Origin of the sequence: Streptomyces sp. SID5464, from assembly GCF_009862985.1 — a bacterium.
Lineage (GTDB): Bacteria > Actinomycetota > Actinomycetes > Streptomycetales > Streptomycetaceae > Streptomyces > Streptomyces chartreusis_D.
Genome location: NZ_WWIQ01000046.1, coordinates 1 through 53088, shown reverse-complemented (window position 1 = coordinate 53088; position 53088 = coordinate 1). Strand labels below are relative to the sequence as shown.

The 53088-nt window shown below is 70.2% G+C and carries 44 protein-coding genes; 28 read left to right on the top strand and 16 right to left on the bottom strand.

What is annotated here, in order from left to right:
- Positions 1-48 precede the first annotated feature (48 nt).
- The 4 genes from cysC to GTY47_RS22540 all read right to left on the bottom strand — a co-directional run bounded on the left by cysC (position 49) and on the right by GTY47_RS22540 (position 5339).
- Positions 49-618 carry an adenylyl-sulfate kinase gene (gene cysC / locus GTY47_RS22555; protein ID WP_029181698.1) on the bottom strand — a complete coding sequence of 190 codons (570 nt, stop codon included), beginning with the start codon at positions 616-618 and terminating at the stop codon, positions 49-51.
- A gap of 87 nt (positions 619-705) precedes the next feature.
- Complete coding sequence (sbnA, locus tag GTY47_RS22550; RefSeq protein ID WP_010047354.1) at positions 706-1683, bottom strand: 2,3-diaminopropionate biosynthesis protein SbnA; 978 nt, start codon at positions 1681-1683, stop codon at positions 706-708.
- An 86-nt stretch (positions 1684-1769) separates the two neighbouring features.
- A complete protein-coding gene (locus GTY47_RS22545) occupies positions 1770-3854 on the bottom strand; it encodes a DUF1015 family protein (RefSeq protein ID WP_010047353.1) in 2085 nt (694 codons plus the stop codon).
- A gap of 267 nt (positions 3855-4121) precedes the next feature.
- Complete coding sequence (locus GTY47_RS22540) at positions 4122-5339, bottom strand: ATP-grasp domain-containing protein (RefSeq protein WP_158688468.1); 1218 nt, start codon at positions 5337-5339, stop codon at positions 4122-4124.
- Between the two features lie 298 nt (positions 5340-5637).
- Here GTY47_RS22540 and dapA point away from each other — a divergent pair, with 298 nt between their 5' ends.
- Entirely contained in the window at positions 5638-6522 is an 885-nt protein-coding gene (dapA, locus tag GTY47_RS22535) for a 4-hydroxy-tetrahydrodipicolinate synthase (RefSeq protein WP_010047349.1), read from the top strand.
- A gap of 88 nt (positions 6523-6610) precedes the next feature.
- Here the strand turns inward: dapA and GTY47_RS22530 are convergent, their stop codons facing one another.
- Complete coding sequence (locus tag GTY47_RS22530) at positions 6611-7543, bottom strand: proline dehydrogenase family protein (RefSeq protein ID WP_029181697.1); 933 nt, start codon at positions 7541-7543, stop codon at positions 6611-6613.
- A gap of 138 nt (positions 7544-7681) precedes the next feature.
- On the opposite strand from GTY47_RS22530, the gene GTY47_RS22525 reads away from it, so the two are divergent.
- The 8 genes from GTY47_RS22525 to GTY47_RS22490 all read left to right on the top strand — a co-directional run bounded on the left by GTY47_RS22525 (position 7682) and on the right by GTY47_RS22490 (position 17031).
- Complete coding sequence (locus GTY47_RS22525) at positions 7682-8191, top strand: DinB family protein (protein WP_158688467.1); 510 nt, start codon at positions 7682-7684, stop codon at positions 8189-8191.
- Positions 8192-8199: 8 nt separating this feature from the next.
- Complete coding sequence (locus tag GTY47_RS22520) at positions 8200-8763, top strand: flavin reductase family protein (protein WP_102514965.1); 564 nt, start codon at positions 8200-8202, stop codon at positions 8761-8763.
- An 88-nt stretch (positions 8764-8851) separates the two neighbouring features.
- A complete protein-coding gene (locus tag GTY47_RS22515) occupies positions 8852-10432 on the top strand; it encodes an amino acid adenylation domain-containing protein (protein ID WP_040904247.1) in 1581 nt (526 codons plus the stop codon).
- Positions 10429-11703 carry an MFS transporter gene (locus GTY47_RS22510; RefSeq protein WP_010047341.1) on the top strand — a complete coding sequence of 425 codons (1275 nt, stop codon included), beginning with the start codon at positions 10429-10431 and terminating at the stop codon, positions 11701-11703. Before GTY47_RS22515 ends, GTY47_RS22510 begins: the two co-directional genes overlap by 4 nt.
- On the top strand, positions 11700-12800 hold the full coding sequence (locus tag GTY47_RS22505) for an alpha/beta fold hydrolase (RefSeq protein WP_010047340.1): 1101 nt from the start codon (positions 11700-11702) through the stop codon (positions 12798-12800). Before GTY47_RS22510 ends, GTY47_RS22505 begins: the two co-directional genes overlap by 4 nt.
- A 39-nt stretch (positions 12801-12839) precedes the next feature.
- The gene (locus GTY47_RS22500) at positions 12840-14129 is read left to right on the top strand and encodes an ATP-grasp domain-containing protein (RefSeq protein ID WP_010047338.1); all 1290 of its coding nucleotides are present in this window, start codon (positions 12840-12842) and stop codon (positions 14127-14129) included.
- A 32-nt stretch (positions 14130-14161) separates the two neighbouring features.
- Complete coding sequence (locus GTY47_RS22495) at positions 14162-15784, top strand: thiamine pyrophosphate-dependent enzyme (RefSeq protein ID WP_010047335.1); 1623 nt, start codon at positions 14162-14164, stop codon at positions 15782-15784.
- A 71-nt stretch (positions 15785-15855) separates the two neighbouring features.
- Positions 15856-17031, top strand: coding sequence for a pyridoxal phosphate-dependent aminotransferase (locus tag GTY47_RS22490; protein WP_010047333.1), 1176 nt, complete (start codon positions 15856-15858; stop codon positions 17029-17031).
- 74 nt (positions 17032-17105) lie between these two features.
- On the opposite strand, the gene GTY47_RS22485 is transcribed toward GTY47_RS22490, so the two are convergent.
- The 7 genes from GTY47_RS22485 to GTY47_RS22455 all read right to left on the bottom strand — a co-directional run bounded on the left by GTY47_RS22485 (position 17106) and on the right by GTY47_RS22455 (position 25322).
- Entirely contained in the window at positions 17106-18494 is a 1389-nt protein-coding gene (locus GTY47_RS22485; protein ID WP_010047331.1) for an amidohydrolase family protein, read from the bottom strand.
- A 2-nt stretch (positions 18495-18496) separates the two neighbouring features.
- Positions 18497-19798 (bottom strand): serine hydroxymethyltransferase, encoded by a 1302-nt coding sequence (locus GTY47_RS22480; protein ID WP_010047330.1) that lies wholly within the window; start codon positions 19796-19798, stop codon positions 18497-18499.
- Positions 19799-19894: 96 nt separating this feature from the next.
- Positions 19895-20848: an aldo/keto reductase gene (locus GTY47_RS22475; RefSeq protein ID WP_050810332.1), complete on the bottom strand. Its 954-nt coding sequence runs from the start codon at positions 20846-20848 to the stop codon at positions 19895-19897.
- 117 nt (positions 20849-20965) lie between these two features.
- Positions 20966-22153, bottom strand: coding sequence for an acyl-CoA dehydrogenase family protein (locus tag GTY47_RS22470; RefSeq protein ID WP_010047326.1), 1188 nt, complete (start codon positions 22151-22153; stop codon positions 20966-20968).
- Between the two features lie 18 nt (positions 22154-22171).
- Positions 22172-22831 carry a hypothetical protein gene (locus tag GTY47_RS22465; RefSeq protein WP_010047324.1) on the bottom strand — a complete coding sequence of 220 codons (660 nt, stop codon included), beginning with the start codon at positions 22829-22831 and terminating at the stop codon, positions 22172-22174.
- A gap of 42 nt (positions 22832-22873) precedes the next feature.
- Positions 22874-23668, bottom strand: a complete 795-nt coding sequence (locus GTY47_RS22460; RefSeq protein ID WP_078602973.1) for a PIG-L deacetylase family protein — start codon at positions 23666-23668, stop codon at positions 22874-22876.
- Positions 23669-24083: 415 nt separating this feature from the next.
- Positions 24084-25322, bottom strand: a complete 1239-nt coding sequence (locus tag GTY47_RS22455; RefSeq protein ID WP_029181695.1) for a pyridoxal phosphate-dependent aminotransferase — start codon at positions 25320-25322, stop codon at positions 24084-24086.
- Between the two features lie 536 nt (positions 25323-25858).
- On the opposite strand from GTY47_RS22455, the gene GTY47_RS22450 reads away from it, so the two are divergent.
- The 9 genes from GTY47_RS22450 (at position 25859) to GTY47_RS22410 (ending at position 36804) form a co-directional block, all read left to right on the top strand.
- Positions 25859-26737 carry a hypothetical protein gene (locus GTY47_RS22450; RefSeq protein WP_010047319.1) on the top strand — a complete coding sequence of 293 codons (879 nt, stop codon included), beginning with the start codon at positions 25859-25861 and terminating at the stop codon, positions 26735-26737.
- Positions 26738-26872: 135 nt separating this feature from the next.
- On the top strand, positions 26873-28270 hold the full coding sequence (locus GTY47_RS22445; RefSeq protein WP_010047317.1) for an aldehyde dehydrogenase family protein: 1398 nt from the start codon (positions 26873-26875) through the stop codon (positions 28268-28270).
- 66 nt (positions 28271-28336) lie between these two features.
- Complete coding sequence (locus GTY47_RS22440) at positions 28337-28675, top strand: 4Fe-4S dicluster domain-containing protein (protein WP_010047315.1); 339 nt, start codon at positions 28337-28339, stop codon at positions 28673-28675.
- Positions 28662-30581, top strand: a complete 1920-nt coding sequence (locus GTY47_RS22435; RefSeq protein WP_010047313.1) for a hypothetical protein — start codon at positions 28662-28664, stop codon at positions 30579-30581. Before GTY47_RS22440 ends, GTY47_RS22435 begins: the two co-directional genes overlap by 14 nt.
- Positions 30574-31842 (top strand): ATP-grasp domain-containing protein, encoded by a 1269-nt coding sequence (locus GTY47_RS22430; RefSeq protein ID WP_010047312.1) that lies wholly within the window; start codon positions 30574-30576, stop codon positions 31840-31842. Before GTY47_RS22435 ends, GTY47_RS22430 begins: the two co-directional genes overlap by 8 nt.
- A 154-nt stretch (positions 31843-31996) precedes the next feature.
- Complete coding sequence (locus GTY47_RS22425; RefSeq protein ID WP_158688466.1) at positions 31997-33073, top strand: ATP-grasp domain-containing protein; 1077 nt, start codon at positions 31997-31999, stop codon at positions 33071-33073.
- Positions 33073-34305: an MFS transporter gene (locus GTY47_RS22420; protein WP_010047307.1), complete on the top strand. Its 1233-nt coding sequence runs from the start codon at positions 33073-33075 to the stop codon at positions 34303-34305. The genes GTY47_RS22425 and GTY47_RS22420 overlap by 1 nt, the downstream gene beginning before the upstream one ends.
- 1 nt (position 34306) lies before the next feature.
- Entirely contained in the window at positions 34307-35551 is a 1245-nt protein-coding gene (locus tag GTY47_RS22415) for an ATP-grasp domain-containing protein (protein WP_010047305.1), read from the top strand.
- Between the two features lie 14 nt (positions 35552-35565).
- Entirely contained in the window at positions 35566-36804 is a 1239-nt protein-coding gene (locus tag GTY47_RS22410; RefSeq protein ID WP_010047303.1) for a hypothetical protein, read from the top strand.
- A gap of 20 nt (positions 36805-36824) precedes the next feature.
- Here the strand turns inward: GTY47_RS22410 and GTY47_RS41900 are convergent, their stop codons facing one another.
- On the bottom strand, positions 36825-37898 hold the full coding sequence (locus GTY47_RS41900) for a LuxR C-terminal-related transcriptional regulator (RefSeq protein WP_010047300.1): 1074 nt from the start codon (positions 37896-37898) through the stop codon (positions 36825-36827).
- A 208-nt stretch (positions 37899-38106) separates the two neighbouring features.
- Between GTY47_RS41900 and GTY47_RS22400 the strand changes: the two genes are divergently transcribed.
- From GTY47_RS22400 to GTY47_RS22360, 9 genes are read left to right on the top strand one after another with little or no spacing between them, the layout of a single operon-like run.
- Positions 38107-38871, top strand: coding sequence for an iron-containing redox enzyme family protein (locus tag GTY47_RS22400; protein ID WP_010047298.1), 765 nt, complete (start codon positions 38107-38109; stop codon positions 38869-38871).
- Complete coding sequence (locus tag GTY47_RS22395; protein ID WP_010047294.1) at positions 38868-40142, top strand: ATP-grasp domain-containing protein; 1275 nt, start codon at positions 38868-38870, stop codon at positions 40140-40142. The genes GTY47_RS22400 and GTY47_RS22395 overlap by 4 nt, the downstream gene beginning before the upstream one ends.
- Before the next feature lie 28 nt (positions 40143-40170).
- A complete protein-coding gene (locus tag GTY47_RS22390; protein ID WP_010047292.1) occupies positions 40171-40716 on the top strand; it encodes a nitroreductase family protein in 546 nt (181 codons plus the stop codon).
- Complete coding sequence (locus GTY47_RS22385; protein WP_158688465.1) at positions 40697-41986, top strand: MFS transporter; 1290 nt, start codon at positions 40697-40699, stop codon at positions 41984-41986. The genes GTY47_RS22390 and GTY47_RS22385 overlap by 20 nt, the downstream gene beginning before the upstream one ends.
- A gap of 1 nt (position 41987) precedes the next feature.
- Positions 41988-43271: an ATP-grasp domain-containing protein gene (locus GTY47_RS22380; protein ID WP_010047287.1), complete on the top strand. Its 1284-nt coding sequence runs from the start codon at positions 41988-41990 to the stop codon at positions 43269-43271.
- Positions 43268-44116, top strand: a complete 849-nt coding sequence (locus tag GTY47_RS22375) for a class I SAM-dependent methyltransferase (RefSeq protein ID WP_010047285.1) — start codon at positions 43268-43270, stop codon at positions 44114-44116. The genes GTY47_RS22380 and GTY47_RS22375 overlap by 4 nt, the downstream gene beginning before the upstream one ends.
- Positions 44113-44907, top strand: a complete 795-nt coding sequence (locus GTY47_RS22370; protein WP_010047282.1) for an isochorismatase family cysteine hydrolase — start codon at positions 44113-44115, stop codon at positions 44905-44907. Before GTY47_RS22375 ends, GTY47_RS22370 begins: the two co-directional genes overlap by 4 nt.
- Before the next feature lie 48 nt (positions 44908-44955).
- The gene (locus GTY47_RS22365) at positions 44956-46236 is read left to right on the top strand and encodes a glycosyltransferase (RefSeq protein ID WP_010047279.1); all 1281 of its coding nucleotides are present in this window, start codon (positions 44956-44958) and stop codon (positions 46234-46236) included.
- Positions 46233-47429, top strand: a complete 1197-nt coding sequence (locus tag GTY47_RS22360; RefSeq protein WP_158688464.1) for an MFS transporter — start codon at positions 46233-46235, stop codon at positions 47427-47429. Before GTY47_RS22365 ends, GTY47_RS22360 begins: the two co-directional genes overlap by 4 nt.
- Before the next feature lie 274 nt (positions 47430-47703).
- On the opposite strand, the gene GTY47_RS22355 is transcribed toward GTY47_RS22360, so the two are convergent.
- From GTY47_RS22355 to GTY47_RS22345, 3 genes are all read right to left on the bottom strand, one after another.
- Complete coding sequence (locus tag GTY47_RS22355) at positions 47704-48624, bottom strand: DMT family transporter (protein WP_010047275.1); 921 nt, start codon at positions 48622-48624, stop codon at positions 47704-47706.
- Positions 48625-48690: 66 nt separating this feature from the next.
- Positions 48691-49482, bottom strand: a complete 792-nt coding sequence (locus GTY47_RS22350; protein ID WP_010047274.1) for a 2OG-Fe dioxygenase family protein — start codon at positions 49480-49482, stop codon at positions 48691-48693.
- 676 nt (positions 49483-50158) lie between these two features.
- On the bottom strand, positions 50159-51067 hold the full coding sequence (locus GTY47_RS22345) for a LuxR C-terminal-related transcriptional regulator (protein WP_158688463.1): 909 nt from the start codon (positions 51065-51067) through the stop codon (positions 50159-50161).
- 364 nt (positions 51068-51431) lie between these two features.
- Here GTY47_RS22345 and GTY47_RS22340 point away from each other — a divergent pair, with 364 nt between their 5' ends.
- Positions 51432-52655: a GNAT family N-acetyltransferase gene (locus GTY47_RS22340; protein WP_010047264.1), complete on the top strand. Its 1224-nt coding sequence runs from the start codon at positions 51432-51434 to the stop codon at positions 52653-52655.
- The last annotated feature ends 433 nt before the right edge of the window (positions 52656-53088 follow it).

Here is a 53088-nt window from a genome sequence, read left to right as displayed (position 1 = left end):
TCCGGTGCAGGGTGTCGCGGGTTCCGACGGGCGCCACCGTGGTGGCCATCAGACGAGTCCCCTCTCGGCGAGGAGGTCGATGACCGCCGTCACCGACTTCTCCACGGTCAGCGACTGGGTGTCGAGCCGCAGATCGGGGGCGACCGGCGGCTCGTACGGGTCGTCGACCCCGGTGAGCCCCTTCAGCTCACCCGCGGCCTGCTTGGCGTACAGACCCTTCACGTCCCGCTCGCTGCACACCTCCACCGGAGTCGCCACGTGGATCTCCAGGTAGGGGGTGCCGGTCGCCTCGTGGCGGCTGCGGACCGTCTCGCGGCTGTCGGTGTACGGCGCGATCACCGGGACGAGGACGATGACGCCGTTGCGGGCGAGCAGATCGGCGACGTAGCCGATGCGCTGCACGTTGGTGTGCCGGTCCTCGCGGCTGAAGCCGAGGCCGGCCGACAGGAAGGTGCGGATCTCGTCGCCGTCGAGCACTTCCACGCGCAGGCCCCGGGAGCGCAGGATCCCGGCGGCGGCCGAGGCGATGGTCGTCTTGCCCGCGCTCGGCAGGCCCGTCAGCCAGACGGTGGCACCGGGGTGGTGGTGCGGTGCGGCCGGGGGCGTCGTGGTGGGCAGGCCGAGGGGCTGGGTGGACACGTTCACTGGGTCTCTCCGTCGTGGGGGTCAGGTGTCGGCTGCCGTGCGGAAGCGCCGGCAGGAGGCCTAGAGGGGAAGTTCCGGGGAGGCTTCGGTGTGCAGGCCGGCGAGCGGGCCGTAGGTCTCGATCACCCAGGCGTCGTTGTAGAGGGTGTCGACGTACCGGTCGGCGAGGTCGGGGGCGATGGCCACCGCGATGGCGTCCCCTCCCTCGGGGAGGCGGTTGCGTGCGGCGCTGACCACCGTTCCCGTGGAGCCGCCGAACAGGTAGCCGTGGCGGGCCAGTTCGCGGCAGGTGACGACGGTGTCGGCCTCGTCGACGAGCAGGACCTCGTCCACCAGGCCCTCGTCGAGGATGTCCGGCCGCCTGCTGGTGCCGAGACCCGGGATGTAGCGCGGCGCCGGTGTGCTGCCGAAGGTGACCGAGCCGACGCTGTCGACCGCCACGATGCGTACCTCGGGCCTGCGTTCCTTGAAGTAGCGGGCGCAGCCCATCAGGGTGCCCGTGGTGCCCGCGCCGACGAAGAGGTAGTCGAGGCAGGGGTGCTGCTTGTCGATGGCGGGGGCCGTGAGTTCGTAGTGCGCGCGCCAGTTGTACTGGCTGGCGTACTGGTTGAGCCAGACGAACTCGGGGTTGTTCCGGCAGAGTTCCTGGACGTAGCTGATGCGGGATCCGAGGTAGCCGCCCGTGGCGTCGGGCTTGGTGATGAGGACGACCCGCGCGCCTAAGGCCTCGATCAGGGACCTGGTGGTGGCGTTCGACCTGGGGTCGGTGATGCAGACGAACTGGTAGCCCCGGCTGGCGGCCACCATCGCGAGGGCGACTCCCAGATTCCCCGAGGAGGACTCCACGAGTACGGACCCGGATCTGAGCCTGCCCTCGCGCTCCGCGGCGTCCACCATGGACGTAGCGGCCTTGAGCTTGACGGAACCGGCAAAGTTGAATCCCTCGCACTTGAGCAGCAGTTGCCTGCGAAGGATCGGCTCCAGATTCACGTAGAGGTCGTCGATGATCAGCTCGTCCGGAGACTGAATCGTGGGCATGCTGCGCTCAACCGCCTGTGACTCTCGGGGAAACATCGTGGGGATGACTCATGTGCGTGCCGCACCTCGGACGGTGAGACGGGGAGTCAGGACTGGGGGACGATCCGCTTGGGGTCCTGGCGCAGCTGCTGGTACAGGTCGAGGGCCCAGCTGACGTGTGCGCGAAGGCCGCCGTCCTCGGGGAACTCCGTCAGCTCGGGCACCGTCTCCACGGGCGGTTCGATGCCCTTGCTGTTGAGGACACGGGTGAAGAAGTGGTCGACGCCCGAGGTGCGGTGGTTGCTCAGCGTCAGGTCCGGGCGCGGTTCCCAGGTGAGCTGGGCGGGGTCGAAGTCGAGGCCCAGGCGGGCGCTGACCTGGCTCATGACGGAGTCCGGCCTGGAGCGGAAGTCGTAGGCGTCGACGAGGACGTAGTCGATGCCGTTGTCCCGGCAGTGCGCGATGTGGCTTTCGAGGGCCTGCCAGCCGGTCTCGGCCAGGGGGAACTCCAGCGTGCTTCCGGCCCTGCGCTTCACCTCGCGGCGGGAGCTTATGGTCAGCCGCGGGTCGCGGATCAGGAAGACGGGCACGGAGGTCGCCACGGCGAGCAGTTCGCCGATGCGGTCGCCCGCCTGGAAGGCGATCTCCTTGATCAGCAGGGAGTTTCCGCTCTTGGCGCCGACGACCGCCGAGAGGTCGACGGCGTTGCGCACCGATTCCCAGGCGTGTTCGGGGCCGTGTCCGTCGAAGTAGGCGGCCTCGAAGGGTTCGTGGGCGTAGTACCCGACGGCGGGGTTGTTCCACAGGACCCGGGCGAAGGCCGTCGACGCGGTGCGGGGAGGCGCCACGACGACGTGGACGGCATCGTGCTTGGCGGTCAGGTCGGGCGAGGGATGAGACATGGTTTTCTCCTTCAGCGGTCGGGACTCGGGCCGGGTGTGCACGCGCATGACGAGGCCGAGCGGCGGCTTGAGCGGGAAGTAGGTCGATTTCCTGGGCAGGCGGCGCCCGGCGAGGGCGACGCGGTGGATGTCCGCTGCGCCGGGTGGGTTGAGCAGCACGGCGCATCCGCCCCCGCGGGCCGCCTCGGCCACGGCGTCCTCGGCGGAGCCGAGGGGCTCGGAGTCCACCGTGCTGCCTGAGCGGAGCCGGGGCAGGAAGTGACGGGCCGCCAGCTCGGCGTCGGTGAGGCCGGCTCCGCCAGGCTCCGGACGGAGGTGGGTGAGGCAGTGGCGTTCGCCGTCGCTCAGCAGCGCGACCCGGTCGTCATGGCGGGCGGCCAGCCGTGCGAGGGCGGAGGACAGGGTGCCCTCGCAGACCTCGTGCGGATGGGCCGGGCCCAGCCGTCGCAGGGCGGCGTCCAGTGGCAGGCCGCGGATCACGTGGTGGAAGGCACGCGGCGTCATCGGATGCTGTTCCATGTCGACGAGGAGCGCCAGGCTGTGGTCCCAGAATCCGGCGGGCCGGGCGTGTGCCGGCGGCCGCTCGCGAAGCCGGGTGTGGGCCGAGAAGCGGTGGTGTCCGTCGGCTATCACGGCCTGGCCCGCGGCCAGTTCGTCCTGGACGGCGGCGATCTCCCGTTCGTCGGTGACCGCCCACAGCCGGTGCAGGGTGCCGTGGCCGGTGACCGCTTCGAGCAGGGCGGGGCGCTCGGCGGCGGCCGCGATGGTCGCAGCCATGGTTCCGGTGCCCCGGTACCAGAGCATCAGGGGTTCGACATCGGCCCGGAGCCCGGCCAGCGTCGTGACGAGGCGGTCGACGACGTGCGCCGAGACGTCCTCGTGCGGGGCCACCCCGCTGTACGCGTGCGGGCCGCCGCGCAGTGCGCCGATGACGCCGCGCAGCGTCGCTCCCGACGGGTCCCGCTGTTCGTAGGCGTAGAACGCCGGTCGGGTGTCGGCCCGCAGGACCCCGCGGGAGAGCCACGCCCGGAGCAGGCGCCCGGACTCGCCGGGATCACGGGCCTCCGGCGGGGGCAGGACGAGGCGCAGGACGTGGTGCGGGGGGAGGCCGGCGAGGACGTCGGTCGCGCGCCGGGCGGCCGTCCCCGCCTCGGTGGAGGAGGCGATGAACGCGGATGCCGTGCGGGAGTCTCGCGTGTTGTAGAAGACCCCGGGGAACGGCTCCAGTCGAAGTCCGGTGCGTTGAGTGTGGTCCGCCTGACGATGCGCACGGGTTTGGCTGTACGGCATGGACACTTTCGAAGCGGGGAGAGGGCCGAACGCGAACCGCAAGGTTTACGGCCGCGATGACTATCCGTGGGAAGTTCTGCTGGTGGCGTCGCTTCCCACGGCGATGCTGCCATCGCCCGCGGCGGGAGTGGAGGCCGACGAGCGATCATCAAGCGGCAGGACCTAATCAGGAAGGCAGGAGAAAGTGCCGCGAGCCATCAAATTCGGGCGGAACGGACTGTGTGGACATGTGGGAGGTCCCCGGCGCGGGCCGGGGCTCCTGACCGGTCAGACCTCCTCGGGCACGATGTCGATCCGGTATTCCTCCACGACCCGCCGGATCGCCGCCTCGGCCTCCTCCGGGCGGTCGGCCCGGACGTAGACGACGGCGCTGGCGGAGGCGGAGTTCAGGTGGGCCGGGACGACGTCGCCCTTCCTGCGGAGCATGTCGACCCGGACGACGGACGGCAGCGCGGCCAGCTCCTCCTCCGTCGTCTGCTCGACGATCCGTCCGGGGGAGATGGGGAGATGGCAGTGGGCCAGCACGCCCTCCTCGTCCTTGAGCTCCAGCTTCGGGCTGAGGCCCAGGGCCAGCTCGAGGCACGCGCGCCACAGGTCGGCGCCGGTGTGCATGCGGATGGACTCGGGGAACAGGCCGCCCGCGGGCCGGCAGGCGATCTCCCCCGCGATCAGGCCGTCGGACGTCTCGAAGAACTCCATGTGCGTCACGCCGGAATCCAGCCCGAGGCTGCTCACCGCCTGCGCGTGCATCTCCGTCATGCGCTGCCGTGTGGGGTCGTCGGGCGGCAGGATGCACGAGCCGAGGAAACCGTCCCGGGTGAGGACGGGGGATGTGTAGCGGGACCCGACGGAGAAGAGGACCTGTCCGTTCTCGACGATGGCGTCGAAGTGGTACTCCGCGCTCATCTCCACGAACCGCTCGGCGAGCAGGGGCACGGGCAGGGCCCTGACGCGCTCCGCGGCCGGCGTCCGGCAGAACTCCTCGAAGTGCTCCGGTCCGTGGATGACGCTCACGTTGATGGAACCGCCGCCGATCATCGGTTTGATCACCAGGGGCCAGCCCAGGTGGGCGGCGGCCTCCGGGACCTGGTGGAGACCGGCCACCAGCCGGAAGCCGGTGACGGGCAGCCCTCCGGCCGCGAAGCGCTGCTTCATCACGTACTTGTTGGAGAAGTTGTTGGCCACGTCCAGGCCGGTGCCGGGCAGCCCGAAGTACGAGCGGAGGTAGCCCGCCGCCGACTGGCCGAGCTCGAACGGGGCGAAGATGCGGTCGATGCGGCGCTCACGCAGGATCTCGAGCACCTTCGCCCGCATCACCTCGAGGTTCTGCACGCTCGGGACGGTGTGGACGTCCACATCGGGGCCGTACTGCTGTACGTGCCCCGGCTCGGTGATCACCGTGAGGTGGCCGATCTCCTCGGCGGTGCGGATCCGGTCCGGCAGGACGTTCTTCATGACATGCAGCAACAGGACGTTCGAGCCCAAGATCATCTCCTGGTGATGGCGTGCGGACGCTCTTCTGCCGCGAGACGCACGACGGCTTGCAAGGAGCGGCGCAGCAAGTCTTGTTCCGGCCCTCGCGCTCGGCCAGGCGGGTCCGGGATCATATTTGTGTCCGACACGGATAGGCCGCCGGAACAAGGAGGCACGATCCCCGCCGAATGGGATGTTGCACGCCCCTTCGGGGCACCTCCGGTTCGGTACGCTCGGCGCCTCAACGGCCGGACCGATCGAGGTCGTTGACCGACCTCTCTGCCCGGACACACATGATGGAGGCTGACGGGTGAACAAGTTGGAGGGCGTGTATCTCCCGCTCGTGACGCCGTTTCACGACGGCGCCGTCGACATGGAGTCGCTGCGGCGGCTGGTCGAGCACTACAAGGGCCTCGGGATCGCCGGATTCGTCCTGCTCGGCACGACGGGCGAGAGCCCGACGATCGAGCCGGACGAGCAGAGGTCGCTCGTCGCCGCGGCCCTCGACGCCGTGGCCGGTGACTTGCCCGTCTACGTCGGTGTCGGCGGTAACTCCACCAAGCACGTGGCGCGGGGCGTCGCCTCGTACGAGTCCATGGACTTGGCCGGCTACCTGGTCGTCACGCCGTACTACAACCGGCCGTCCCCCGACGGGCTGGTAGAGCACTTCCGGGCCGTGGCCGCTGAGACCGAGCGGACGGTGATCGCCTACAACGTCCCCTACCGGACCGGCGTCAACCTGTCGAACGACGCGCTCCTCGGACTGGCCGCCACCGTGCCCAACATCCGGGCCATCAAGGACGCCACGGGGAACGTCCTGCAGAGCCTCGATCTGCTGCACCGCGCCCCGGACGACCTCGCCGTGCTGACCGGCGAGGATCCGCTCTACTTCACCAGTGTCGTAAACGGCGCCGCCGGCGGCATCCTGGCCTCGGCCCACCTGGCGACGACCACGTTCGTCGAGATCATGGAGGCGCTCGCCGACGAGCGCCTGGAGAAGGCGCGGGCGTCCTGGCGGGGCATCAGCCCCATGATCCCAGCCCTGTTCAGCGAGTCGAACCCGATGCCGCTGAAGTACTGCCTGTGGCGTCTCGGGCTGATCCGCTCCGCCGAGTGCCGGCTGCCGCTCACCCGCGTCTCGGACCAGCTCGCCGGCCGGCTGGACGAACTGGTCGGAGGGCTGACCACCCCTTAGGGAGTGTCCGCGAAGTCCCGCCTGCCCCGCGGAACCCGTTCACCGCAGTGCCCGTCGGCACTGCGGTGAACGGGTTCGTACGCGATGCTCAGCTCGGCCGTGCCAGCGCCCTCAGGAAGAACAGGGTGTTGGCGGGGCGCTCGGCGAGGCGCCGGGTGAAGTAGCCGTACCACTCCGGCCCGAACGGCAGGTAGACCCGCACCCGGTGGCCCGCCGCCGCCAGGCGGCGCTGTTCGCCGCCCCGCACGCCGTAGAGCATCTGGTGCTCGAACTGCCCCGGTCGACGCCCGTGACGCCGGGCGAGTTCCGTGGTGATGCCGATCAGCCGCGGATCGTGGGTGGCGACCAGTGGCCGGGCGTCCCCCGCGAAGAGGGTGCGCAGGCAGCGGACGAAGGCCCGGTCGACGTCGGCGCGCCGCTGGAACGCCACCGACGCCGGTTCCCGGTAGGCGCCCTTGACCAGGCGTACGCGAGCGCCCGCGCGCTGGAGGTCCGCGCAGTCGGCGGGCGTGCGCCGTAGTGCGGCCTGGACCGCCACGCCGGTCAGCGGGAAGTCCCGGCGCAGTTCCCGTGCGATCTCCAGGGTGGAGTCCGTGGTGGTGTGGTCCTCCATGTCGAGGGTGACCAGCACCCCGGCCTTCTTCGCGGCGGCGCAGACGACCCGTGCGTGGTCGAGGGCCCGCGCGGGGCCGCCGGGGCCGTTCAGCTGCCCCAACGCCGAGAGCTTGACGGAGAGTTCGCTCACCTCGCTGCCGAGACCCGCGTCCGCCAGACGGCCGGCGAACGCGACGAAGGCGTCCCGTGTCCGGAGCGTCCGGGCCGGGTCTGTCTCGTACTCGCCCAGGGAGTTGTACGTGACGCACAGCCGCTCGGCGACGAGTGCCGAGCCTCCGGCGACCGCCTCGGCCGGCGTCTCCCCGGCGACGAACCGGTCGACCACGGCTCTGGACGCGGGCAGTGCCCGCAATGCCGTGTGCACACGGTCCTGGCGTGCGGCGAACAGCAAAACACGACGCAACATGACATCTCCAACCTGAAACCTGCGAGAACGTCTTTCCAAGAAAGTGGCCGAAATCGTCCTGCGTTCCGACCAGTTGACGACACACGGAACAAGAGAAACGGTTGCCCCGGTCGTAAGTGGTTCCCTAACATGCCTGCCGTGGACGACCTTGAGATCATTTTCGAGCATCACCTATGGGCGACCCGAACACTCATCGAGCACTGCCAGACACTCACGCCGGAACAACTGGAGTTATCCACTCCGGGAACCTACGGCGCAATCGTCCCGACGATCACGCACATCATCGCGGAGGATCAGCGTCTTCTCCAGCGTCTGACGGGTGAGCGGGCCGAGGTCCCGGTGACCGAGGACGAGGACTTCACCCTGGAGCAACTGCACTCCGTCTGGGGCGGTCAGTCCGAACGCTGGCGCAAAGTGCTCGCACAGCGCGAGTCCCTCGACGTGACGCTGCCGGCCCGCGATCCCTGGCCCGCCGTGCCCGGCGCCCGGCCACTGATCCTGCTGGAGGCGATCCAGCACGGCAACGACCACCGGACCCACGTGTGTTCGGTCCTGGGCGCGCACGGACTGCCCATCGAGTTCCTGTGCGGCTGGGCCTTCTGGCGCTCCACCGGGCGGGTCGCCCGGGCCGGCGAGCCCGCCGCGTAACCGCCTCCTTGGACACGCATCCCGAGGCTGCCGTTGCCGACACCGCGCTGTTCCGCGGAGTCCTGGGGCATTTCTGTACCGGTGTGGTCGTCGTCTCCGCGCTCGGACCCGACGGCCCGAAGGGGCTGACCTGCCAGTCGTTCGCCTCGCTGTCGCTCGACCCGCCGCTGGTGCTCTTCAGCCCGGCCCGCACCTCGACGAGCTGGCCCCGGATCCGTGAGATCGGCACCTTCTGCGTCAGCGTTCTCGCCGAGGGCCAACAGCAGCTCAGCGCGCAGCTGGCCCGGTCCGGCACCGACAAGTTCGCGGGCGTCGAATGGAGCACCACGCCACTGGGCGCACCCCGGCTGACCGGGGCCGTCGCCTGGCTGGACTGCACCCTGCACGCGGAGTACGACGGCGGTGACCACACCATCGTGGTCGCGGCGGTCCGTCACCTCGGCGCCCAGCCGCACGTACGGCCTCTGCTGTATTACCAGGGCCGGTACGCCACCCTGAATTTCCAGCACTTTTCCCCGCACGGTTCACCGCAGTATTCGATCGATTCCGCACACGGTTCCACGCGCCGCTAGAAACCACGGCCGAGGCAGACGGCACCGGAGAATCGACACGCCTGGCTCGACAGCAGGCGGCCATGAGCTCGTTGAGAGGGCATTCGCGATGGAAAGCTCGTCTGCCGCGCAATCCGTGGTCGAGACGTGGTCGGCCGAGGCCACTTCACTCGCCGGCGCATTTCGCGTCGTGGCCCGTCACCACCCGGACGACATCGCGGTGAAGGACGAAGAGAACGTGCTCGGTTATCGCGAGCTCGATGACCTCTCCGACCGGATCGCGGCCCGGCTGCGGGCGCGGGGCGCGGTCGACGGGCAGCTGGTGGGTGTCGTGATCGACCGGTCCGTGAGCACGCCCGCCGCACTGCTGGGGGTGCTGAAGGCGGGCTGCGCCTACGTACCGCTGGACCCGGCCTATCCGGAGAGCCGCCTGCGGCACGCGGTCGGGGACTGTGCTCTGGAGATCGTCGTCGGAGACCCGAAGACCGTGGACCAGTGCGGGCTCGGCGCGCTGCGGGTGGTCGATCCCGGTGCGGGACACGACGGCGGCGCGCCGCCCGCCGGGGAGATCGAAGCCGACGCGTCCGCCTATGTCATCTACACGTCCGGGTCGACCGGCCTGCCCAAGGGCTGTGTGGTCAGCCACGGCAATGTGCTGGCCCTCCTGCGTCACACGCTGCCCCTGTTCGACGTCGGGCCGGCAGACCGCTGGACGCTGTTCCACTCGGCCTGCTTCGACTTCTCCGTCTGGGAGTTGTGGGGTGCCCTCCTCACGGGTGCCACCGCGGTGTGTGTCCCGGCGGAGACGGCACGGGCACCGGAGGAGTTCCTCGACCTCCTGGAGCGCGAACGCGTCACCGTCCTGAGCCAGGTGCCCTCCGCGTTCCGGGCACTGTGCCGGATGGCCGGCGCCGCCGCCCCGGACCTGTCGCTGCGCTACGTCGTCTTCGGCGGGGAGAGCCTGGACCTGGACCTCGTCGGTGAGTTCGTACGGCACACGGCGCCGCGTCCGCCCGTGATGGTGAACATGTACGGCATCACCGAGACGACCGTCCACTCCACCATCAGGTTCCTGACCGGGCAGGACCTGGACGGGAAGGGCACGGCACCCGTCGGCAGGCCGCTCCCCCACGTCGTCATCAGCCTGCGCGACCGGGACATGCGGCCGGTGCCGGCGGGCGAGGCAGGGGAGATGTACATCGCCGGGGAGGGGGTCGCGAAGGGCTACCTCAACCGGCCGGAACTCACCGCCGAGCGGTTCCTCACCCTGGACACGGACGACGGACCACGGCGGTTCTACCGGACCGGCGACCTGGGGCGGGAGACGGAGTCGGGGGAACTGGAATACCTCGGGCGCAACGACCAGCAGGTGAAGGTACGCGGCTTCCGTATCGAACCCGGCGAGATCGAGACCGCGCTGCGGGACCACCCCACCGTGCGGGACGCCGCGGTGATCGCGCACGACTCCGCGCAGGGAGCGACGCTGCTGGCCTGCGTCGTCCTGCGGGACGGGGAGCCGGGCCGGCCGGCGGAAGCCGCGCTGCGCCGGCATCTCGCCACACGGCTGCCCGCCCACATGGTCCCGCGGCGGTTCGCGTTCCTTGACGACCTGCCCCTGACCCTGTCGGGGAAGCTCGACCGCAACGCCCTGCTCGGCCTGGCCGGCGCCGGCCGGAACGGCCGCCCGTGAGCATCGCGCGACGACTCGGACGAAGAGCCCGGCCGTACCACGCCCTGGTCGCGGGCGCGTTGCTCACGGCGCTGGGCCAGGGCATGTACTCGGCGGCGGGCATCATCTACTTCACCCGGGTGCTGGGGCTCTCGGTGGGCCAGGTGGGCCTGGCGCTGTCCGTGGCCGGCGCCATGGGCTTCCTGGCCGCCGTGCCGCTGGGCCGGCTCATCGACGAGATCGGCGCGCGGCGCACCGCGGTGGCGCTGCAACTCGCCAAGGCCGTCCTGGTGGCCGCGCTGGCGACGATCGAGTCCTTCTGGCTGTTCCTGGTGGCCGCCGCGCTGCTGGGTGCGGCCACCCGTGGCGGCCAGGTCGCCTGGCAGGCGCTGGTCGCGGACGTGGTGGGAGCGGATCAGCGGGTGCGGGTGCAGGCGCTGACCCGCAGCGCCTTCAACGCCGGTGTCTCCGTGGGCGTGCTGGCCGCCGCTCCCGTCATCGCGCTCACCGACCGCGGTCCGTTCGTGGCCATGCTGCTGGGCGTGGCGGTGTGCTACCTGCTGGTGTCCCAGGTGACCGCCCGGCTGCCGGTGCCCCACCAGCAGGTCCGCAAGGACGTCGCCGTGCCGCCCGCCAGGCCCGGCACCGACTTCGTGCTCCTGGGGTTCGTGACCGGATTCCTCGGGCTGCACATCAGCATCCTGGAGATCGCGATCCCCCTGTGGGTGGTCCAGCGGACCGGCACCCACGGCTCCGTGGTCTCCCTCCTGCTCTTCGTCAACACCGTCCTCGTCATCACGACCCAGGTTCCGCTCAGCCGCTGGTCGAAGTCCGTGCCCGGGGCGACCGCCTCGCTCGCGGTCTCGGGCGTCGTCGTCGCGGGGTCCTGTGCCGTCTTCGCCCTCACCCAGGGCCTCGACGGCGGGACGGCGATCGCCCTGCTCATCGCCGCGACCGTCCTGCTCACGCTGGGCGAGGTCGTCCAGTCGGCGGCGAGCTGGGGCCTCGGCTTCGAGCTCTCGCCGATCGGCGGGCGCGGCGGTCACCTCGGCGCGTTCTCGCTGGGCGCGGCCCTCCAGGACGTGGTAGGGCCGGGACTGGTCACCTTCGTCGTGATCCAGCACGCCCCGACGGGCTGGTGGCTGCTGGCCGGCGCGCTGGTCACGAGCGGCCTCGTGGCGATCCCGCTGGCCCGCCGGGCGCACCGGCAACTGATCGCACGGACGGTGGCCGCCGCGCAGAGCGGTGGCGCCGCGGAACAGGCACCCCTCAAAGGAGGCACCACCTCATGAGTCCCGAGCAGCGCACGGTCCGCGAGACCGAGGAGATCATCTGCGGCGTCTGGAGCCGGCTGCTGGACACCGACGTGCTGCCGACGGACGACTTCTTCGAGATCGGGGGCGACTCGCTGCTGGTGGTGGAGGTCCTCCTGGATCTTCGCGGGCACGGTCTCGACCTGAAGGCCGCGGCCGTGTTCAGGCACCCCACCCCGGCCGCGCTGGCCCGGTACCTGGCGGACGCGAACCCGCCGGAGCCGGCCGCCGCCACGCAGGCCCCACCGGATCTCTTCCTCAGTGCCGACGACCTCTGGAGCACCCACCGCAGCACCTGGGCCCCGGACGCGCCGCGCTGCCTCTTCCCCCTGGTGCGCGAGGGCGACGGTGAGCCCCTGTTCATCGTCCACTGGGGCAACGACGCGGGATTCGTGTGGAGTTCGACCAGTGCCTGGGGTGCCGGGCGCCCGGTGTACGGCTTCGAGGCGCCCGGGTTCCGGGGTGACATCCGGCCGGTCACCACGGTCGCCGACATGGCGGACCGCTACCTGGTGGAGCTGCTGGAGCAGCAGCCGGAGGGGCCCTACCACCTGGCGGGGCACTGCCACGGGGCCGTGGTCGCCTACGAGTTGGCCCGCCGGCTGCGGGCCAGGGGCCAGGAGGTGGCCGTCCTGGCGATGGTGAAGCCCTCAGCGCTGGAACGGTTCGTCAGCTACGGCTGGGGCCTGGACGAGATCACCCGGTACCGCCTGGAGTCCCTGGCCGCCCAGTTCTCCCTCGTGGGCGACGAGAGCCTCGACGAGGTGTTCTCCCGGATGCGCAAGGAGGGCTGGTACGACGACCGGCTCGGTCCGCAGGACCTGCCGCGCCTCCAGGTGCAGTGGTCGGCGCTCGCCCTGGCCCTGCACCAGTACGAGCCCCGGCCCTACGACGGACCCGTGCTGATCGTGCAGGACGTCAAGGACCGCGAGGACACGGAGCGCAACTGGCTCTCGGTGCTGCCGCAAGCCGAGACCCTCTGGGTCGACCACGGCGTGGACCTGCCCCGCCCGACGCTCCGTGATCCCGAGGTCGTCGCCCTCATCAGGGAGAAGCTGACCCGGCGAGCCGGCTGATCTTCGTCCTCCCCCACCGTGTCGTCCGAGAGGCAGGGAATGAGTCTCGCCATCGTCTTCGAGCAGGCCGCCGCGACCGCGGGCGAGCTGGTGACCTCGCTGGAGTCGTACGGGGACCTCCTGTTCCTGGTGGGCGACGACCCCTATGCGCGGCGGTGCGTCCCGTTGCTGGAGTCGGCCGGCACCGTCGTGGCGCTGACCGGCGACCCGGCCGGGGACGCGGCCGGCCTCAGGGCCGCCGGGGTGACCGGCCTCGTCGCGTTCGGGGACTGGGGAGTGGAGGTGGGGGCGGCGCTGGCCGCGGAACTGGACCTGCCGTTCCACGACCGGCCCACCGCGCGGGCGCTCACCGACAAGGACGTCCAGCGCCGGCTCCTCGACGAGGCAGGGGTGGCCGGTGCCCGGCACCGGCTGGTGGAGACGCCCGCCGACTGGGACACCGCAGTCCGGGGCCTCGCCTTCCCCCTGGTCGTCAAGCCCAGCCGGGGCAAGGGCAGCCGGAACACGTCCCTCGTCCGTCACGAGGCGGAAGGCCGTGACCTGGTGGCCCGGTTGCTCGACCGGGACCGGACCGGCCACGAGACGCGGCTGGTTGTCGAGGAGTACCTCGCCGGCGGCGACACGGCCCCGTACGGCGACTACGTGTCCGTGGAGTCCGTGTGCTCGGCCGGTTCCGTCCGGCATGTCGGCGTCACCGGCAAACTGCCCCTGGCGTACCCCTTCCGGGAGACCGGCCAGTTCCACCCGGCGGTCCTGCCCTCTCCCCTGCTGCGCGACGTCCTGGAGCTGGCCGAGGCGGCGCTGCGCGCCCTGGGGTGCGCGTACGGCGTCACCCACACGGAGATCAAGCTGACCGACCGGGGTCCTCGTGTGCTGGAGGTGAACGGACGGCTGGGCGGCAACATCGCCGAGCTCTACCGGCGGGCCCTCGGCATCGACATGATCAGGGTGGCCGCCGACGCCGCCCTGGGGGTGACGCCGGACCTGGACGTGACCGTGCGCGACGGCATCCACTTCCAGTACTACAACCAGCCGCCGCTCGGCGTCACCCGGCTGACGGCCGTGGAGGGCACGCGGTCGCTGCGGCCGCACCCGCACATCGAGACGTACAGCCAGTTCGTCAAGCCGGGCAGCGCCCTGCCGGACGACATGCGGTCGCTCTTCCTGGACCGGATCGCCGGGTCCGCGGGCTCGCCGCAGGAGATGTGGCGCGCCCTCGACGACTGTCTGCCCCGGCTGCGGTTCACCTTCGAGGGGCCCCAGGGGGAGACGGTGGCCGACGGCGCGCTGCTCAGGAAGCTCAACGCCCAGGGGCCGTCCGTCGACTGACGCCCCGTGACCGAACGCAGGGAAGGTGGAACATGGCGCATGCGCCGGCCGCGGCGACCGTCGCGGAACACATGGCCGCACAGCTCGTGGCCGAGGGCGTGGAGGTGGTCTTCACCGTTCCCGGTGAACAGATCGACCCACTGATGGGCGCCATCGCCAGGACGGACATCCGCATCGTGCCCGCCCGGCACGAGCAGGCCGCCGCTTTCATGGCCTACGGCTACGCCCGGTCGACCGGGCGGATCGGCGTGCACGCCGTCATCTCGGGGCCCGGCGTGCTGCATTCGACCGCCGGCCTCGCCCTGGGTTACTCGGGCGACGCCCGCATGCTCTGCCTCGCCGGTCAGATCCCGACGAAAGCGCTCGGGCGCGGCTTCGGCGTCCCGCACGAGATCCCGGACCAGCTCGGGGTCCTCAAGGCGGTCACCGGATGGGCGGGCCGGGTGGAGACGCCCGAGTCGGTGACCAGCGTCCTCGGCGCGGCCTTCCACCGCCTGCGCACCGGGCGCCCCCGGCCCGTGGCCGTCGAGGTACCGGCCGATGTGCTGTCCGCTCCCGTCACCGCACCCGACACCTGGACGGATCCGGAGTCCGACCGGTCGCCCGATCCGGGTGCCGTCGAGGCCGCGCTGCAACTGCTGGAGTCCGCCCGGGCGCCGATGGTGTTCGTGGGCAGCGGGGCGCGGGGCTGCCCCGCTGAGATCACCCGGCTCGCCGAGCGCCTCCGAGCACCCGTCACCTCCGAGCTGGGCGGTCGTGGCATCGTGAGCGACGACCACGACCTCTCGATCGCGTACCCGGCCGCGCACCGGCTGTGGCCCCGGGCGGACGTCGTCCTCGCCATCGGCACACGCTTCATGCGGCCGCAGGTCGAATGGGGACTCGACGACCGGGTGAAGGTGATACGGGTCGACCTCGACGCCGAGGAGATCGAGCGGGTGGCGCCGCCCGAGGTCGCCCTCGTCGCCGACGCGGCCGAGACGGTGCGGGCCCTGCTGGACGGGCTCGGCGACCTCGACGACCGGGAAGCGTGGCTGGCCGAGGTGAAGGAGGCCCAGCGTGGCGTCGAGGCCGATCTCGCCCGGCTGGTGCCGCAGGTCGATTTCCTCCGGGCGATGCGCGGTGCCCTCCCCCGGGACGGCTTCTTCGTGGACGAGCTGACGCAGGTCGGCTACACCGCGCGGGTGGCGTTCCCGGTGTACCGGCCCTCCACCTATGTGCCGGCCACCTATCAGGGCGGACTGGGGTTCGGCTTCGCCACCGCCCTCGGGGTCCAGGTGGCGCACCCGGGGCGGCCGGTGCTGTCGGTCTCCGGTGACGGCGGCTTCCTCTACACGGCGACGGAACTGGCCACCGCCGTTCAGCACGACATCCCCGTGGTCGCGGTGGTGTTCAACGACAACTGCTACGCGAACATCGCCCGGTCCCAGCGGAGTCTGCTCGGCATGACCGTGGCGACCGACCTGCACAATCCCGACTTCGTGGCGCTCGCCGAGTCCTTCGGCGCGCGCGGGGTCCTGGCCGACGGCCCCGGCGAACTGGCGGCCGCGATCGAGGACGCTTTCCGGCGGGCCGACGGGCCGACGGTGATCGAGGTGCCCGTGGGAGAGATGCCCAGCCCGTGGTCGCTGATCCGTCTGCCCCGCGTCAGGTGACGCCGTCCCGCCCCTCCCCCACCGCCGACCGCCCTCGCACCACACGGTCCGTCACCAAGGAGAAAGCCTTCATGGTTCACGCTCAGCAGCAGAGCACCCTGGCCTTCCGCGAGGCGCTGCGGCACATGCGCACCCAGCGGATCGTCGAGGTGAACCGCGTCTGCCGCGACTACCCGGACGCGATCAGCCTCTGTTTCGGGGAGTCGGATCTCCCCACACCGGCCGTCGTGCGGCAGGCCGCCGCGTCGGCGATGGAGGCGGGCAAGACGCTCTACGCGGACCGCCGCGGCATCGCCCCGCTGCGCTCGGCGATCCAGGCGTACCACAAGCGCACGCACGGCCTCGACCTCGACTCGGAGCGGATCAGCGCGACGTCGTCGGGCATGACGTCCATCATGATCGCCCTCCAGTGCCTGGTCGAGCCCGGTGACAACGTGGTGGTCGTGGCGCCGGTCTGGCCGAACGTGCCGATCGCCGTGGAGTCCATGGGCGCCACCGTCCGTTTCGTCGGGCTGGACGCCTCGCCCGAGGGGTGGTCCCTGGACCTCTCCAGGGTCGACGACGCCTGCGACGACCGCACCCGCGCCGTGTTCGTCGCCTCGCCCGGCAACCCCACGGGCTGGACCCTGACGTCGGCCGAGCAGCGCGCCCTGCTCGACCTCGCCCGGCGGCGGGGCACCTGGGTCATCGCCGACGAGGTCTACAACCGCATCGTGTACGACGGTTCCGTCGCCACCCCGTCGTTCCTGGAGGTGGCGCACGACGACGACGCGCTGTTCGTCGTGCAGTCCTTCTCCAAGACGTGGTCGATGACGGGCTGGCGCCTAGGCTGGCTGGTGCACCCGGCCGCGCTCGCCCACCAGGTGGGCAACCTCAGCGCCATCAACAGCACCGGCTCCGCGACCTTCGTGCAGCACGCCGGTGTCGCAGCGATCCACGAGGGAGAGCCGTTCGTCGAGGAGATGCGGGCCCGCTGCGCCCTGGGCCGCGACCTCGTCATGGACGCGCTCAAGGGCAACGACCGGTTCCGGGTTCCGCACGTGCCGGCGGCGTTCTACTCGTTCTTCCGGATCGACGGGGTCGACGACGACCTGGAGTACGCCAAGCAACTCGTGGCCCGGGCCGGCGTCGGGCTGGCTCCGGGAACGGCCTTCGGCCCCGGCTACGAGGGGTACTTCCGGATCTGTTTCGCCCAGTCGCCCGAGCGCCTGAGCAAGGCCCTCGACCGGCTCGTCGCCGCCGTGTGATCCGAAGAGGCGCCGGTGGCCACGAGGGATTCCCCCCCGGTGGCCACCGGCGCCTTTGTGTGTCCTGGTCCGGATCAGCCGGTCGACGTGGGCTTCCTGCGCAGGTGGTGCGGGCTGCACGGCACCTCGTCGCCCAGGTCCGGTGCCGACAGCACAGGTCCGCCGACGACGTCCGCGGCGAGGGCGTCGAGATCCAGCACCTGTCCGCCGAGCACCACCGCCGACCTGCTCCGCAGCGCCTCGATGTCCGCCAGCGGGTCGGCGTCGACCAGCAGGAGGTCGGCCTGCTTGCCCACTTCGACGGTGCCGCGCTCGTCGGCGAAGCCCCACGCCGCCGCGGCGTCGCTGGTGGCCATGCGCAGGGCTCGCGCGGGGGCGAGACCGGCCTGCGTGTACAGCGCCAGCTCGCGCAGCAGGGAGTCGCCGGGGAAGGTGTACCAGGTGCCCGCGTCCGAGCCGGCCACGACCGTGACCCCGCTGTCCACCATCTGCCCGAGCACCTTCAGCGACTGCTCGAACGCCTCGCGGTAGAGCGGGAGCTGACCGTTCTTCTCGTACAGGCTGTGCCGCGTCCTGACGTAGCGGTCGACCACCTCGGGGGGCGAGTCCGGGGGCAGCGCGATGCGCCATCGCTCCAGCGACCGGGACTCGTAGGAGGCCAGCGTCGGGATCACCATGATGCCGCGGTCGACGAGCTGGGGTATCAGGCCGTCGGGTACGTCGTCGACGATGCCGTGGCCGATGATGTCGGCGCCGACCTCGACGGCGTCCGCGGCGTGCTGCCCGGAGGCGACGTGGACGGCCGCGCGGAAGCCGCGCGCGTGTGCCGACGCGACGAGTTCGCCCAGCATCTCCTTGGTCAGGTTGGGCAGGGTGCCGAACACGTCGTCGTAGACGATCTTGACGAAGTCGGGCCGGACCGCCGTGATGCGGTCCATCTCCCGGACGACGTCCTCCTCCGTGACGACGGCGGACGCGGCGTCGCCGACGGAGCAGTCGCAGAAGCCGCCCGGGGCGTTGAGGCAGCCGTAGGAGGTGAGCATGCGCGGGCCGAGGAAGCGGCCCGCGTTCACGTCGTCACGCACGGTCTCCGCGGAGGAGCCGGGGAAGTCGCCGCCGGCCGTGAAGAAGTCGACCACGCTCGTCACGCCGTGCAGCAGGAACTGCTTGAGCGTGCGGGTGAAGTCGGGCCGTACGTCGAGGAATCCGTTGAAGGCGATGTGCACGTGCGAGTCGATGAGGCCGGGCACGAGGTACTTGCCCCGCCCGTCGAGGCGGCGGGCCGTGGGACTCTCGGGTGCGGCGGACGGCTCGTGGGGCGTCACGGCGGCGATGATCCCGGCGCCGTCGACCCGGACGTCGAGTCCGTGCCGGACCGATCCGGCCACGACGTCGACGACGGAGACGTCCTCGACGACCAGCTCCGCTGCCGTCGGGTTCGGTTCCCTCAGGTTCGGTTCCATGATCAGACCAGGTCCTCCGTGTCGGCGCACATCCACGCGTCGTCGTCCGGCCGGTGGAGTTCCCGGCGGATCTCCGCCGCTCTCAGGCGGACCTTGTCCACCGCCGGCGGGCCGTCCCGCAGCACCCGCACGACGAGTTCCGCGACCTCCGCCATCCCGGTGGGGGTCATGCCGAGCGAGGTGACGGCCGCCGTCCCCAGGCGCAGTCCGCTCGGCGTGCGCGGCGGGTTCGGGTCGTGGGGGATCTGGTTGCCGTTGGAGAGAATGCCCGCCGACGCCAGCAGCCGTGCGGCCGCGTCGCCGGTGAGTCCGAGCGGCCTCACGTCGACCAGGCAGGCGTGGTTGTCCGTGCCGCCGGTGACCAGGTCCAGGCCCAGGAAGGCCAGTTCACCGGCGAGCACCCGGCTGTTCTCCACGACCTGCCGGGAGTAGGCGCGGAACCCGTCGGTGAGGGCCTCCCCGAGCGCCGTGGCGATGCCGGCCAGGACCCGGACGTTCGTACCGCCCTGGCAGACCGGGTAGACGGCCCGGTCGACGGCCTTGGCGTAACGCTTCTTCGTCAGGATCAGGCCGGCGCGCGGCCCGCGCAGCGTCTTGTACGTGGCGGCGGTCATGATGTCGGCGTGCGGTGCGGGGCTGGGGATCGCGCCACCGGCGATGAGTCCGGCGGACTGTGAGACGTCCGCGACGAGGACCGCGCCCACGGCATCGGCTATGGAGCGCAGTGCCGCGTAGTCCCACAGCCGCGGGTAGGAGGTGTCGCCGCAGAAGATGGCGCGCGGGCGCTCCTCGCGAGCGGCGGCCTCGATGGCGTCGTAGTCGAGTTCACCGGTGTCCGCCGCCACTTCGTAGGGGACGACGCGGAACATCCGGCCGATGAGGTGCAGCGAGCCACCGGTCGTGTAGTGGCCGCCTGCGGCGGTTTCCAGGCCCAGCAGGGTGTCACCGGGTTCGAGTACCGCGACGGCCGCGGCGAGGTTCGCCATGGTGCCCCGGTACGGCTGCACATTGGCGTGCTCGGTGCCGAACAGGCGGCGGGCCCGCTCGGTCGCCAGCCGTTCCAGTCCGTCGGCGGCCTCCTGGCCCTCGTGGTACCTGCGCCCGGGGTATCCCTCGCAGTGGATCGATTCCAGCGCCGGGTGCATGGCCGCGCTGACGGCCGGGCTGAGATGGTTGGCGGCCGCGATCAGGTTGACGGTGGTGGCCTGGCGTGCCAGTTCGGCCTCGATGAGCCGGGCCGTTGCGGCGTCGGCACAGGTGCGCTCGGTGAGCGCCTGGCCGATCGCTACAAGTTGCTCCCCCATTGATGTGAACTCCTTATGCAGGTATGCGCGGTCATTCCGTCCGTGGGTGCCGGACGGCGTGCCGGTGTGAATGCGCTCGCTCGACTGACCTGTGCGTCAGACGGACGAGTCGTGGCCGAGGGGGACCGCGCGGCCGAGTATCCGGTCGATGTCCCGGAGTTCCGCGGGTGTGAGCGCGCCGTGCGCCAGCGCCCCGGCATTCTCCTCGACCTGCGCCGCGGTGCGGAAGCCGGGGACGGGCAGGCAGTGCGGCGCCCGTGCCCAGAGCCAGGCGAGGGCCCCCTGGACCAGGGTGCGTCCGCCGGAGGTCAGGACCTCGCGCACCGCGTCGCGGCGCCGGAGCCACTGCGGGTCGGGACGGCCGTCCGAGAAGTACACGAGCCATTCGGGCTCGTCGCCCCGTACGTCCTCGCGGCTCAGGCGCGTGTCCGCGGTGTACTTCGGGCTCAGCAGCCCCATGGCCAGCGGCCCCCGGCAGATGCTCGTCCAGCCCCGGCGCCCGGTCAGCGCGAGCATCTCCGGTGCGTCCCTGAGGACGTTCACCTCGTGCTGTACGGCGGCGAAGTGGGGCCCGGCCAGTGCCGGCGGCAGGGCCGGGTCGTCGGTGCTCCATCCGTAGGCGCGGATGCCGCCCTCGGCGACCAGGTCCTCCAGCACGCCGGTGAGGTCCTCGGCCTGCCGGGGGCTCACCTGGCCGATGTGCAGTTGGTACAGGTCGACGTGGTCGGTGCCGAGCCGGCGCAGCGACGCCTCGAGTGCCCGGCGGACATAGCCGGGCGTGGTGTCCCGGCCGACGATCTGACGGGTCGTCTCGTCGAAGACGTTGCCCCACTTCGTGGCGATCAGCACCTCGTCCCGGTGCCCGGCCAGGGCCTTGCCGAGGACGCGTTCGCCGTGCCCGGCGCCGTAGACGTCCGCGGTGTCGAAGAACGTCACGCCCAGGTCGAGGGCGCGGCGGATGGCCGCCGCGGACTCCTCGTCGTCGACCGAGCCCCAGCCGAAGGGCTTGTCACCGGACCAGAAGGGGCCGCCGACGGCCCAGCAGCCCATGCCCAGACGTGCGGCCGGGGGCGCGGCGAGCAGATGGTGTTCCACCTGTGTTGTTCACCTTCCTGGGATCTGGGCCGGTCCGGTCCGCCGTCCGGCGCCGGGACCGGCTCCGCCGCGTCAGAAGTAGCCGTTGCCGGGCAGCGGGGTCTTGTTCACCAGCAGGTCGCCGATGGCGATCGCCTTGTACGAGGTGGGGTTGTGCAGCGTGAGGGTGCGGATGTTGCGCCAGTGGCGGTCGAGGTTCTTGGACCGGCTGGCCGACGAGGCGCCCCCGACGTCGAAGATCGCCGCGGCGGCGGTGAGTCCCACCTGGTCGGCGTGCACCTTGACCTGGGCCGCCGACAGGGAGGCCCGGGCGAACAGCTCGGGGTCCGGGTCGCCGCGGCGTTCGCTGTCGTAGGCCGCGTCGATGTCCGCGGCTGCCGCGCGTACCGCCGTCTCCACGGTGTAGGCGGTCGCCGAGAGCTGCCCGATGGTGGCGAGCAGCACCGGGTCCTGTGCGGGGACCGGCGCCGGAGCGTGGTCGAAGGTGCGGGTACGGCTGGTGAGCAGGTCGCGTGCGTCGGTGACGACCGACCGCAGGATGCCGGCGATGAGCGCCTGGAGGTAGAGCTGCATCAGCGGGACGTCGGAGGCGATCCGGGGCTGGTCCCGGTCGCTCACCTGGACGAAGTCGTCCTCGGTGACGGTGACGTCGGTGAACCGGGTCGTCCCGGTCCCGGTGCGGTGCTGGCCGATGCCGTCCCAGTCGTCCTGGACCTCGATGCCCGTCCGGTCCAGCGGCAGGTTGATCCTCGCGACCCGTCGGTCGTCGAGGTGGGCGACGACCATCACCCAGTCGGAGAAGGCCGTGCCGGTGCTGTAGTACTTGGCGCCGGAGAGCTTCCACCCGTTGCCCGAGGGGGTCAGTGTCGTCGCGTACTGGGCCGTGCCCAGCGCGCCGTCCCGCTCGCTGGTGGCGTTCCCGAACACCTTTCCGGTGAGGATCTCCTTGGCCCAGCGGTCGCGCACGGGACCCGGCGGGAGCCGTCTGAGCATCTGCGGCTGGAGGTAGTGGGAGCGCAGGATGTGCGCGACGATCGGATCGGCCTCGGCGAGGTCCATCACGAACGCCATGAGGTCGACGACGCCGCCCCCGGGACCCCCCAGGGACTCGTCCAGCGTCAGCGTGGTCAGGCCGCTCTTGCGGACCATGTCCACCTGGTCGTGCGGGTCGGTGCCGTGGCGCTCCCGCTCGGCCGCTCCGGCGGAGATGGTGGCGATCAGTTCGTCCCGGTTCTGCAGGACGGACGCCAGATCGGTCATGGGTACCCCTTCTAGCGGTTACTGGGCGGGCCGGGCGAGGCGCTCGTACATCACCTGGGCCATCGCGAAGTCGTCCTCGTCGTCGATGTCGACCAGGCGGTTGCGGGCGTGGAACCAGTACGGGCGCGCGCCGATCGGGCCCAGGGTCACGGCGGTGGACCGGCGGAGCAGGGAGAAGGTGAAGCCGAGTTCGTAGCGGACCGGGAGCTGCTGGGACGGGGTGTGCCAGGGGCCGAACCCGAATCCCATCGGCCGGTGGTCGGTGTCCAGGAGGTAGGCCCGGAAGGGATAGACGACGACCAGGGCGTCGTGCTCCTCGCGGACGTCCTCCCAGGTCTTCAGGCAGGCGCCGATGTCGTCGAACATGGGGTCGGTGACATGGCACCAGGCGATGTCGTCGTCGCCCGGCACCTGCCGGCAGACCTCGTTCACCACATGGGCGTAGGGCGTCTCGTTCAGAGCCAGATGAGGTTCGCGCGGCAGGAAGTTGATGCCCAGACGGTCGGTGTGCTCGGCGACCGCCGGATCCTCACTGCTGGCGTAGATGTCCTCGGGGGGCAGGTGGCGCAGGAGCTGTCCGACCTTGATGTCGAACAGGGACCGGCCCTCGTGGAAGGCCCGGAAGTTCTTCCCCGGGACTCTGGAGGAGGAGTTCTTCGCAGGGATGACCGCCTTCAACGGCGACTCCTTACCTGTTGCCAGATGTACAGGTGCCGCTTCTCACGGCCGCGGCGCGACCTGCGGACCGGGCGCGGCGTGGGACCCGGTCACGATGCGCTTGAAGGCCTCGGCACGGGCGCAGCCCGCCGCCGTCCCGTTGGTGCGCATACGGTCGGTCACCCAGGCGAGGTCCGCGCGCGGGTCCGCCGACGCGGCGAACTGGCTTCGGTGGCAGAGGATCGCCTCGACCTTGCGCTGGGCGTGCGTGCCGACGTCGACGAAGAGATCGGTGTGTTCGTGTCCCGGCACCCACACCTCGTCGACCACGTGCGGTGCCAGGCCCTCGGCGAGCAGCTCGGGATACGCCCGCGGATTGCGCGCGTCGGGATAGACGGCGCTCAGCGCGGCCTCGCCCGCCGCGAGGTGGTCGGGGTGCGACGCGCCGATCGGGAAGACCAGCGAGCGCAGGGGCTGGTGGGTCAGCACCAGTTCGGGACGGTGCCGCCGGATCTCCCGGGTCAGTGCCCTGCGCAGTGCGATGTCGTTGGTGAGGCTGCCGTCCCGGAATCCGAGGAAAACCACCTCGTCCACGCCCAGGTGTTTGGCTGCGGCGCGTTGTTCTGTATACCGCGTCTCCGTCAATTGTGCGTCCGGAACTTCCGGATCCTCGCCGCCTTGCGATCCGTCCGTGCACACGATGTAGGTGATGCCGACGCCCTCGGACGCAAGCCGGCTCACCGTCGCTCCGAAACTGTACTCGGCGTCATCGGGATGCGCGGCGATTACCGCGGCCCGGGAAAAGGACCTGGGTAAGGGACCTAATATCTCTTCATCTTTCGGCGGCTCAGCGAGCATGCCCCAACCGTACAGGGCCATGTCAAGTGTGATCGCGTTGTCCCACCAAGAGATATTGCACGGCATGTCGAGTTGGCCCGATTCGTCAGACCGCCTGAATTCGGCGAGATCTCGCGTTGTGAGGCCGAATGTTTTCGGATAACGCCGTGGATCGCGCGGGCAGCACGCTGTGGGTGAGCGGCCGGGTCGGCGAGGGGGAAGCCGGGGCACTGACAGGCAGGGGGCCGAGCCGACGGGGCCCGAAACCGGACGGACTTCACCTACCTGTCCGAGCAACTTCACCGTCGGCGCGAGGGGTTGGAGGGCTCAGCGAAAACGCCACTGGGAGACCGCGCGGCGGCGGTCTCCCAGTGGCGTCAGGGGCGGCTTTCCCGGGGGTGAAGTCGCGCGGGCCCGCAGTGAGTTGCGGGACGTGTCAATCCTTGGCCTCTGCGAGGAGGGCGCCCAGGCGGGAGATGCCCTCGACCAGGTCTTCGTCGCCCAGCGCGTAGGACAGCCGCAGGTAGCCCGGGGTGCCGAAGGCCTCTCCCGGTACGACGGCGACCTCTGCCTCGTCGAGAACCAGCTCTGCCAGTTCGACGGTGTTCTGCGGGCGCCTGCCGCGGATGTCCTTGCCGAGCAGGGCCTTGACGGAGGGGTAGGCGTAGAAGGCGCCCTCCGGTGTGGGGCACACGACACCGTCGATGGCGTTGAGCATCCCTACGATCGTCCGGCGGCGGCGGTCGAAGGCGGCCCTCATGTCCCTCACGGCCGTCAGGTCCCCGGAGACCGCGGTGAGGGCGGCGGCCTGGGCGACGTTCGACACGTTGGAGGTGGCGTGCGACTGCAGGTTGGTCGCGGCCTTGATCACGTCCGTGGGGCCGATGAGCCACCCGACGCGCCATCCGGTCATGGCATAGGTCTTGGCGACACCGTTGACGACGATGCACCTGTCGCGGAGTTCGGGCACCACGACGGGCAGCGAATGGAACTCCGCGTCGCCGTAGACGAGGTGCTCGTAGATCTCGTCGGTGAGCACCCACAGGCCGTGTTCCGCGGCCCAGCGGCCGATCGCCTCGACCTGCTCGCGGGAGTAGACGGCGCCGGTCGGGTTGGATGGGGAGACGAACAGCAGCACCTTCGTGCGCTCCGTACGAGCGGCTTCCAGCTGCTCCACGGAAACCCGGTACCCGGTGCTCTCGTCGGCCACGACGTCCACCGGTACGCCCCCCGCGAGCCGGATCGACTCCGGGTAGGTCGTCCAGTAGGGCGCGGGGACGATGACTTCGTCACCGGGGTCGAGGAGCGTGGCGAAGGCCTCGTAGATCGCCTGCTTGCCACCGTTGGTGACCAGGATCTGGGACGACTCCACTTCGTAGCCGGAATCGCGCAGCGTCTTCGCCGCGATGGCGCTCTTCAGCGCGGGCAGGCCGCCGGAGGGGGTGTACCGGTGGTTCCGGGGGTCGTGGCAGGCCTCCGCGGCGGACTCCACGATGTACTGGGGGGTGGGGAAGTCGGGTTCGCCGGCACCAAAGACGATCACCGGGCGTCCGGCGGCCTTGAGGCCCTTGGCCTTGGCGTCGATCGACAACGTCATCGACTCGGCTATCGCGGACACCCTGGCGGACACTCGGGTGTCAAAGGAGGTGGCCAGGGGGGCGTGATCAGTGTTCATGCGGGCCATCATGCACCACGGCTTCGAGCACGAAGAGGCAGTCGCCGAGCCGGCCACAAGGGGGTGCGGCCATCAGGCGACAAGAAGGTAGATGCCTGAGATTGCGGACTCCTGTGGGGCTACCCCCGTCCAGGCCGCGATGTCCATGTACACCCGTATTCTCCTGACTCTCCGTGAACCGCGCCGAGGGAAAAACATTCTTGAATGGTTATCAGGGCTCGTGTATGGTTCAGAGAGTTGCACAGACCGCTTGCTTCGGGGGATAAGCGCGCTGCACATCCGGCGAATCATTTCGCCAATTTCTCGGACCCCGGGCCTGCTTTGGGCGACGCGTGTGAATCCGTCTTACTTCGGGGAACCGCAATGGTGCGGGCCCGCTACCCTTCCGGCGCACAACCATCGTGCAGGACACTGTTTTGGTGCCGCACGTCCCCTGTGTTGTGTTCGTCCACGGTGGCGGAATCCATTAGAAATCCTGAGTCCCCGGAGTGGATTCCGCCGACTACATCAAGACGAACAACAGGTGGGATACAGCGATGAGCAGCACCAGTGCCGCGGCTACCTTAGACGCCGAATCGATCAAGCCCGTCACCGGTTGGAGCGGCGACGCCGACTACTTCGTGGTGAGGGAGCACCAGGCCTTCGAGCCGGAGGCCGTTCTCGACGTGCTGCGCGGCAAGGTAGCCGGTGTCATCTTCCGCGGCATGGTCAAGCCCGAGGACTGTGCTGAGCTGGCGAACCGGTTCTGGAACAACCCGAACCGTCAGACCCGTGGGGTCGAAGCTCCCGGTTACTACATGGGCGCGTACACCTGGCAGAAGCCGACGGCCCAGTACCTGGACGAGACGGAGCAGATCGCAGCCGCGCTCGACGAGTACCTGGACGTACCGAACAACCCGTTGGACACGTTCTACGGCGGTCTCGCCGACGCGTTGGCGAAGGAGGGCGGGACCGTGCGGCTGGCGCAGCACGAGGGCCGCCAGGGGTGCAGGGCCCTGCTGCGCTCGTGGCACGGCCAGGGGGAGTACGCGCTCGCCCCGCACGACGACAACTCGCAGCTGACGCAGCCCGGCCAGGTCGACTTCGAGATCCAGAAGGTCGGCAACCGACCCACCGGCGCGCTGAACATCTGCCTGGAGAACGGCAACGGCGGCCGCCTCGCCTACTGGAACATCCAGGCGGACGTGACGAGCAAGACGGCCCTCGGGGTGGAGCACACCGGCTCCCCGTATCCGATGGCGTCGCTCGAAGGGATCGAGATGAAGTGGGTCGAGGTGAACGCCGGCGACGTGTACGTCTTCAACGGCAACCATGTGCACGCGGTGGAGCCGAACACCGATCCCTCGCTCCGGCGCACCACGCTGGCGGGAATGATGGGCTTCATCGACGACCGGACCGTCGTCACCTGGACGTGATCGTGCCGGTGTGATCGTGCCCGCCGAGGTTCTGGCGCCCCGTCCCGCGTCTGTCGGCGCCAGGCCTCACGGGCCGTTCTGAAGACGTCCACGACACGTATCGCGTAGAGAACTTGCCTGAGGTGCTGCAAGACCGTGAACAGGGACTTAGGACAGACCCTAGACATCGAGAACCCGCGGACCGGGGAGACGCTCGGTGAGGTCGTCCTGCTGCCGGAGCGGAAGATCTCGACCGTCGCCTGGACGGCCGAGGATGCCTTCCGCGTGTGGCGCGGCGTACCGGTCGGCGAACGGTGCGCACGGGTGCTGGAGATGGCCGGGCTCCTTGAGCAGCAAGCTCCCCGGCTCGCCCGAGAGTTCAGCCGTGAGCACGGCAAGACAGCCGCGGAGGCCGAAGCCGAACTGGCCCGGTCCGTGGAGACGTTGCGCTGGAGCGCTCACGCGGCGGTCCGTGTCACCGGCGCCACCCCCCTCTCGGAGCGGGCGGGAGCAGAGCGCACCGTAGAGGTCGACCCGGTCGGCCCGGTGCTCGCCATCGTGTCGTGGAACTTCCCGGCCGTCGTTCTCGCCCGGAAACTGGGGCCTGCTCTGGCGATGGGATGTTCTGTCGTCATCAAGGCGCCGGAGGAGACTCCGCAGGTGATCGCCGCCTTCGCCCGGGCAGCTGCCGACGCCGGGCTTCCTCCGGGCACGGTTCAAGTGGTGCATGCCTCTGCCGAAGTGACGCAAAAGCTGGTCGGCAGGCCGGAGTTCAGGTTGGTGAGTTTCACCGGCTCGACGAAGGTCGGCAAGGCCATCGCCCACACAGCCGCCGCCACGCTGACCCAGTGCGTTCTCGAACTGGGCGGGCACGCGCCGGTCATCGTCACCGCCGATGCCGACCTGGACCGGGCAGTCGCCCTGCTGTCCCAGGCCAAGTTCAGTTCGGCCGGACAGAGTTGCGCTGCCCCCAGCAGGTTCCTCATCGACCGGAGTGTGCACGACGAGTTCGTGGAGAAATTCGTGCGCGCGGCACCGCTGTGCGACGACGAGCGGTCGGCTCACGGCGGCTCGGGAACGATGGGCCCGTTGAACAACGCACGACGCCGGGACTCCGTTCACGCACTCGTCCAGGACGCGGTCGAGCAGGGTGCCCGGATCCGGACGGGGGGCCGACTGCCCGACACTCCGGGTTACTACTACCCCGCCACTGTCCTGACCGACGTGCCACCACAGGCGCGCATCCTGAGGGAGGAGCCGTTCGGGCCTGTCGCGCCGGTCGTGGCCTTCGACAGTGCCGAGGAGGCCGTGGCCATGGCGAATGCCACCGACTTCGCGCTCTCCGCCTATGTCTTCGGTGAGACCAGCCGTGCCACCGCTCTCGCCCGTCGCCTCGACGCGGGCAGTGTGTCCGTCAACTGCGTGGGCGGAGCGGCTCCCGATGCGCCGCTCGGCGGCCGGGCCGCCAGCGGCTACGGCTACGAGGGTGGTGACGAGGGTCTGCTGGCCTTCGGCCGGCTGAAGGTCCTCCAGCGCGCCACCCCGACTCGGTGACGCGGGACGTGCCTTCCCCCTCCAGATCCCATTGCCTTGTGTCCGTATTCAGCGAAAGCGATGTCTATGCAGACCGAAGAGGCGTTCGTGACGCCCGCCACCTCGCTTGAGCAGCGCATCACGGAGCGCCGCCGCAACGATGAGTGGAAGAAGGAGCCCCGGCGTATCGAGGCGGCTGAGTGCATCGGCTGTGATTCCTGCATGCGGGCGTGCCCTCCTCAGTTCAGCGCCGTCTACAACCTCGGTCTCGACGTGGTGATCGTGCCCGAGCTCTGCAACGGCTGTGCGAAGTGTGTTCAGGCCTGCCCGGTCGACTGCATCTACCCCGATGCCGAGTGGCAGCCCACTGAGGAATCCCTGTGGACCTATGTCGAGGGTCAGGAGAACTTCCGTGCCGCGCAGTGAACCGACGGCGGTGATGGCCAAGAGCGCCAGACGGCTCGCGATGGAGGAGGCACGGCGAAGCAAACGGCCGAGCCGCGGTGACCGGCCGGCGGGGACCACCGAGCAGCCGGACCGTGTGCTGGACGGGGCGGGCTTCGAGCGCCTGCTGAAGCAGACGCTCGCCAGCGCCCGGTCCGCACCGAGCACGGCGGACATGATCGAGACCCTGATCACCCTGGGTGGTCACCTGAAACGTGAGGACGCCGACCGGTCTTCGACCCGTGCGGAGGCGGCGGCCATCCGCATGCTCACCCGTGCCGGCCGTGCGCCCGGCCCCGGGGAACCCGGTGGCACCGGGAAGCCCGGGAGCCACGACGGCGCGGTCTTCACCAGCTCGCTCGCGCTCACCCCGCACGGCAGGATGGTCGTCACCGTTCCGGGAAACCGCACGCTGCCCCCGGAGGCCGCGGCAACCGGTGTCGCGGCCCGCATCTCCTGGACGCAGGAAGACCTCGATGAGTACCGCACCCTGCTGCTGGAGGTGGACCGGCGGACGGCCCAGGAGACCGAGGAATGCCGGGCCCTGCTGGCGGAGATGGGAGAAGACGGGCGCAAGGCCGCGGTCGACACCATCCGCAACGCGGTCTTCCTCGTCCCGCCGGTCATGTTCTTCCAGGGATCCGCCGTCTACTCGAACCTGCGCGGCGACGGAAACCTGACGGGCAAGACGCTGCTCCCCACGCATCCCGACTGCTTCCTCCACCACCTCGACCGGCTTCCGCTGGAGCTGTGGCTGGACGAGGAGACCGTCGTCATCAGCTGTCTCTGGCTGCTGCACGCGTCAGGTGGGCCGAACCGCATCGAGAGTTTCAACGGCTACCAGTTGTCCCTGGACAACATCGCCGACAACTTCCGTGCGATGCGTGACGTCTACACCGAGGCCGACCCCGGGGCGGACGTGGCCGAACTTCCGGACGGTACGCCTCACGTATCGCAACTGCGTGACCTGGCACCGCAGTTGGCCCGGGCGCGAGCAGGCCTGGTCGACAACCGCCGGCTGCACTACGAGATCAACGCGACCACCCGCCGCAAGGCCGAGCGGGTGCTGCCCCGGACGAGCGGTACGAGCGCGCAGGAGCGGGGAATCTGCGCGCGTCTGTCTCCGCTGCTTCCGCGGTCGGCTTCCGACTTCGGCGCCGTGCTCACGGCACTGCGCGAGGACCGGGAATGGCTGGGACGCCCGTGCAACGGCTCCCCCACCGGTTTCGAGGCGCTGATCCACACCACGGTGGCCGCCAGTGTCGAGCTGTTCGGCGCCGACTTCGCGCTGAGCCGCGGTATCCGGTCGCTGCCCAAACTCGTCGACGCGCTCGACAGGCAGGCCTGGAAGGAGATCGTGTCCTGGGAGCTGCCGGAGTTCTACTGCTGCGTCGTTCCCAGCGCGAACGCGCTCGCCCTCCATGACGGTGACCGGGCCCGGGTCGCCGACTCCGCCTGGGCGATGTCGGCACGTATGCAGTACAACACCTGGCACGTCATGCCCGGCAACCTGCCCAAGGATCCCGCGGTGCAGGCCCGGGACTTCCTCGCCCCACACGCTCTGCCGGACATCGCCGTGCACTCCGACCTGCACCACCGAGGACACGTCGCGAACAACATCCGCTACTCGGCGCGCAGTCCGGAGCAGGTCATGGTCGCCGGCCTCGCCTTCAAGAGCCTGACCGACCTGCGCGTCATGCGGTGCGAGGGCGATCCCTTCAACCAGACCGAGCTGCTGGCGGTCACCCAGGTCGCCGGGTTCCTGGCAGGGGTCTCCCAGATGGTGGCCGAGGCCGCCCGGGACGGTCGACCGGTCGAGGTCACCGCCTTCGACCACCACTGGCACCGCAAGACGATCATCGACAACGTACTGGAGCATCATGTCTGAGTCCGCGAACGGGGACGTCATCGTCTTCCTCAACCTCCGCCGGACCCCCCTGGAACAGCGCGCCACTCTCACCGCCGCCCACCGTCTGGGCTACGGTGTCGCGCTGATCGCCGACAGCCCTCCCGCCGACCTGCCCCGGGAGATCGTCCGCGTCGTCCACAAGGTCGACACGTTCGACGACGCCGCAGTCGACGCAGCGGTCAAGGCCATCGCGGCCGACCACACGATCGCGGGCATCGTCACCTGGTCCGACCCGGGTGTCGAGTCGGTCAGCCGTATCGCGGCCGAGCGCGGCCTGCCCGCACCGTCCCCGGCCGCGGCAGAAGTCGCTCGCAACAAGTACCTGATGCGCCGGTCGCTCGCGGACCGCCCCGACCTCATCCCCGCCTTCGCTCAGGTCGTCACCTGGGACGAGACGGTCACGGCCGCTGCCCGGATCGGGTATCCGCTGGTCCTCAAGCCCGTCTCGGGCAACGGCAGCAAGGGCATCCACACGGTCCGGAACGACGACGAGCTCCGGTCCGCCTACGACCAGCTCTCCCGTTACGTGCGCCCCGACGTCGACCGGGTGTTCACCGGCCACTCCGGTGAGATCATCATCGAGGAGTTCCTGGTCGGCACCGAGCACAGCGTCGAGGGCTGGGTGCACCGAGGTACGGTCTACATCGCCGGTGTCACCGACAAGATCACCACACCGGACTACCACCTCGAGACCGGCCATCTCTTCCCCAGTGCCCTGGCACCCGACCGGCTGGAATCCGTGCACGATCTCACGCGGGCCGTCGTCTCCGCCTTCGGGATCGACGACTGTGCCTTCCACCTGGAATGCATGGTCCACCCGGAGGGCGGCGTGAAGCTGGTGGAGTGCGCGGCGCGTGGCGGCGGTGACTTCATCATCTCCCACCTCGTGGGCCTGGCCACCGGCGAGCCCTTCTGCGAGAACACCATCCGAGTGGCCACCGGCCAAGAGCCCGTCCTGGGAACGAAGCCCGCGCTCCACGCCGGCCTCACCAGGATCCTCGGCACACAGGAGGGCACCCTGCAAGCGATCGACGGTCTGGGCGAGGCGCTGACCGTAGCGGGTGTCGAGCACATCGCGATCGAACGCACCCCTGGCAACGCGGTGCGTGTCCCGCCCGCCGACTTCGTCTCCAGCGGCATCCTCTCGGTGATCGCAACGGGTGACTCCCGCGCGGCTGTCGAGGCCTCCCTCGAAGCCGCTGAGAAAGCCATCACCGTCAGGGTCTGCGATGCCGGCTGACGGCGCGGCCCCCACCGTTGTCGTCGTGGGGTGCACGACCGCCTCGCCACACGGACAGGACCAGATGCGCAGGCTGGCCGAGCAAGCGCGTGCCCGCGGCGTGCGTTTGCTCGGGACGGACACCGCGGCGAACCTGCGGTCAGGGATCTGGCGGATGCCGGCCGACGAGTTCACGGAACTGGAGTTCACCGACGCCGACGCCGACACGTGCCGGGCGTTCGCTGCGGCGCATCCCGAGGTGAGGGCGGTGATGACCCTGAAGGAAGCGGGGGTCGTGCCCGCCGCGCTGCTCGCCGATGCCTTCGGGGTTGCCGGAAACAGTGTGGAGGCGGCCCGCACCATCCGGACCAAGGATCTGTGCCGAACCGTGCTGCGCGCCGCAGGGCTCGACCAGCCGCGCTTCACGGTCGTGAGCGACCTGGCCGCAGCCAGGGCGTTCCTGGCCGACACCGACAGGGCCGGAACCGGGCCGTGGATCGTCAAGCCGCGTGACGGACAGGGCAGCGCGGGCGTTTCACTGGTGCGGTCGGCGGCCGACCTGCCCACCGCTCTCGCGCGTGTGGACAGCGGCCGGCCGTTCCTGATCGAGGAGTTCATCGAGGGTGATGAGTTCTCGGCCGAAGGCGTCATGGCCGGCGGGAACTTGCGGATCCTCACGCTGACGCGGAAACGTACCGGTGCCGGTTTCATCGAGACGGGGCACCGCACACCCGCCGGTCTGGCGCCCACGACGGACGCCGCCGCACGAGCCGCAGTCGTGCGCGCCGTCACGGCGGCCGGGGTCACCCACGGCCTCGTGCACGCCGAGTTCTGGGTCACCGGCGAAGGCGACGTCGTCCTCGGGGAGATCCATGCGAGACCGGGCGGCGACTTCATCCACGCCCTCGTCGAGCACACCCTGCCCCGCTTCGAGATGTTCGGAGCACTTCTTGACGACCTTCTCGGACATCCGCCGCAGGAGACCCCTCCTCAGTGTGGTGCGGCGGGGGTGGAGTTCATCGTCCTGGACGCCGGCCGCGTCCAGTCCGTCGAGGGGTGGGAGAAGGCCACGGACCAGCCCGCCCTGCTCGCCGCCGACCTCGACGTCCGGCCGGGCGACGTGCTCGCGGCGGTCGGTAGTTCCGCCGATCGGCACGGCGTCTTCGTGGCGGGTGCGGCCACAGCCGACGAGGTGGAAGCCGTCCTCGCCGGGGCGAGGGACAGCCTGCGGATCGAGATCGGGGCACCCTGATGGTGGAGAACGAGGCTCCCGCCCCTGCCGGGACGGCCGACCCGAGCGTGCGCTCCGTCGGCGCCACCATCGTGCTCGACTACCTGTTCTCCCACCTGGGCTACTTCACCCTGCTTCCCGTGCTGCCGGTGCTCATCCCCGAGCTGCATCCGGGCGTGGGCGCGTGGTGGGTCGGCGCGGCCCTGCTGATGCTGACGTTCGCCCTGCGCGGCGGTGCGTTGTTCGTCAGCGGGTATCTGCACCGTACGCCGACTCGCAGGGCCATGATCACCGGCCTTCTTCTCGCGGCGGTCGGATTCGGTGCACTGCCCGTGGCGCCGGGCGTCCCGGGCCTGTTGCTGTGTCTGGTCCTGGCCGGGCTCGGCATCAGCATCAACGGCCTGACCGCACGGGCATACGTCGTGATGGCCCTTCCGTCGGCCGGCGACCGTACCACGATCTTCTCCGGCATCCAGGTGGCGGTGAACATCTCGGCGGCCCTCGGCCCCATCGCGGCGAACTTCCTGTTCGCCGACGGGCATTACGGGTTGCTGGTGGCCTCGGTGGCGGTCCTGTACACGGCGGCCGCGCTCGCGGTGCTGTTCAGTGTCCCGGGCGGGCTGCGGCTGTCGGACGGGGCGAGCCGCCCCCCGTTGCGCCTGGGCCTTCTGAAGGTGATCGTCGCCGATCGACAGATCCGCCGGGTCGCGGTGGTGACCGCCGTCGGCTCTCTGCTGTACGCGCAGCTCTTCTCGGCGCTGGCCCTGCAGATCGCGGATCTCACCACCCGGCCCGCGCTGCGTGCGGCGTTCTTCACGGTGAATGCCGTGCTGGTGGTGGCCCTGCAGATACCCGTCACCGTGTACATGAGGCGGGGGATGGATCGCGGGGAGCCGGCTATGCGGTATCTGCTCATGGGGCTGCTCGCCTTCTCCTGCGCGTTCGCGGCACTCGGAGTGAACGGCGGCAGTCTCGTCGTGGCCTTCGCGGCAGTGGTGGTCTTCACCTTCGGCGAGACCCTGTTCACCCCGACGGTGAGCACGGCGTTCGCCGACTTCGGCGGGGAGCGGCCCGTCGTCGAGGTACTCAACCTCCGGCAGGTGGCCACCGCGGTAGGAGAGTCGGCCGGCTCGTTCGTCGGGGGCACCTTCTTCCTGCTGGCCGCCGCTCACGGTGTCCAGGCGGGCTTCTGGTACGCGCTGGCCGCCACTGGAGTCCTGACCGCACTCCTCATCCGCAAGGGAACGCGCTGACATGCACCTCCTGCTCATCGGCTACAACGACACGGCACTGGCCGCACTCGACGACTGCCGCCCGCCGGGCAGCGTCACCCTGATCGAAGAGAAAGACCTGTGGGACGCCAAGAACCTGGCGCCCAGGGCGGCGAAACACGCCTGCCTGGGCACCGTGCTCTTCGGCCGCTATCAGCAGGATGACCATTTCCTCGAAGCAGTGCGCACGGCCGGTCCGTTCGACGCTGTGGTCGCGGGCCTGGAGTACGCGGTCGTCGCGGCAGCGCAAGCGGCCGAACTGCTCGGCCTGGCGGGCGCCGGCACCGATGCCGCGATGATCCTCAGGGACAAACTGCGGCTGCGCGAAGTCACCTCCTCGGCCGGAATGACGGGTCCGGCCTTCCGCGAGATCCACTGCGCGGCGGACATCGCGGACTTCGCCCGGGGCAGGGCCTGCGTCGTCAAGCCGGCGGGCCGTCAGGCGAGCCTGGGCGTGCTCCTGCTCGAAGCCGGCGCCGATGTCGAGCAGGCCTGGCAGGACTGCAGTCAGGCCGACGAGGGGGTGCAGCTCGCCAAGCGGCCCATGGAATGGCGCTACCTGGTAGAAGAGCGCATGTACGGCCCCGAGTTCAGCACGGAGGCCCTCGTCCGCGAAGGTACGGTGACCTTCTGCAACCTCACACGCAAGTACACCCTGCCCGGGCCGAGCCCCGTCGAGACCGGCCACACCGTCGCGGGACGGACCGATCCGGTCTGGGCACGTGAGGTGCAGCGGCTGGTGGACGCGATCGGCTACGGCAGCGGCATTCTGCACGCCGAATGGGTCCTGACCGACGCCGGCCCACAGTTGATCGAGTGCGCCGGCCGCCCCCCGGGAGACCGGATCATGGACTTGATCGATCTGGTCTACGCGACGAACATCCACGACCGGTGGATCGGAATGCTCCTGGGCGAGGAATCCGGGCAGCACCAGGGAGAGCTGACCCCTCGGTGCGCAGCGGCGATTCGCTTCCTGACCGGTGCGGGTCCGGGCACCATCGATCACATTCAGGGCGTCGACCTCGCGCGCTCACTCCCGAGAGTGGAGCGCGTCGACATCAGCCGCAGCCCCGGGGATGTCGTCAAGGACGTGCGCTCTTCCTGGGACCGGCTGGGTCTGGTCATCGCCACCGGTGCGACGGCAGCCGAAGCGGAAGCGGCAGCGGACCGCGCTGCGTCCTCCGTGACCATCAGCATGCGCGAAATCTCGACTGTTCACAATTCATAGACTTCTGTCGATACATGTCGACGCAGGAGACGTTTGCCATGTCACTGACGATTGAATCTCCAGGGGAAGCCCAGCTCGACGGGACACCTGACCCCCGCGAATCCATGCGCGTCCTGCCCCGCTTCCTCCAGTACCCGCTGACGGTATTCACGGGAAAGCCGTTACGCGGACAGCGGCCCTTCCGGTGGTGGACCCCTGAGTACCATCTCGCGCAGGCATTCCTCGCCCCCGTTCTGGGTGTTGCCCTCGGCGCAGCCGCGTGGAACGCATCCGGATGGTGGCTTCTGCTGCTCCTGCCCAGCTGGGCCATCACACTCCACGGCATGCGCAACCTGCGCATGCTGATATTTCACCAGTGTTCCCACCGGAACATGTTCCGGCGGCGCAAGCTGGACACGGCCATCGGCGCTGCCATTTCGAGCCTGCTGATCGTTCAGCATTACCAGCGTTACAGCAAGGAGCATGTGAGTGACCACCACGCGGCACACCACATGACGCTGCGCGATCCCACTGTCCAGGCGTTTCTGATCACCCTCGACCTGCACCCCGGTATGACGCGTCGCCAGATGTACCGGCGGGTCGTCGGTAAGGCGTGCTCGCCGCTCTTCCACGCCGCGTTCGCATGGGGTCGGGCTCGGTCCTTCTGGCACGGCTCGATGCTGGGTGAGAAGGTCACCGCAGTCGTGCTCTACGGGGGCACCGTGGCGGCCACCGTGGCGACCGGCGCTTGGTTGGCGTTCCTGGTGATCTGGTGTGTTCCGCTCATCCCGCTCTTCCAGCTCAGCAACATGACCCGCCTGTGCTGCAAGCACACCTTTCCCGCCCCTGGTGTCGAGGTGAAGCGCGGGAGGGAGTACTTCGGTTCCCTCACCAACGCCGTGTTCCTCGGTGAAGCGGCGCCGGCCCCAGGCCTGGGTCTGCTGCCGGGGGCCCGCGCCTGGGCGAGGTGGACGCTGCGGATGGCCTTCCTGCACGCCCCCATCCGGTTCTGCGTGATCACGGCGGACACGCCCACACACGATTTCCACCACAGGTATCCGTCGCACAAGGATTGGGCGAACTACCTTTTCACCCGCCAGGAAGACATCGAAAAGGGAAGCCCCGGCTGGCCTCCCTACACCAGCGCATGGGGCCTCAAACAGGCCATCGACCTGGTCTTCGACTCCCTTTCGCAAGCGGACCCGAATGAATTCGACGTCAGCCGCATCCGTGACGTCAGCAAGCGAGAGCTCTTCGCCGCCTTCGACGACTGATCGGCGCCCGCCGGGGCGGCCTACGCGTCGCCCTCGTCCGGCTCGTCGGTCTCGTCCGGCTCTTCGGACTCGGCCGCGGTCACCGACGGCGGGACCGCGTCGCCGTACTGGTGCAGCAGATAGCCGGCGTGGACGCGGCTCCGCGCGCCGATGCGTTCCATGATCTTGGCGATGTGACGCTGACAGGTCCGGACCGACATGCCCATACGACGGGCGATCACCTTGTCCGGCTCACCGAGGACGAGGAGGCGGATGATGTCCTCCTTCGTCTTGTCGGAGGTGTGGATTGCCTGGTCGCGTCCGCGGTTGACGGGGAACGGCTCGCCCTGTCCCCACAGGAGCTGGAACGCCGACACCAGGAACGCCACCACGCTGGGCTCCCGGATCACCAGCGCGCCGCCCGGGTTGCCCTTCTGCTCGATCACCGCGATCTCGTCGTCGAAGGCGATCATCCGCATGAACCCGTCGCCCAGCGTGCGCACTTCGGCTCCGAGCCGCGTGGTCATCTCGACGTAGGCGACGGTGCTCTCGCTGAACTGCGCGGTGTGCTGGTACAGCGTCCGCATCCGCACGCCCCGGCGCAGCAGGGCCTCGTCGCGGGTGATGGCCTCGCGCAGCACTTCCTCGTTGCGGCCGCCGCCCGGCTGGGAGCTGAGCACCTCGGACCGGGCCTCGGCGGCGAACCGGTTGAGCTGCTCGCGCACGGCCGCGACGTCGTGCAGCTGCTCGAACAGCGGCCGTCGCAGGCGGCGTTCGAGGCCGCTGTCGTACACCGGGGAGAGGGTGTCGCGCAGCCGGTCCGCAGCGGCCCGCAGCAGTAAGGCGCGGTGCATGACGGGCTGGACGAGTTCCTCGGCGGCGGCGTCGGGCGGGGCCGCGACATAGCGGCCCTCGGCGCCCTGCACCGGCAGCAGCAGCCTGCGCCGCTTCAGGCTCTCGACGGCCGCGGCCAGCTCGGCACCGGAGAAGCCGTCCAGGGGCAGCGACTCGCCGGCCCCTATGTCCGCTTGGCCGACCGCATAGGAATACACGGCGAGTTCCGGCTCGGTGAGCGGAGACAGGATCGATGAGTCGGGTATGCCGTACGCATCCACGTTCGTCCACCCCTCCGAATCGGCACCTGCGCAATAAGTATACGTACGGTTGATCTTCGATCGGTTCCCGAGGTGCCAGAGTTGGGGACGACTCGCACCACCGGGAATTTCAGGGGACCAGGCAGTCGGGACCAGGTGCGCGAATCCACGGGATAAACCGAGCATCACGAATGCGTGCAGGTGCCCGACATCCACGAAGGGACGACTCATGACCGCCACCCGAATGGAGCTGCGTACAGATGTCGCCGAGAAGCGCGTACTGGACCTCGCGGAATCCGTGTACCGCCACGCGGCTCTGAACAACGCCTTCTACGACCTGTGGCAGTCCACCGAACTGCCCGCCGACCAGGTGGAGACGGTGGCCCGCAACTTCTACGCGCAGGTCTCCCCCACGGTGAACAGGCTCGCCCTGGTCTTCCTCCGGATGTCGCCGGACGACCTGGTGGCTCGCGCAGAGACGATCGAGAACCTGAACGACGAGATGGGCGGGGGCGACCCGAAGAAGGTCCACACCGTCCTGCTGAAGAGCTTCTTCTCCGCCCTGCTGTCCCGCATCCGCGGCCGTCAGGTCGACTTCGACGACATCGACCCCACCGTGCTGCCCGCCACCCAGCGCCTGGTCGACGAGGGCGCGAAGCTCTTCGGACACGAGAACGTCAAGGTCGGCTGCGGCGCGCTGCTGGCCCAGGAGTGGCACGCCTACGCCCAGCTCGTCCGCCTCTACGAGGGTGCCCGCAACTACATGCACCACTTCGCCCTGGAGGAGTTCCACGAGCACTGCGAGTTCTTCTACCTGCACATCGGCGCGACCGAGAAGGAGCACAAGCTGCACGCGGTCTCCAGCTCGGCGGCGCTGTGCCGGACCGAGGAGGACCTCGCGGCCCTGGAGCAGGGGTTCACCGGTTACCTGGACCTGCTCGCCGGCTTCTGGAACGAGCTGGCGGACGCCGTGAGCGCAGAGCCGCGCCCGTGACCGCCGTCCCCCGTTCCGTCGTCGCCATCGTCGATCCGCTGCGCGCCGGAACCAAGCTGGGTCAGCTCTTCAACGGCCTGGGGCACCGCTGTGTCGCCGTTCTGACCGAGGAGAGCGACTCGGAGTTCTGGCGGGCCTCCTTCCGCCCGGAGGACTTCCTGCTCACGCTGCACGAGGCGGACGGCATGGACGCCGTGCTGCGGGGCCTCGGGGAGTACGACGTGGCCTGTGTCGTGCCCGGCGGCGAGTCGGGCGTGGCCCTCGCCGACCGGCTGACCCCGCACTTCCCCGGGATCCCGGCGATGGCACCGGGGACCGCCCACGCCCGGCGCGACAAGTACCACATGGCGGAGGCCCTGCTGAGCCGTGGCCTCGCCGCCATCCCGCACTGCCGTACCTCCGACGCCGCGACCGCCGTGGAGTGGTATCGCACGCGCACCGACGGCCGTGCGGTGGTCAAGCCCCTGGCCGGCACCTCGGCCGAGGGCGTGCGGTTCTGCGCCTCGGAGGAGGACGTGCGCGGTGCGTTCGCCGAACTGCGCGGTACGGTCAGCCTGTTCGGGCAGGTCAACGACGAGCTGCTGGTCCAGCAGGACATCGTCCACAGCGGCGGGGTCGAGTACACCGTCAACTCGGTGAGCTCGCGGGGCGAGCACCACGTGACCGATGTGTGGCGGATGCGGCGGCAGATGGTCGACGCCACCGCCGTGTGCGTGTACTCCGACCTCGTCCACCCGGACGAACCGGAGTACGAACAGCTCGAGTCCTATCTGCGGGACGTCCTGTCGGCCCTCGGCGTCGACAACGGCACCGCGCACAGCGAGATCATGCTGACTTCCGGCGGGCCGGTGCTCATCGAGACCGGTGCGCGTGTCGAGGGCGCCTGCGACCCCGGTGCCGTGCTCACGGTGTGCGGACGCAGCCAGAACTCCCTGCTCCCGCTGAGCTACTTCGACCCCGAGGGCTTCCGGCACGCGACCCGCCGGCCCCGGCCGGAGCCCCGGCTGCACGCCCGGCACGTCTATCTGCTCAGCCCCGCCGAGGGCAAGGTGGTCCGCCCGCCCGACCTGAGCGGTATCCGTGCCCTGCCCTCCTTCTACGGCATGGACACGACCCTGGACACCGTTCCCCTCCTCGAACGCACCGTCAATCTGGCGACGTGTCCGGGCAATCTCTACCTGGTCTCGCCGAGCCGGGAGCGCATCGAGGAGGACTACGCGGCGCTGCGCCGCCTGGAGCCGGACCTGTACTCCGGCATGCTCACCGACTGACCCGAGACACGCGGACGAGGAGAGACCTGTGGACATCATCACGGCCGTGCTCACACGTCGCAGCGCTTCCGCGCTGGGCGCTCCCGCGCCGGGCGACGAGGAGTTCCGCTACCTGCTCAAGGGCGCCGCGACCGCGCCCGACCACGGGCGGCTGCGCCCGTGGCGCTGGATCCTGGTGCGCGGCGACGGCCTCACCGCGGTCGCCGACTGCCTCGCCGACGAGGACCCGGCCGCCGACCGTGAGCAGCTCGTCTCCTCCGTCGTGCGCGCCCCGCTGAAGGCCATGCTGGTCTTCACCCCGCACGTCGGCCACCGCATCCCGGAGTGGGAACAGCTCGCGGCCGCCAGCACCATGACGTACAGCCTGATGCTCCTGCTGCACGGCCGGGGCTACAGCAGCAAGTGGCGCACCGGCCGCCTGTGCACCTCCGAGGCCCTGCGGGTCCGGCTGGGGCTGGCCGAGCAGGAACGGCTGCTCGGCGCGCTGGACATCGGCACGCCCGACCCGTCGGCGGTGCCGTCGGCGCGGCGTGCGCCCATGGACGTCAGCGACCGTGTCGCGGTCTTCGGCTGAGCAGCGGCGCCGGGTGCCCTGGCGCCGGGGCGCGCCGGGCGAGCCGGGCGGGGTGGAGCGCTACCGGCGGCTGCTGACGGTGCCCGGTCTGCGCACCACCCTGGTTCTCGGCCTGCTCGTCAAGCTTCCGGTCATCGCCATCCCGATGGTGCTGTCCCTGCAGGTGTCGCTGGGTCTGGGGCGGAGCCTGAGTTCCGCCGGCGTGGTGACCGGGGCGTGGATGCTCGGGGTGATGGCGGGCGCGCCGCTGGTGGGGTGGGCCGTCGACCGGGCCGGGCTGCGGCCCGTGCTCGTGCTCAGCGCCGCCGCGCAGGCCGTCTTCTGGGCGGTGGCGGCCGGGCTGTCCCATCCGGCGCTGGTGGCCGGTGCGCTGGTGTCGGGCGTGCTGCTGGTGCCCGGCTCGACCGTGACCCGGTTCGTGATCTCCGCCGACGTGCCGCCGGAGCACCAGCAGGCGGGCTTCGCCCTGGACGCGGTGACCAGTCAGCTCTCGTATCTGGCCGGTCCCGCGCTGGGTGCCGTGCTGGCGACGCAGACGTCCACCACCACCGCCGCGTGGGGCCTGGGGTGTGTGCTGGTGCTCGGTCTCGCCACCTTCGCCGTACGCGCGCGGGCCGGCGAAGCCGTGCCGGACACCGCGGACGGCGGTCCGGGCACCCGCGCCTCCGCGCCCGGAACGGCCCCGGCCACCGGCAAGACCGAACTCGTCGCGCGCTTGCTGCCCATGCTGATCTGCGGCTTCGCGGCCGGGCTGGTGTCCTCCGGGTTCGAGCTGTCCCTGCTCGGCGTGATGCGCGAGCAGGGCGAGGTGCACTGGGTCGGACTGCTCATCACGGCCTGCGGGGTGTACGCGGTGGCCGGCGGGGTGCTGTACGGCGCGCTGCCGGCCACGCTGTCACCGGTGGCGCCGGTGCTGCTGCTGGGGCTGGCCACGGTGCCGCTGGGGCTCGTACCGGACTGGCGGTTCCTGCTCGCCGCCGTTCTGCCGGCGGCGATGCTGTCCGCGGCCTCCTTCGCGGCGACCGCCACGGCGTGCGGCCGGCTCGCGACGGCACACACCCGTGGTCGCACGGTCGGCCTGTACGGCGCCGTGGTGGCAGGGGGCAATGCCGCGGGCGCCCCGCTGGCCGGGCTCACGGGCGCGGCGGGCGGCCCGGCCACCGGGTTCCTCGCGGTGGGCTCGACGGCGATCGTCCTCGCGCTGCTGGCGTGGCTCCTGCGCTTCACACGCGTGTCCTCCCTCCGTCCGCTCGTCTCGCAGGAAGGCTGAGATGCCCGACTCCCCTCTTGTCGCCGTCGTCGACTCCTATGGACTGTCCAAGGTGCTGGTCGACGAGTTCCGCAAGCGCGGCACGTCCGTGGTGCGGGTACAGAGCACTCCGGAGGTGCCCGCGGCCTACCGCGGGCCGTTCGACCTGTCGGACTACGTGGCGAACATCGTCCACCAGGGCGATCTCACGGCCACGGTGGCGGCCGTCGCGGCGCACTCGCCCACGGCGGTGGTGGCCGGCGGGGAGATCGGTGTCGAACTGGCCGACGCGCTGAGCGAGGCACTCGGCCTGCCCACCAACGGCACCGCCCTCAGCGCCGCGCGGCGCGACAAGTACGTCATGATCGAGACGATCAGACAGGCGGGCGTGACCGGTGCCCGGCAGCGGCTCGTGCGGACCGAACAGGACGTGCGGGAGTGGCACCGGTCCGTCGGCGGCCGGATCGTCGTCAAGCCGCTGCGGAGCGCGGCCGGCGACGGCATCGCCTTCTGCGACAGCCCGGACGAGTCCGCGGCCGCCGTGGCGCGGATCGTCGGCAGCGAGAACGTCTTCTCGATGCCCAACACGGCCGCCGTCGCCCAGGAGTACCTGCGCGGCACCGAGTACATGGTGAACACGGTGAGCCGGGACGGCAGGCACCGCGTCTGCGAGATCTGGCGCACCACCCGCATCACCGCCAACGGTGTGGCCGACCTGTCGGACACGGTGTACCTCATGCCACGTCACGGCGCGGCGCAGGAGCAACTCACGGCGTACGCCGGTCAGGTGCTGGACGCGCTCGGCATCCGGCACGGTCCCGCGCACGTCGAGATCAAGCTGACGAACTCCGGGCCGGTCCTGGTGGAAGCCGGCGCCCGCATCGGCGGCGCCAACCTCCCGCACTACGCGCAGATCGCGCGCGGGCAGTCGCAGCTCGACTGGACGGTCGAGGCGTACCTGCGGCCCGAGCACTTCCTCGCCCACCACCGCGACGACGACCCGCTGCAGCTGCACTGCGCCTTCGTGGGGCTGGTCTCGCCGTACGCCGGAACGCTCCGCGCCTACCGCGGCCTGGACGCGCTGCGCGATCTGGAGAGCTTCCACGAGATGCGGGTCGCGGTCACCCCGGGCGGACGCATCCGGCGCACGGTGGACGACCTCAGTTATCCGGCGGTCGTCGTCCTCATGCACGAGAGCGAGGAGACCGTGCTGCGGGACGCCAACACCATTCGCTACCTGGACGGCCCGTCGTTCTACGACGTGGAGCCCGTCACCACACACGACACCGCAGGGGACCGCCGATGACCTCCACCGCCGCACCGACGGCACGCCACTGGGCCGAGCGCTGGGACCGCCAGCAGGAGGCCTTCCTGCCCGAGCGCGAGGAACAGTTCACCGCGATCATCGACGCCGTCGAGGAGATCAGCGGCCGCCCGGATCCGCTCGTCCTCGACCTCGGATGCGGGCCGGGGTCCATCGGAGTACGGCTGCTGGCGCGCGTCCCGGACGCGACGGTGGTCTCCGTGGACGCCGACCCGCTGCTGCTGGAACTCGGCCGGGCCGCCCACGGCGGCGTGCGCGGGCTGCACTTCGTCGACGCCGACCTGCGGTCCCCCGGCTGGGTGGACCGGCTCGGTCTGGAGCGGCAGGCCGACGCCGTGGTGAGCAGCACCGCGCTGCACTGGCTGGACCCCGCGACGCTGGTCGCGGTCTACACGGCGATGACCAAGGTGCTGCGCCCGGGAGGCATCCTCCTCAACTGCGACGAGCTGGAACGGGACCGCGAGGCCTCCCCGGTCCTGTCGCGGCTCGACCGTTCCCTGCTCCGCCGCGAGTACGCCCGCCGCTTCCCGGAGGGACGCGGGGACGGCTGGTACGAGTGGTGGGAACAGGTACAGGCCGAGCCGGCGTTCGCCGACGCCGTGGCCGAGCGCAGGCGTCGTGGCTACGACGGGGAGAACCACTCGGACCTGTCCGCCGGGTTCGGCATCCACCTCGACGCGCTCGGGCAGGCCGGGTTCGCGGAGGTCGGCACGATCTGGCAGCGCGGCGAAGTGCGTCTGCTGTGCGGAGTGACCGACTCGCCCGACAACGCCCTGGCGTTCGACGACCCCGGCACCCACAACCACGCCGCGGGAGCACACCCGTGACCACGGACGTCATGCGGCCGCTCGGCCCCACCGCCGCCAACAGCTGGCAGGCCTCGGGGGCGCACGTGGACCTGCGGCGTCCGGTGCCCGCGCCGCGCCCGGTGACGGTGCCCGCCGCGCCCCAGCGGCTCACGCTCGACCTGGCGCGCTGCGCCCTGGTCGTCGTCGACATGCAGAACGACTTCTGTTCGCCCCGGGGCTGGCTGGCCTCCATCGGCCTGGACGTCTCCGGCGCGGACCGGCTCATCGCCTCCATCGCCGGGACGCTCCCGGCCCTGCGGGACGCCGGAGTTCCGGTGATCTGGCTGAACTGGGGCAGCCGCCCGGACCGCGTCAACATCCCGCCCAACGTGCTGCACGCCTACGACCTGGCGGGCACGGGCGGCGGCATCGGGTCGGTGCTGCCGGGCGGCGACAGCCCGGTGCTGGAGGAGGGCAGTTGGGGCGCCGCGGTGGTGGACGGCCTGGAACCGGACGCGCGGGACATCCGGATCACCAAGCACCGCATGAGCGGTTTCTTCGACACCCCGCTCGACTCCGTGCTGCGCAACCTCCGTGTGGACACGCTGCTGTTCGCGGGGGTCAACGCCGACCAGTGCGTGCTGGCGACCCTGACGGACGCCGCGTGCCTCGGGTACGACGCGGTGCTGCTGGAGGACTGCGTCGGCACCACCTCCCCCGATTTCTGCCTGCGGGCCACCCTCTACAACGTCGAGCGCTGCTTCGGATTCGTGGCGCGCGGCAGCCGGCTCGTGGCAGCTCTGGACACCCCGGACGGTGACCCGGCGTAGCTCCGCCGGGTCTCCGTGGCCGTACCCCCTCAATGATGCGGAGGAGAAGTGGGCAAGGCTCTCGTGGTCACCTCCATCGACGGGCTCGCGACCGTCGAGTGCGGCATCGCCAGCGTCGTTCACTGGTTCTTCGAGGAGATCGACGCCATCGTCGAGAAGGTGCCGCGTCTGCTGCGGCAGGACTGGTCGCTGTACGCGATCAGCCCGCGCATCGATGCAGCCTGCTCCGACTTCTCCCCCCGTGTGCACGCCTTGGTGTCCTCGGCCTGCGCGGAGCACGGCGGCGAGTTCCTGTGGGCCGAGGTCGACGACCCGTCGAGCCTGCGAGCGGTGTGGTCCCTCGGCGATCCGCGGCGCTGGGAGCGCATGTGCGCCTCGGTCGCCGGGCAGGTCCGCGCCCTGGCCGAGCGCCACGACCAGGTGACCGTGCTCGCGCACGGCATCATGCTGGCTCCGCTGCGGGACTGTCTGCGCGACCTCGACCGGGTGCAGATCGTCTTCGTGCCGCACACGCTGGGCCCGGTCTTCCAGGACCAGGTGGTGAGTGACCGGGCGGTCTTCGAGAAGCGCGGGTTCGACGCGATGGCCGAGTTCGCGCAGGACCGGATCGGTTGCATAGGGCCCTACTTCGAGGAGATTCTCCGCACCGGCTACGGCCGCACCTCGGCTCAGCTGGCGCCCTTCGTCAACGGCATTCCCGCCGGCTCGTTCCGCTTCCCCGCCGAGGTGCCCGCCGCGCGGCGCCGGGAGCACCTGGAGCGGGCCGGGGTGCCGCTGGACAAACGGCTGGTGTTCTCCTGGGGGCGGTGTGCCTGGCAGAAGGGGTTCGACGCCCTGATCCCCGCGTGGAGCGACTTCCGGGAGCGCTCGTCCGACGACTGGCACTGCGTGCTGCTGATGCCGCAGGAGGTGTCCGCGCCCGAGTACGTCGCGCTGCTCGACGAACAGCTCGCCCACGTGCCGTCCGGTTCCTGCACGGTGATCCGGCGTTTCGACCCCTTGCTGCCCTACTACCTCCTGCGCGAGGAGGCGTTGGAGATCGTCGTCTTCGCCTCCCGGTTCGAAGGGGCGCCGCTGAGCCTGCTGGAGACACTGCGCTTCGGTTCGCCCGGGCTGCGGATCGCCTGGCACGACATCCCCTCCCTCGCGCAGTTCCTTCAGGGGGCGGGGCCCACCTTCCGGTTCGGCTCGCTGGAGCGTGCGGACATGGTGGAGTCGCTGCTCCGGGCCAGGGACAGCGAGGGCGTGACGCTGCCCGAGTCGCGGGTGCAGTCCTTCGCCGACAACACGGCGCGGGGGCTGCGGGACGTGCTGCGCTGGTGGACGTGACTGCGCCGGACGGCGCCGGGGCGGGTGTCGCGACGCTCCGGCCGGCCCGGATGATCCGGCAGACCAGGGCGGTCTACTTCCTGACCAGTTATCCGCTGACCTCCTGGTTCAGCGAGACGGCCCGGGTGCACGACCGGTTCACGGTGAGCGACGGCGCCTGGGGCGTGCTGCTCATGACGGCACCGGCCGTCACCCTGGTCACGGCCCGGGCCTACCCCCGGCTGGTTCCGCGGCGGCTCGCCCACCGGGCCCTCGCACTGGCCCTGGCGGGCATGACCGTGACCGTCTTCGGCATCGGCCTGTGCTCCTCGGTGCCACTGCTCTGCTGCCTGCTGGTGCTGCTCGGGGTGGCCAACGCCGTGCTCCAGGTGGAGGGCAACAGCCGGGCCCATCTGATCGAGTCGCTGACCGGACGCCGGGTGTTCGCGTCCTGCCACGGCTGCTACTCGCTCGGCGTGCTCGCCGCGGGCCTGACCGCGTTCGTGGTCTCGGCCTGGCGGCTGCCGGCCGTCGTGCACTTCTGGGTGGTCCTGCTCGTCGGGGTCACGGGGCTGTTCGCCCTGCGCATCGGGCCGCTGGCGGAACCGGCCGCGGACGGGTCCGGGGCCGGGCCGGACACGGCACCGGCGGATCCGGTGGGAGTGCGCTTCTCCATGCCCGTCCTGATGGCGCTGTCCTTCGTGCTGCTGGGGATGGAGGCCGCCGTCAACGCCTGGCACGGCACGCTCGTCGACGAGGGCCTCGGCTTCGACGGCTACTCGGGCGCCGTCTACGCGGCCTACGCCCTGGGCGGCATCGCGATCCGCTTCACCGGCGACCTGGTCAGGGCCCGATGGGGGACGCTGGCCGCGTTCGTGGTGGCCGGCCCGCTCGCCTCGCTGCTGCTGTTCGCCGCGCTGGCGGGACGGCAGCGCCTCCTCGTGCTGGCCGCCTTCCTGGTGCTGGGGGTGGCGCAGGGGATCGCCTATCCGGACGTCCTCAAACTGGCCGCCGAACGGGAGCCGGGCGAGGCCGCGAGCCACGTGGCACGCGTGGTCACCGCCGGCACGGTGGGCGTGCTGCTGGCCAACCCCCTGATGGGCTGGGTCTGCGACCGCTTCTCGGTCGTCGGCGCCTACGCCGGCCTGGGCGTGCTGCTCTTCGTCACCGCCGGCTGGACCACCGTCCGTTACGTCCTGGCCCGTCGCACATGACGTCGCCCCGCCGACCCGGTCGGGTCGGCGGGGCGGGCGAAGCACCCTGGTCGGCGCCTTACACGGACGGTCCGTCCGCGGCGCCGGCAGGCCGATCTCGGAATCCGCTCCTTATCAGAGCGAAGGAATACCCCCAGCCGGTGTCCTGGTCACTCTGCGGCAGCGCGGACGGATGCGCGGCTCGGGCGGTGGGGGGAGTAGCGACCGGGTAACGACATCTGGCAAGCATCGTTCCTCTTGGGTTCTCGAGATGGTTCGGATCGGTATTGCGGATTCAGTGACTCTGCCGGTTGGCGACCAGTCCGGCGCCGACCAGCGAGACCAGCCCGCCGATCACTCCGAGCGTGCTCGGGAGTTTGTCGACCCAGAGCACGGACATCACGATCGTGATGGCGGGAAGTGCGTAGAGCGACGAGGTCGTCGCGGTGACGCTGAGGTGCGCCAGCGCCATGTTCCAGAGCAGATAGGCCACGGCACCGGGGAAGATGCCCAGGTACACCAGGAGCAGGATGCTGCTGGTGGGAGCCGAGGCGAGGGACGACAGGGCCTGTCCCGCGTACGGCAGCAGCATGACGGTTCCGGCCACGGTCACCCACGCGTTGAGCGCGTGCGGGCTGTAGCGCTCCAGCAGCGGCTTGGACAGCACGAAGTACAGGCACTCTCCGACCGTCGCGGCCAGGACGAACAGCGAACCGTTGTTGATCTGCACGCCGCCGCTCTGGTCGGCGAACAGCATCAGCACCACGCCGGCCGCTCCGATGCCGACGCCGAGCCAGCCGCGCCCCGCGACCCGCTCACGCAGGAGCAGCCACGCCAGCAGGATGCTGAAGACCGGCGCCTGACCGGCGATGAAGCTGGCCGTGCCGGGAGTGACCGACTGCTCGCCGTAGTTGATGCCCAGGCTGTAGACCACGACGACCAGGAAGGCGGAGGCCACGATGGGCCACACGTCCCGCCGGGCGGGAACCTCCACCTTCTCCCGGCGCCGCCGGCTGTACGCGAGCCACATCAGTACGGCGACCACCGAGGAAACCGCGTAGCGCACGAGTGAGATGGCACCCGGTGTGAAGTCCGCGAGCGCGGAGGAGATCCCCACGAAGGCCGAGGCCCACAGGGTGAGTGCGCCCAGCAGGGCCAGCCAGACCGTGAGCGGCGGCGCTGATCGAGCCGGAGCCACGGTTTCCTCTACGGTCATTCGATTGATTCCTGTCGTAGAACCGGTGTGCGGCCGGTCGTAAAGGGCCGCACACCGGAGGTACAGCTAGATGTGGGGGACGTAGGGCGTGAAGTCGATCAGCAGGATGGCGCGTTCGCCGGGGCGCGGCTCGTCTCCCCTGCACACCGGGCTCACGTAGTGGCTGACCTTTTCGTCGTAGACCGCGTAGGAATCCAACGGGTTCTCCAGGGTGAACTCCGCCTGGCGGAGATCGGCGGAGATCTCTTCCGGTTTCATTCCGGCGCAGCGCGGAGGCGCGATGACATTCACTCCGCCGACGACGTTGTCGCGGTTGATCAGGTGGGCGAAGGTGAAGCGCTCGCCGTCCTGGTGCAGGAAGTCCGGGGAGGGCACGGCCCGTTCGCCGGCCTCTTCGACCCGCAGGGTCAGGAAGTGGATGCCTATGTGCACCGGGCCTTGGCGGAGCTCGTCCAGCCACAGCGCCTGCTCGGCGTCGAACAGGATGATCTGCCTCAGCAGTTCGTTGGCCCTGGCCTCGGCGGGGACCGCCGGGAACCGGCGGCGCGCGCCGCGGAACTCCGGGTTGAAGTCCCCCTGGAAGTACTCGGTGGCCTCGCCCAGCTCGGGGTCCTCGACCGGCGGGAGCCAGGTGAGGTTCCCGCTCCACGGTACGTAGACGGCCCGGCCGTAGCGGCGGTACCGGTTCGCGTTCGGTGCGTAGGGGTCACTCGGCATCCCCACGAACTGTTCCTGTAACTCTTCGAGGAGGCGGTCGGCGTCGTACTCGGCGACCCTTTTCCGGAAGTCCTCGGCAGCGTACCGAGCGAATCCGGCCTCGCTGAGCTCGGTCGCCTCGACCGGGCTCAGTGTTTCCATGCTCATGCTTTTCCCATCTATTGGCACAACGGGTGGTGACACCTAGTCCGCTCCGGACGGCCCGTCGCTGTGCAGCGTCGGCGACCTATGCCGAAGCGGTGCCAAATGGCTGGAGATGTCGAACGGCCGCCTCGTGAGCAGGCCGGAATCAGCCTTCAGGGATCCCCCGTTTCACATTGTCACCCACTGGCATTCGCCAGGCGCAATCTGTAACTGGATGTTAGGCGCATATTTCCTTGAGTGGCAACAGCCTTCCGGACAGTGGACACACGTAATCAGCCACCCGGTACAGGATCGGACACAACATGACTCCTTGCTGGGTATGGGGCGATTCTGCGGTTGGTGACACGTGCACCTCTGCACGCCGCTTATGCAGTTTTTGGACATGTTGCCGAGCATGCGCCATTGTTGATCTATGAACTGCCGGTAACCCAGGCATCCTCATTGCGCTCGTCCGGAACCTGATCCCAGTAACCGCTGTACATGCTCGACCCAGCAGGACAGAGTTTCCGGCGATGCACACCGTCATCCGGGTGTGACATAGACAACTCACAGAGGGCAGACGCACGTATGCCGTGCACGACGGCATGAAAGAGGGGCCGGCGCATTTTCTCGAACGTTCCGAAAACCGGTCGTCCGACCGCATCAGCCGGGCCGAGTCACCGGGACCGGCCGCCTACAGGGACTGGCCCGCCTCGTCCCGGTCGGCACCGGCATCGGCATCGGCCGTGAGGAGACCGGACGACGCGAGCAGATAGCCCAGATGGGTCCGGTTGCGGGCGCCGAGGCGTTTCATCAGCTTGGCGATGTGGCCCCGGCAGTTGCGCTCACTGATGCCGAGCCGCCGGGCGATGGCCGCGTCCTTCTCCTCGTGCAGCAGCAGACGGGCGATGGACTGCTGTATGGCCAGGACTATTCCGTCCTCGGTGCGGCTCTCGTAGGCCGAGCTGAACGGCACGGCGGTGAGCCAGACGCGGTCGAACGCGCCGACGAGGAACGCCACCACCGCCGGGTCCCGGATCATCACGGCGGTCTGCTGGTCCTCAGGATCCGGGATGAAGGCCACCGTCCGGTCGAAGACGATCAGCCGCTCGAAGAACTCGGCCAGCGTGCGGACCTCTCCGCCGAGGGCGGTCACCTTCTCCACGTAAGCCTGGGTCGGCGCACTGAAGCGTGCCGTGTGCTGGTAGATGGTGCGCATGCGGACGCCGCGCCGCAGCATCGCGATGTCCCGGGGCAGCGCCTGCTCCAGGACCTCCGGCTGCCGCGGCCCCCTGGGCTGTGCGGTCGCCACGCTCTGCCGGCATTCGGAAGCGGCGGCGGTCAGCAGCGCGTTGATCTCGCGCAGGCCGGTGATCCGGCGCAGTCCGTCCCCGCTCTCGCTGCTCTTGCCCAGGGCCTCCTGCACCTCCCACAACTGCGTCAGCCCGGCCCGGACCTGTCCCACCTTGCTCTGTATGGCGCGGACTTCCTCCGCGAGAGTGGCGAGGGACAGGGCGTCGGCCGTCTGCTCCGGATACGGCCAGGACGCCGTGGTACCGCGCTTCAGCAAAGCGTCCGATTGGCGAGCTTCATTCGAGAACATCGCGCTTCTCCCCCATTCACGATCATGCTGTGCACATACCTGACTGCCCGAACTCCGGCACCCGGTGCGAGGGGTGCGGGAAGCTGACTCAGTTGAACGGTAAATTCCCCGAACCCAGGCCATGTGCACGACCGACCGCGGAATCATCGCATGAGGCGCTGTCCATATCCCGACCCCTATTAACACTCCGTCGGGCGAGTCACAAGGGTATGAGTCAGCCATTCCCAGGGGCTTTCCAGCACTGGTTTCCGGCCACTCCCCAGGAAGGGGAATGGCGTGAGGCCCTAAGGTGGACCGGGCCTCTCGGAACGTCAGCCCGAGGTCCTGGACACGCGAACCGACAGGCGAGGAGCACTGCGTAGCGATGACTGTGGACGTTCTGCACGGCGTGAGCGACATTGCCGCCGACGACTGGGACGCACTCACCCGCGACCTCGACATCGACGCCGACCGGGGCTATCTGCGTTTCCGCGAGTATCTCGAATCCGGCCAGAGCCTGGTGGTGACGGAACGCGGTTCCGGTGAGCTGCGCGGCGCGCTGCACGGCGCGCTCACCACGTCCCGTACCGGTATGGCCAGCCACCCCTGGAAGTTCGTCGGCTCGCCGTCGGTGCTGCGACTCGCCGAGGACGATCCGGATGCCGAGCGGGTGCACCGCACCCTGCGGGATCTCGCCGGCGCCGGGCAGCGGGAGGCGGCGGACGACGCGGAGCCGGTCTGGCAGGTGCTCGACCGGCGGTTCGGCTCCTGCTACGTGATCCGGGGCTTCGACAGCAGCGAGCTGATTCTGCGGCCCGGACTGGATGCCGTCGAAGCCGAACAGGTGACGAGACGGCTGATCGAGAAGGCGCGGTCGGCGGCGCTGGAGCACGGTGCGGGAGCCGTGGCCTTCCCGTTCGTCCGTCCCGGGGACAAGGTGCTGCGCGGTGTACTGGCCGAGTACGGCTTCCGCAGCGGGGTCGTCACCGCGGCCTCGGCCTTTCATCTGAACGGCTGCACCACGTATGAGGAGTACCTGGAGCAGTTGCCGAGCCGGCGCCGCCGCAGGTACCGCCAGGAGGAACGGCAACTCCTCACGTCCGGCCTGTCGACCGGCGAGACGGACCTGATCACGCACGCGGAGCGCATCGCCCAACTGGAGGCCCAGACACTGGCCAAGCACGGTGGGCGTCCCGACCCGGCAGCGATCCAGCGGGCCCGCACGGTGCTGGCGGAGGCGCTGCCGGACGCGGTCCGGGTGCCCGCGGTCCGACGGGACGGCGTCCTCATCGCCTGCGCACTGCACCTGCTGGGCCGGCGCAGCAGCCTCTTCATGGCCTACGGCTGCGACTACGACGTCACGGACCGGGGTCCCTCGTACCCCTGGTCCTGCTTCTACCACCCCATCCGTATGGCCATCGAGCACGGGGCCGAGACGGTACGGCTCGGGCTGGAGGGGTTCGAGGCAAAGGCGCAGCGGGGGGCCGTGCCGGAGGAACGTGAGATGTGGATCTGGACGCCCGACCCGGAGGCGGGCGAACGCGTGGGCGCCCTGCTGGAGTTCCTCGACACCAGGAACACGGCGTACCTGGCACGCTTCTCGGGCTGAAGCCGTGACCCGGCCCGGGGGTGACTCCGGCTCGGCCTTCAGGCCCAGTTTCTTGGGTCCTGCCGACGAGCCGGCGCACGGGTGGCGTGCTCATCTCGACCCACCGGACGGACACGGCGGAACGCGGCGGCCGACAGCGCCATGAGGCCGCCGCACCTGCCGGCCGAGCGGGGGCCCGCCGCGGCAGCGGCCGAAGGCCGGAGAGAGCATCCGTGCCGCTGAATACCACGGACACCGCGCTCCGCCGCCCGGGCGGAGGCGACGCCCAGGGTGCCCTGGCCGCCCCCTCCGCCCGACGCACTGGCACCGTCCCGGGAAAACGGGGACAGACGAGGCGGCGACCGACGCAGCCCACAGGTCCCACGGTGATCGACCAGCCCCGGTCCGCCAGCCCACAGGGCGCGGGGTTACCGAACACCCGACCAACGTCGGC

Excerpts from the sequence above, each read along its gene's own strand:
- GTY47_RS22410 (WP_010047303.1), top strand. The coding sequence starts at position 35,566 with ATGTCGACGCAGGAGACGTTTGCCATGTCACTGACGATTGAATCTCCA.
- GTY47_RS22345 (WP_158688463.1), bottom strand. The coding sequence starts at position 51,067 with ATGTTCTCGAATGAAGCTCGCCAATCGGACGCTTTGCTGAAGCGCGGT.
- GTY47_RS22475 (WP_050810332.1), bottom strand. The coding sequence starts at position 20,848 with ATGGGCTGCTGGGCCGTCGGCGGCCCCTTCTGGTCCGGTGACAAGCCC.
- GTY47_RS22415 (WP_010047305.1), top strand. The coding sequence starts at position 34,307 with ATGCACCTCCTGCTCATCGGCTACAACGACACGGCACTGGCCGCACTC.
- GTY47_RS22420 (WP_010047307.1), top strand. The coding sequence starts at position 33,073 with ATGGTGGAGAACGAGGCTCCCGCCCCTGCCGGGACGGCCGACCCGAGC.
- GTY47_RS22355 (WP_010047275.1), bottom strand. The coding sequence starts at position 48,624 with ATGACCGTAGAGGAAACCGTGGCTCCGGCTCGATCAGCGCCGCCGCTC.
- GTY47_RS22340 (WP_010047264.1), top strand. The coding sequence starts at position 51,432 with ATGACTGTGGACGTTCTGCACGGCGTGAGCGACATTGCCGCCGACGAC.
- GTY47_RS22485 (WP_010047331.1), bottom strand. The coding sequence starts at position 18,494 with ATGGAACCGAACCTGAGGGAACCGAACCCGACGGCAGCGGAGCTGGTC.
- GTY47_RS22440 (WP_010047315.1), top strand. The coding sequence starts at position 28,337 with ATGCAGACCGAAGAGGCGTTCGTGACGCCCGCCACCTCGCTTGAGCAG.
- sbnA (WP_010047354.1), bottom strand. The coding sequence starts at position 1,683 with ATGCCCACGATTCAGTCTCCGGACGAGCTGATCATCGACGACCTCTAC.
- GTY47_RS22515 (WP_040904247.1), top strand. The coding sequence starts at position 8,852 with ATGGAAAGCTCGTCTGCCGCGCAATCCGTGGTCGAGACGTGGTCGGCC.
- GTY47_RS22375 (WP_010047285.1), top strand. The coding sequence starts at position 43,268 with ATGACCTCCACCGCCGCACCGACGGCACGCCACTGGGCCGAGCGCTGG.
- GTY47_RS22480 (WP_010047330.1), bottom strand. The coding sequence starts at position 19,798 with ATGGGGGAGCAACTTGTAGCGATCGGCCAGGCGCTCACCGAGCGCACC.
- GTY47_RS22455 (WP_029181695.1), bottom strand. The coding sequence starts at position 25,322 with ATGAACACTGATCACGCCCCCCTGGCCACCTCCTTTGACACCCGAGTG.
- GTY47_RS22530 (WP_029181697.1), bottom strand. The coding sequence starts at position 7,543 with ATGTTGCGTCGTGTTTTGCTGTTCGCCGCACGCCAGGACCGTGTGCAC.
- GTY47_RS22400 (WP_010047298.1), top strand. The coding sequence starts at position 38,107 with ATGACCGCCACCCGAATGGAGCTGCGTACAGATGTCGCCGAGAAGCGC.
- GTY47_RS22470 (WP_010047326.1), bottom strand. The coding sequence starts at position 22,153 with ATGACCGATCTGGCGTCCGTCCTGCAGAACCGGGACGAACTGATCGCC.
- GTY47_RS22450 (WP_010047319.1), top strand. The coding sequence starts at position 25,859 with ATGAGCAGCACCAGTGCCGCGGCTACCTTAGACGCCGAATCGATCAAG.
- GTY47_RS22425 (WP_158688466.1), top strand. The coding sequence starts at position 31,997 with ATGCCGGCCGACGAGTTCACGGAACTGGAGTTCACCGACGCCGACGCC.
- GTY47_RS22460 (WP_078602973.1), bottom strand. The coding sequence starts at position 23,668 with ATGCTCGCTGAGCCGCCGAAAGATGAAGAGATATTAGGTCCCTTACCC.
- GTY47_RS22505 (WP_010047340.1), top strand. The coding sequence starts at position 11,700 with ATGAGTCCCGAGCAGCGCACGGTCCGCGAGACCGAGGAGATCATCTGC.
- GTY47_RS22490 (WP_010047333.1), top strand. The coding sequence starts at position 15,856 with ATGGTTCACGCTCAGCAGCAGAGCACCCTGGCCTTCCGCGAGGCGCTG.
- GTY47_RS22500 (WP_010047338.1), top strand. The coding sequence starts at position 12,840 with ATGAGTCTCGCCATCGTCTTCGAGCAGGCCGCCGCGACCGCGGGCGAG.
- GTY47_RS22495 (WP_010047335.1), top strand. The coding sequence starts at position 14,162 with ATGGCGCATGCGCCGGCCGCGGCGACCGTCGCGGAACACATGGCCGCA.
- GTY47_RS22430 (WP_010047312.1), top strand. The coding sequence starts at position 30,574 with ATGTCTGAGTCCGCGAACGGGGACGTCATCGTCTTCCTCAACCTCCGC.
- GTY47_RS22545 (WP_010047353.1), bottom strand. The coding sequence starts at position 3,854 with ATGCCGTACAGCCAAACCCGTGCGCATCGTCAGGCGGACCACACTCAA.
- GTY47_RS22350 (WP_010047274.1), bottom strand. The coding sequence starts at position 49,482 with ATGGAAACACTGAGCCCGGTCGAGGCGACCGAGCTCAGCGAGGCCGGA.
- GTY47_RS22380 (WP_010047287.1), top strand. The coding sequence starts at position 41,988 with ATGCCCGACTCCCCTCTTGTCGCCGTCGTCGACTCCTATGGACTGTCC.